The sequence below is a fragment of the Pseudomonas sp. FEMGT703P genome (genome assembly GCF_002786345.1).
Lineage (GTDB): Bacteria > Pseudomonadota > Gammaproteobacteria > Pseudomonadales > Pseudomonadaceae > Aquipseudomonas > Aquipseudomonas peli.
In genome coordinates this window covers 114,627-171,622 of sequence record NZ_PGCM01000013.1, presented here as the reverse complement: position 1 = coordinate 171,622, position 56,996 = coordinate 114,627, and the positions used below count along the sequence as shown (strand labels likewise).

Annotated in this window: 54 protein-coding genes (2 of these 54 cut by a window edge); 32 read left to right on the top strand and 22 right to left on the bottom strand. The window is 60.5% G+C overall.

Features of this window, described 5'->3' with window-relative positions; genetic code table 11:
• From CUR33_RS20080 to CUR33_RS20030, 11 genes are all read left to right on the top strand, one after another.
• Positions 1 to 305 carry the 3' end of a YggS family pyridoxal phosphate-dependent enzyme gene (locus CUR33_RS20080; RefSeq protein WP_289240742.1) on the top strand. 382 nt of this gene lie to the left of the window's left edge, so the window shows 305 of its 687 coding nt (coding positions 383-687); its start codon lies beyond the left edge, outside the window; its stop codon occupies positions 303 to 305.
• Positions 306 to 340: 35 nt separating this feature from the next.
• The gene (proC, locus tag CUR33_RS20075) at positions 341 to 1,159 is read left to right on the top strand and encodes a pyrroline-5-carboxylate reductase (RefSeq protein WP_289240741.1); all 819 of its coding nucleotides are present in this window, start codon (positions 341 to 343) and stop codon (positions 1,157 to 1,159) included.
• Positions 1,160 to 1,168: 9 nt separating this feature from the next.
• On the top strand, positions 1,169 to 1,759 hold the full coding sequence (locus CUR33_RS20070; protein WP_289240740.1) for a YggT family protein: 591 nt from the start codon (positions 1,169 to 1,171) through the stop codon (positions 1,757 to 1,759).
• A 13-nt stretch (positions 1,760 to 1,772) separates the two neighbouring features.
• Positions 1,773 to 2,069: a DUF167 domain-containing protein gene (locus CUR33_RS20065; RefSeq protein ID WP_167143405.1), complete on the top strand. Its 297-nt coding sequence runs from the start codon at positions 1,773 to 1,775 to the stop codon at positions 2,067 to 2,069.
• A 236-nt stretch (positions 2,070 to 2,305) separates the two neighbouring features.
• Positions 2,306 to 4,288 (top strand): dynamin-like GTPase family protein, encoded by a 1,983-nt coding sequence (locus CUR33_RS20060; protein WP_289240739.1) that lies wholly within the window; start codon positions 2,306 to 2,308, stop codon positions 4,286 to 4,288.
• Positions 4,289 to 4,396: 108 nt separating this feature from the next.
• A complete protein-coding gene (gene metX / locus CUR33_RS20055; RefSeq protein ID WP_289240738.1) occupies positions 4,397 to 5,536 on the top strand; it encodes a homoserine O-succinyltransferase MetX in 1,140 nt (379 codons plus the stop codon).
• A 2-nt stretch (positions 5,537 to 5,538) separates the two neighbouring features.
• Complete coding sequence (gene metW / locus CUR33_RS20050; protein ID WP_160085800.1) at positions 5,539 to 6,159, top strand: methionine biosynthesis protein MetW; 621 nt, start codon at positions 5,539 to 5,541, stop codon at positions 6,157 to 6,159.
• A gap of 40 nt (positions 6,160 to 6,199) precedes the next feature.
• Positions 6,200 to 6,619 carry a DUF4426 domain-containing protein gene (locus CUR33_RS20045; protein WP_289240737.1) on the top strand — a complete coding sequence of 140 codons (420 nt, stop codon included), beginning with the start codon at positions 6,200 to 6,202 and terminating at the stop codon, positions 6,617 to 6,619.
• 13 nt (positions 6,620 to 6,632) lie between these two features.
• Positions 6,633 to 7,229: an RdgB/HAM1 family non-canonical purine NTP pyrophosphatase gene (rdgB, locus tag CUR33_RS20040; RefSeq protein ID WP_090250142.1), complete on the top strand. Its 597-nt coding sequence runs from the start codon at positions 6,633 to 6,635 to the stop codon at positions 7,227 to 7,229.
• Positions 7,226 to 8,386 carry a radical SAM family heme chaperone HemW gene (gene hemW / locus CUR33_RS20035; RefSeq protein ID WP_289240736.1) on the top strand — a complete coding sequence of 387 codons (1,161 nt, stop codon included), beginning with the start codon at positions 7,226 to 7,228 and terminating at the stop codon, positions 8,384 to 8,386. Before rdgB ends, hemW begins: the two co-directional genes overlap by 4 nt.
• A gap of 30 nt (positions 8,387 to 8,416) precedes the next feature.
• Positions 8,417 to 8,740 (top strand): DUF3392 domain-containing protein, encoded by a 324-nt coding sequence (locus CUR33_RS20030; protein WP_090380340.1) that lies wholly within the window; start codon positions 8,417 to 8,419, stop codon positions 8,738 to 8,740.
• A gap of 8 nt (positions 8,741 to 8,748) precedes the next feature.
• Here CUR33_RS20030 and CUR33_RS20025 read toward each other — a convergent pair whose 3' ends face one another.
• The 6 genes from CUR33_RS20025 to CUR33_RS20000 form a co-directional block, all read right to left on the bottom strand.
• A complete protein-coding gene (locus tag CUR33_RS20025; protein WP_289240735.1) occupies positions 8,749 to 9,828 on the bottom strand; it encodes an NAD(P)-dependent alcohol dehydrogenase in 1,080 nt (359 codons plus the stop codon).
• 177 nt (positions 9,829 to 10,005) lie between these two features.
• Positions 10,006 to 11,349: a DUF1329 domain-containing protein gene (locus CUR33_RS20020; RefSeq protein ID WP_090250154.1), complete on the bottom strand. Its 1,344-nt coding sequence runs from the start codon at positions 11,347 to 11,349 to the stop codon at positions 10,006 to 10,008.
• A 183-nt stretch (positions 11,350 to 11,532) separates the two neighbouring features.
• Positions 11,533 to 12,252, bottom strand: a complete 720-nt coding sequence (gene trmB, locus CUR33_RS20015; protein ID WP_289240734.1) for a tRNA (guanosine(46)-N7)-methyltransferase TrmB — start codon at positions 12,250 to 12,252, stop codon at positions 11,533 to 11,535.
• A 10-nt stretch (positions 12,253 to 12,262) separates the two neighbouring features.
• Positions 12,263 to 13,057 (bottom strand): thiazole synthase, encoded by a 795-nt coding sequence (locus tag CUR33_RS20010; protein ID WP_160085806.1) that lies wholly within the window; start codon positions 13,055 to 13,057, stop codon positions 12,263 to 12,265.
• Between the two features lie 57 nt (positions 13,058 to 13,114).
• Entirely contained in the window at positions 13,115 to 13,315 is a 201-nt protein-coding gene (gene thiS, locus CUR33_RS20005; protein ID WP_090250161.1) for a sulfur carrier protein ThiS, read from the bottom strand.
• A 102-nt stretch (positions 13,316 to 13,417) separates the two neighbouring features.
• Entirely contained in the window at positions 13,418 to 13,804 is a 387-nt protein-coding gene (locus CUR33_RS20000) for a DUF423 domain-containing protein (protein ID WP_289240733.1), read from the bottom strand.
• Positions 13,805 to 13,871: 67 nt separating this feature from the next.
• On the opposite strand from CUR33_RS20000, the gene mtgA reads away from it, so the two are divergent.
• Positions 13,872 to 14,603 (top strand): monofunctional biosynthetic peptidoglycan transglycosylase, encoded by a 732-nt coding sequence (gene mtgA / locus CUR33_RS19995; protein WP_289240732.1) that lies wholly within the window; start codon positions 13,872 to 13,874, stop codon positions 14,601 to 14,603.
• A gap of 65 nt (positions 14,604 to 14,668) precedes the next feature.
• Here mtgA and rpoH read toward each other — a convergent pair whose 3' ends face one another.
• The 4 genes from rpoH to ftsY all read right to left on the bottom strand — a co-directional run bounded on the left by rpoH (position 14,669) and on the right by ftsY (position 18,752).
• A complete protein-coding gene (gene rpoH, locus CUR33_RS19990; protein ID WP_167143438.1) occupies positions 14,669 to 15,523 on the bottom strand; it encodes an RNA polymerase sigma factor RpoH in 855 nt (284 codons plus the stop codon).
• Positions 15,524 to 15,635: 112 nt separating this feature from the next.
• Positions 15,636 to 16,655, bottom strand: a complete 1,020-nt coding sequence (ftsX, locus tag CUR33_RS19985) for a permease-like cell division protein FtsX (RefSeq protein WP_090250169.1) — start codon at positions 16,653 to 16,655, stop codon at positions 15,636 to 15,638.
• Positions 16,652 to 17,320, bottom strand: a complete 669-nt coding sequence (ftsE, locus tag CUR33_RS19980; protein WP_090250172.1) for a cell division ATP-binding protein FtsE — start codon at positions 17,318 to 17,320, stop codon at positions 16,652 to 16,654. The genes ftsX and ftsE overlap by 4 nt, the downstream gene beginning before the upstream one ends.
• A 1-nt stretch (position 17,321) precedes the next feature.
• The gene (ftsY, locus tag CUR33_RS19975) at positions 17,322 to 18,752 is read right to left on the bottom strand and encodes a signal recognition particle-docking protein FtsY (RefSeq protein ID WP_289240731.1); all 1,431 of its coding nucleotides are present in this window, start codon (positions 18,750 to 18,752) and stop codon (positions 17,322 to 17,324) included.
• A 204-nt stretch (positions 18,753 to 18,956) separates the two neighbouring features.
• Here ftsY and CUR33_RS19970 point away from each other — a divergent pair, with 204 nt between their 5' ends.
• The 4 genes from CUR33_RS19970 (at position 18,957) to CUR33_RS19955 (ending at position 23,565) form a co-directional block, all read left to right on the top strand.
• Positions 18,957 to 20,312, top strand: coding sequence for a M16 family metallopeptidase (locus tag CUR33_RS19970; RefSeq protein ID WP_289240730.1), 1,356 nt, complete (start codon positions 18,957 to 18,959; stop codon positions 20,310 to 20,312).
• Positions 20,305 to 21,786 (top strand): M16 family metallopeptidase, encoded by a 1,482-nt coding sequence (locus CUR33_RS19965; protein ID WP_289240729.1) that lies wholly within the window; start codon positions 20,305 to 20,307, stop codon positions 21,784 to 21,786. Before CUR33_RS19970 ends, CUR33_RS19965 begins: the two co-directional genes overlap by 8 nt.
• Positions 21,786 to 22,391: a 16S rRNA (guanine(966)-N(2))-methyltransferase RsmD gene (gene rsmD / locus CUR33_RS19960; RefSeq protein WP_289240728.1), complete on the top strand. Its 606-nt coding sequence runs from the start codon at positions 21,786 to 21,788 to the stop codon at positions 22,389 to 22,391. Before CUR33_RS19965 ends, rsmD begins: the two co-directional genes overlap by 1 nt.
• Positions 22,392 to 22,578: 187 nt before the next feature.
• Positions 22,579 to 23,565, top strand: a complete 987-nt coding sequence (locus tag CUR33_RS19955) for a hydrolase (protein ID WP_289240727.1) — start codon at positions 22,579 to 22,581, stop codon at positions 23,563 to 23,565.
• On the opposite strand, the gene pelG is transcribed toward CUR33_RS19955, so the two are convergent.
• From pelG to CUR33_RS19915, 8 genes are all read right to left on the bottom strand, one after another.
• Positions 23,562 to 24,932, bottom strand: coding sequence for an exopolysaccharide Pel transporter PelG (pelG, locus tag CUR33_RS19950; protein ID WP_090250186.1), 1,371 nt, complete (start codon positions 24,930 to 24,932; stop codon positions 23,562 to 23,564). The two genes, CUR33_RS19955 and pelG, sit on opposite strands and share 4 nt — an antisense overlap.
• Position 24,933: 1 nt before the next feature.
• The gene (gene pelF, locus CUR33_RS19945; protein WP_090250189.1) at positions 24,934 to 26,454 is read right to left on the bottom strand and encodes a GT4 family glycosyltransferase PelF; all 1,521 of its coding nucleotides are present in this window, start codon (positions 26,452 to 26,454) and stop codon (positions 24,934 to 24,936) included.
• Positions 26,451 to 27,440, bottom strand: coding sequence for a tetratricopeptide repeat protein (locus tag CUR33_RS19940; protein ID WP_289240726.1), 990 nt, complete (start codon positions 27,438 to 27,440; stop codon positions 26,451 to 26,453). The genes pelF and CUR33_RS19940 overlap by 4 nt, the downstream gene beginning before the upstream one ends.
• Positions 27,418 to 28,785, bottom strand: coding sequence for a PelD GGDEF domain-containing protein (locus CUR33_RS19935; RefSeq protein ID WP_289240725.1), 1,368 nt, complete (start codon positions 28,783 to 28,785; stop codon positions 27,418 to 27,420). The genes CUR33_RS19940 and CUR33_RS19935 overlap by 23 nt, the downstream gene beginning before the upstream one ends.
• Before the next feature lie 5 nt (positions 28,786 to 28,790).
• Entirely contained in the window at positions 28,791 to 29,309 is a 519-nt protein-coding gene (locus CUR33_RS19930) for a penicillin-binding protein activator LpoB (RefSeq protein WP_289240724.1), read from the bottom strand.
• 27 nt (positions 29,310 to 29,336) lie between these two features.
• On the bottom strand, positions 29,337 to 32,942 hold the full coding sequence (locus CUR33_RS19925) for a tetratricopeptide repeat protein (protein WP_289240723.1): 3,606 nt from the start codon (positions 32,940 to 32,942) through the stop codon (positions 29,337 to 29,339).
• Positions 32,920 to 35,727 carry a bifunctional glycoside hydrolase 114/ polysaccharide deacetylase family protein gene (locus CUR33_RS19920; RefSeq protein ID WP_289240722.1) on the bottom strand — a complete coding sequence of 936 codons (2,808 nt, stop codon included), beginning with the start codon at positions 35,725 to 35,727 and terminating at the stop codon, positions 32,920 to 32,922. Before CUR33_RS19920 ends, CUR33_RS19925 begins: the two co-directional genes overlap by 23 nt.
• A gap of 331 nt (positions 35,728 to 36,058) precedes the next feature.
• Complete coding sequence (locus tag CUR33_RS19915) at positions 36,059 to 36,721, bottom strand: TetR/AcrR family transcriptional regulator (RefSeq protein ID WP_160085822.1); 663 nt, start codon at positions 36,719 to 36,721, stop codon at positions 36,059 to 36,061.
• Positions 36,722 to 36,956: 235 nt separating this feature from the next.
• Here CUR33_RS19915 and CUR33_RS19910 point away from each other — a divergent pair, with 235 nt between their 5' ends.
• From CUR33_RS19910 to ggt, 6 genes are all read left to right on the top strand, one after another.
• Positions 36,957 to 38,399, top strand: coding sequence for a coniferyl aldehyde dehydrogenase (locus tag CUR33_RS19910; RefSeq protein ID WP_289240721.1), 1,443 nt, complete (start codon positions 36,957 to 36,959; stop codon positions 38,397 to 38,399).
• A gap of 52 nt (positions 38,400 to 38,451) precedes the next feature.
• Positions 38,452 to 38,997: a twin-arginine translocation pathway signal protein gene (locus tag CUR33_RS19905; RefSeq protein WP_289240720.1), complete on the top strand. Its 546-nt coding sequence runs from the start codon at positions 38,452 to 38,454 to the stop codon at positions 38,995 to 38,997.
• Between the two features lie 43 nt (positions 38,998 to 39,040).
• Entirely contained in the window at positions 39,041 to 40,636 is a 1,596-nt protein-coding gene (locus tag CUR33_RS19900; protein WP_289240719.1) for a GMC family oxidoreductase, read from the top strand.
• A gap of 122 nt (positions 40,637 to 40,758) precedes the next feature.
• Positions 40,759 to 41,238 (top strand): pantetheine-phosphate adenylyltransferase, encoded by a 480-nt coding sequence (coaD, locus tag CUR33_RS19895; RefSeq protein ID WP_090250212.1) that lies wholly within the window; start codon positions 40,759 to 40,761, stop codon positions 41,236 to 41,238.
• Between the two features lie 174 nt (positions 41,239 to 41,412).
• On the top strand, positions 41,413 to 41,664 hold the full coding sequence (locus CUR33_RS19890) for a YfhL family 4Fe-4S dicluster ferredoxin (protein WP_090250215.1): 252 nt from the start codon (positions 41,413 to 41,415) through the stop codon (positions 41,662 to 41,664).
• Positions 41,661 to 43,373, top strand: coding sequence for a gamma-glutamyltransferase (ggt, locus tag CUR33_RS19885; protein ID WP_289240718.1), 1,713 nt, complete (start codon positions 41,661 to 41,663; stop codon positions 43,371 to 43,373). Before CUR33_RS19890 ends, ggt begins: the two co-directional genes overlap by 4 nt.
• A gap of 81 nt (positions 43,374 to 43,454) precedes the next feature.
• Here the strand turns inward: ggt and CUR33_RS19880 are convergent, their stop codons facing one another.
• The 4 genes from CUR33_RS19880 to CUR33_RS19865 all read right to left on the bottom strand — a co-directional run bounded on the left by CUR33_RS19880 (position 43,455) and on the right by CUR33_RS19865 (position 46,235).
• Positions 43,455 to 43,793 (bottom strand): multidrug transporter, encoded by a 339-nt coding sequence (locus tag CUR33_RS19880; protein ID WP_289240717.1) that lies wholly within the window; start codon positions 43,791 to 43,793, stop codon positions 43,455 to 43,457.
• 76 nt (positions 43,794 to 43,869) lie between these two features.
• A complete protein-coding gene (locus tag CUR33_RS19875; RefSeq protein WP_289240750.1) occupies positions 43,870 to 44,448 on the bottom strand; it encodes a lysophospholipid acyltransferase family protein in 579 nt (192 codons plus the stop codon).
• Positions 44,449 to 44,530: 82 nt separating this feature from the next.
• A complete protein-coding gene (mutM, locus tag CUR33_RS19870) occupies positions 44,531 to 45,343 on the bottom strand; it encodes a bifunctional DNA-formamidopyrimidine glycosylase/DNA-(apurinic or apyrimidinic site) lyase (RefSeq protein WP_289240716.1) in 813 nt (270 codons plus the stop codon).
• A gap of 79 nt (positions 45,344 to 45,422) precedes the next feature.
• A complete protein-coding gene (locus CUR33_RS19865; protein ID WP_167144312.1) occupies positions 45,423 to 46,235 on the bottom strand; it encodes an HDOD domain-containing protein in 813 nt (270 codons plus the stop codon).
• Between the two features lie 185 nt (positions 46,236 to 46,420).
• Here CUR33_RS19865 and CUR33_RS19860 point away from each other — a divergent pair, with 185 nt between their 5' ends.
• The 10 genes from CUR33_RS19860 to CUR33_RS19815 all read left to right on the top strand — a co-directional run.
• Positions 46,421 to 47,617 (top strand): class I SAM-dependent rRNA methyltransferase, encoded by a 1,197-nt coding sequence (locus CUR33_RS19860; RefSeq protein ID WP_289240715.1) that lies wholly within the window; start codon positions 46,421 to 46,423, stop codon positions 47,615 to 47,617.
• 58 nt (positions 47,618 to 47,675) lie between these two features.
• Positions 47,676 to 49,481: a PAS domain-containing sensor histidine kinase gene (locus CUR33_RS19855; protein WP_289240714.1), complete on the top strand. Its 1,806-nt coding sequence runs from the start codon at positions 47,676 to 47,678 to the stop codon at positions 49,479 to 49,481.
• The gene (locus CUR33_RS19850; protein WP_289240713.1) at positions 49,478 to 50,107 is read left to right on the top strand and encodes a response regulator; all 630 of its coding nucleotides are present in this window, start codon (positions 49,478 to 49,480) and stop codon (positions 50,105 to 50,107) included. Before CUR33_RS19855 ends, CUR33_RS19850 begins: the two co-directional genes overlap by 4 nt.
• A gap of 105 nt (positions 50,108 to 50,212) precedes the next feature.
• Positions 50,213 to 51,394 (top strand): methyl-accepting chemotaxis protein, encoded by a 1,182-nt coding sequence (locus CUR33_RS19845; RefSeq protein WP_448703252.1) that lies wholly within the window; start codon positions 50,213 to 50,215, stop codon positions 51,392 to 51,394.
• A 9-nt stretch (positions 51,395 to 51,403) separates the two neighbouring features.
• The gene (locus tag CUR33_RS19840) at positions 51,404 to 51,772 is read left to right on the top strand and encodes a response regulator (RefSeq protein WP_090250236.1); all 369 of its coding nucleotides are present in this window, start codon (positions 51,404 to 51,406) and stop codon (positions 51,770 to 51,772) included.
• Positions 51,773 to 51,787: 15 nt separating this feature from the next.
• Positions 51,788 to 52,096: an STAS domain-containing protein gene (locus CUR33_RS19835; RefSeq protein ID WP_289240711.1), complete on the top strand. Its 309-nt coding sequence runs from the start codon at positions 51,788 to 51,790 to the stop codon at positions 52,094 to 52,096.
• Positions 52,093 to 54,222, top strand: coding sequence for a chemotaxis protein CheA (locus CUR33_RS19830; RefSeq protein ID WP_289240710.1), 2,130 nt, complete (start codon positions 52,093 to 52,095; stop codon positions 54,220 to 54,222). Before CUR33_RS19835 ends, CUR33_RS19830 begins: the two co-directional genes overlap by 4 nt.
• Before the next feature lie 182 nt (positions 54,223 to 54,404).
• On the top strand, positions 54,405 to 54,956 hold the full coding sequence (locus CUR33_RS19825) for a chemotaxis protein CheW (protein ID WP_289240709.1): 552 nt from the start codon (positions 54,405 to 54,407) through the stop codon (positions 54,954 to 54,956).
• Positions 54,953 to 56,575, top strand: coding sequence for a methyl-accepting chemotaxis protein (locus CUR33_RS19820; protein ID WP_289240708.1), 1,623 nt, complete (start codon positions 54,953 to 54,955; stop codon positions 56,573 to 56,575). The genes CUR33_RS19825 and CUR33_RS19820 overlap by 4 nt, the downstream gene beginning before the upstream one ends.
• Before the next feature lie 45 nt (positions 56,576 to 56,620).
• Positions 56,621 to 56,996 carry the 5' portion of a chemotaxis protein CheW gene (locus CUR33_RS19815; RefSeq protein WP_090250247.1) on the top strand. 134 nt of this gene lie beyond the right edge of the window, so only the first 376 of its 510 coding nucleotides appear in the window; its start codon is at positions 56,621 to 56,623; its stop codon lies beyond the right edge, outside the window.

Sequence of the window (56,996 nt, the reverse complement as noted above, 5' to 3'; positions counted from 1 at the left end):
TCAGCGGTGAGGCCAGCAAATCGGGCTGCAACCCAGATCAGCTGCAGGCCCTGGCACAAGCGGTTACACAACTGCCCAACCTGCGCCTACGCGGATTGATGACAATCCCCGAGCCCACCGATGACCCCGGCGAGCAACGCGCCGCCTTCGCCCGCCTGCGCGAGCTGTTGCAAGGCCTGAACCTGGACCTCGACACCTTGTCCATGGGCATGAGCCATGACCTGGAAGCGGCGATTGCGGAAGGCGCGACCTGGGTGCGCATCGGTACCGCCTTGTTCGGCGCACGTGACTACAGCACAACCTGATTGAGTTTGCCTTCAGCTATAAAAGGAAGCCCGTTATGACCACGCCTCGCATTGCCTTTATCGGCGCCGGCAATATGGCCGCCAGCCTGATCGGTGGACTGCGCGCCCAGGGCACTGATGCCAGCGCCATTCGCGCCAGTGACCGCGGCGCCGAACAGCGCAGCAAGATCAGCGCCGAGCACGGCATCGAAACCTTTGCCAGCAACGCCGAGGCGATTCAGGGTGCGGACGTGATCGTGCTGTCGATCAAGCCGCAAGTAATGAAAGAGGTGTGCCTGGACCTCGCCACGCATATCGGCGAGCAGCAGCTGGTGGTGTCGATTGCCGCCGGCATCAGCTGCGCCAGCCTGGAAAACTGGCTCGGCCCGCGTGCGATTGTGCGCTGCATGCCCAACACCCCGGCGCTGCTGCGTCAGGGTGTCAGCGGCCTATATGGCAATGCTCAGGTATCGCCGGCTCAGCGCGAGCAGGCCGAGCAGCTGCTCAGTGCCGTCGGCCTGGCGCTGTGGCTGGATCAGGAAGCGCAGATCGATGCAGTGACCGCTGTATCCGGTAGCGGACCGGCGTACTTCTTCCTGCTGATCGAAGCCATGACCGCCGCGGGCGAGAAACTCGGCCTGCCGCGCGAAACTGCTGCCCAGCTGACACTGCACACCGCACTCGGCGCTGCCCGTATGGCTGTGGCCAGCGATGTCGATGCCAGCGAACTACGCCGCCGGGTCACTTCACCGGCTGGCACCACCGAGGCTGCGATCAAGACCTTCCAGGCTGACGGCTTCGAGGCCTTGGTCGAGAAAGCCCTGAATGCCGCCGCCCACCGCTCTGCCGAGCTCGCCGAACAACTCGGTCAATAAGGAACGAAAATGATCGGACTCAACACCGCCGCCGTTTACATCCTGCAGACCATTGGCAGCCTCTACCTGCTGATCGTATTGCTGCGTTTTATCCTGCAACTGGTACGTGCAGACTTCTACAACCCGCTCAGCCAGTTCATTGTGCGCGCCACCCATCCGCTGCTGAAACCGCTGCGTAAGGTGATTCCAAGTGTCGCCGGGCTTGATCTGGCCTCGCTGGTGCTGGCCATTTTGGTGCAGCTCGTGCTGATGGCACTCACCCTGATGCTCCTTGGTTATGGCCTGGAGAACCCGCTGCAGCTGCTGGCGTGGTCGATCATTGGCGTCACTGCACTGTTCCTCAAGGTGTTCTTCTTCGCCCTGATCATCAGCGTGATTCTGTCCTGGGTCGCCCAAGGCAGCCATAACCCCACCGCCATCCTGATCAATCAGATCTGCGAGCCACTGCTGTCGCCAATTCGCCGCATTCTGCCGAGCATGGGCGGGCTGGATCTGTCGCCGATCGTCGCGTTCCTGCTGCTCAACCTGATCGACATGCTGGTGATCCGCAACTTGGCGGTCATGACTGGCATGTACAAAGGCCTCAGTTTGGCAATCTGACCGCGAGCGCCGGATGAGCCACTTTCGCTGGGACGGCGCCGACCTGATTCTCGAGTGCCACCTGCAGCCTAAGGCGAGCAAGGATGAGTTCGCGGGGCTGCACGGTGAGCGGGTGAAAATCCGTCTTACCGCACCGCCTGTAGATGGCAAAGCCAATGCCCAGCTGCTGGCGTTCCTCGCCAGCGTATTTGCAGTCAGCAAAAGCCAGGTCAGCCTGGAAAGCGGTCAACAAAGCCGGCAAAAGCGCGTGCGCATCAAACAACCACAGCGTTTACCCACTGAACTCGCACTGACCGCTCGGTCATCCTGACCGACCATAAGGCGGGCGGGCGACGACGTGCGATTGACGCCATAGCTACGACCCGCATAATGCCAGGCAGGTCAATCCACGAACGTCGTGGATCTGGCGCAATTGCGCAGGCTTTAAAGCATTATCTGCCGCGTCAGTTACCCACGCGGTACCGTTCAATGTGTGCCCGACTCAACCTGGGTGCCGTATAGCCCAGTCGCCCCACAATGGATGCGCCAACCGGAGGAAAGCCCAGGATGAGCATGGAACGTCTCAGTCAGCAGGTCGATGCTTACGTCGCCTGGAAGCGCGAGCTGATGCGCGAAATCACCCGCTATCGCAGCTGGCTGCTGACCAATCGGCTCAACTCGGAGGCCGTGGAAGCCAAGCTTGAGCGCGCGCTGAAACTGTTGCGCACTGACCACATCACCCTGGCTTTTGTCGGCGAGTTCTCACGCGGCAAGACCGAGCTGATCAACAGCCTGTTCTTCTCCTCCTACGGCCAGCGCATGCTGCCGTCCCAGGCTGGGCGCACCACCATGTGCCCCACCGAGCTGTTCTTCGACCCACGTTCGGAGCGCTCCTATATCCGCCTGCTGCCCATCGAGACCCGCGTGTCCGAGGCCAGCGTGGCGCAGTTCAAACGGATTCCGCGGCATTGGGTAAATATCCCGCTGGACCTCAGCGACCCGGACAACATGGTTCAGGCCTTTATCCAGGTCGCCCGCACCAAACCCATGCCGGTCGAACAGGCGATTGCCCTGGGCTTTCACCCGGACATGCTGGAAAGCACCAATAAGCCCGGCGAAGTGCTGGTGCCAGCCTGGCGTCACGCCATGGTCAACTTCGACCACCCGTTGTTGCGTCAGGGTTTGCGCATCCTCGACACCCCAGGCCTAAACGCCCTCGGCAGTGAGCCGGAGCTGACCTTGTCGATGCTGCCTAGCGCACAGGCGATCATCTTCCTGCTGTCCGCCGATACCGGCGTGACTGCCAGCGACATGGCCGTATGGCAACAGCATATCCGCCAACTCGACGAAGACACCCAGACCAGTCTGTTCGCCGTGTTGAACAAGATCGACGTGCTCTGGGATGACCTGGCCGGCGAAGCCTTTGTGCAGAACGCCATCCGCCAGATTCAGACCAGCACCGCGCGCCAGCTCGGCATCCGCGTCGAGGACGTGCTGCCGCTGTCGGCCAAGCAGGCCATGCTGGCAAAGGTGCGCAAGGACCCGGAACTGCTGGCCCGCAGCCAGATGAGCAACCTGGAAAACCTGCTCTGCGAACGCATCATCGCGCAGAAGGAACGCCTGCTCGAAGACCGCGTAGTCAATCAGGTGCTGAGGCTGCTGCAGAACAGCGAGCACGTGCTCAACCTGCGGCTGGAAAAGGTCAACGAGCAACAGGGCCTGCTGAGCAATCACCAGCACGACAACGGCCAGATGCTGTTCGAGCTGACTGCCAAGACCAAGGAAGACCACAGCCAGCACCATAAACGCCTGCTTGGCCTGAAAACCAACCAGCGTTTGCTCAAACGTCAGGGCGACCTGCTGCGCCACGCCTCGCGCAGCGAACGCCTGGATGAACACCTGAACAAGGTACGCAAGAACCTCACTGGCAGCTGGACCACCCTGGGTATCAACCAGGCCATCCTGCATTTCTTCCGCAGCGTGGAGCAGGACCTGCACAACCTGGCCCAGGAAGCCGACATGGCCAACAAGATGGTCGCGGCCATCTACCGTCGGCACAACGAAGAGAACCCACTGCACGGCGTCGACGCACCGCAGTTCAACGTCAACCGCTACCTGCGTGAGCTCAAGCAGCAGCAGGCCAAGGCCGACCAGTTCCGCCTGCAGCTGAAAACCCTGCTGACCGAACAGCGCAGCCTGACCAAACGCTTTTTCGCCACCCTGGTGCAGGAAGTGATCGGCCTGCACCAGCGCATGCGCCAGGAAGCCGAACAATGGGCCAGCGATGCGCTGATGCCACTGATGCAGCACACCCTCGAGCACAAGCAGCTGCTGGAAACCCACATGCTGCGGCTCAAGGCCCTGGCTCAGGAAACCCAGCAGGCGCGCCAGCGCGGCCAGCAACTGGCGCGTTACAGCGGCGAGCTGGAGCAGCAACTGGCGCAAGCCAACGACATGCTGCGCATCCTGCGGCGCCCTGCCCCCGTGCAGCGCCAGGGCAAGGTGGTCAACCTGCCAGGAGCTGCGCGCCCGCACAGCATCGGCGAATAACCCCGGCTCAGCTCTGCCATATCCGCCGTACCCCAGCCGCCCCATGCGCTTGCCGCCTGGGGCGGCGCTCTTTAGACTGCGGCTCTTCCTTTATTGCGAGCAGGGTCGATGTCGACTGCCTTCCCCCAAGACTCTGTTGGCCTGGTAACCCCGCAGGTGCTGCACTTCGCAGAACCTCTGGCGCTGGCCTGCGGGCGCAGCCTGGCCGACTACCAACTGATCTTCGAAACCTATGGCGAGCTGAATGCCACGGCGAGCAACGCCGTGCTGATCTGCCACGCCCTCTCCGGCCACCACCATGCCGCCGGTTATCACAGCGCGGAAGACCGTAAACCGGGCTGGTGGGACAGCTGCATCGGCCCTGGCAAGCCCATCGACACCAATAAGTTCTTTGTCGTCAGCCTGAACAACCTCGGCGGCTGCAACGGTTCCACCGGCCCCAGCAGCATCAACCCAGCGACCGGCAAACCCTTCGGCGCCGACTTCCCGGTAATGACCGTGGAAGACTGGGTACACAGCCAGGCGCGGCTGGCCGACAACCTCGGCATCCAGCAGTGGGCAGCGGTGATCGGCGGTAGCCTAGGCGGCATGCAGGCCATGCAATGGACCATCAGCTACCCCGAGCGCGTGCGCCACTGCCTGGCGATTGCCTCGGCGCCCAAGCTATCGGCGCAGAACATCGCCTTCAACGAAGTGGCGCGCCAGGCGATCCTCACTGACCCGCAATTCCATGGCGGACACTTTCAGGAACAGGGCGTGATCCCCAAGCGCGGGCTGATGCTGGCGCGCATGGTCGGCCACATCACCTACTTGTCGGATGACGCCATGGGCGAGAAATTCGGCCGTGGCCTGAAAAGCGAAAAGCTCAACTACGACTTCCACAGCGTCGAGTTCCAGGTGGAAAGTTACCTGCGCTACCAGGGCGAGGAGTTCTCCGGGCGCTTTGACGCCAACACCTACCTGCTGATGACCAAGGCGCTGGACTACTTCGACCCGGCGGCAGCCTTCGATGGCGACCTGGCCAAGACCCTGGCCCACGTCAGCGCCGATTTCTGCGTGATGTCCTTCACCACCGACTGGCGCTTCTCGCCGGCACGCTCGCGGGAAATCGTCGATGCACTGACCGCCGCGCGGAAAAACGTCTGCTACCTGGAAATCGATGCGCCCCAGGGCCACGACGCCTTCCTCATGCCGATCCCGCGCTACCTGCAGGCGTTCGACAGCTATATGAAACGGATTAAGGTGTAGCCATGCGCGCGGATCTCGAAATCATCCAAGAGTGGATTCCCGCCGGTAGCCGGGTGCTTGACCTGGGTTGCGGCAATGGCGAGCTGCTCGCCTGGCTGGCCGAACACAAGCAGGTCAGCGGCTACGGCCTGGAAATCGATGCGGACAACATCGCTCAATGCGTGAGCAAGGGCGTCAACGTGATCGAGCAGAACCTCGACAAGGGGCTGGGCAACTTCGCCAGCAACAGCTTCGATGTGGTGGTTATGACCCAGTCGCTGCAAGCCCTGCATTACCCGGACAAAGTACTGGCGGAGATGCTGCGCGTCGGCAAGACCTGCATAATCACCTTCCCCAACTTCGGCCACTGGCACTGCCGCTGGTACCTCACCACCAAGGGCCGCATGCCGGTGTCGGATTTTCTCCCGTACACCTGGTTCAACACGCCGAACATCCATTTCTGCACCTTCGAAGACTTCGAAAACCTGTGCCACAACCAGGGCGCAAAAGTCATGGATCGTCTGGCCGTGGACCGCGACCACCGGCACGGCTGGGCCAGCCGGATCTGGCCTAATCTGTTAGGTGAAATCGGCATTTACCGGATCAGCGGGCCTACTGCCCAGGATGTTCAAATCGCCAATTGAGCGGCCTTATCCCAGGCCGCTGTCCATCTGGAGAACCCTTATGCGTCGCATCGCACTTTTATTTATCGCCCTGTGCCTGAGCCTGCCTGCGCTGGCTGAACGCAAGCAGACGTTCGGCGACCTCGACGTGCACTACATCACCTTCAACTCCAGCTTTCTGCAGCCGGACATAGCCGCGGCCAACGGCCTGGTCCGCAGCAAAACCCAGGGCGTGGTGAACATTTCCGTACTCAAAGCCGGCAAGGCCAGCAGCGCCAGCGTCAGTGGCGAAGTGAAGGATCTGGTCGGTCGCAGCCAGCCGCTGACCTTCAAGCAGGTCAACGAAGGTGAAGCCATCTATTACCTGGCGCAATTCACCTTCAGCCAGCGTGAAATGCTGCGCTTCACCATCAACGTGCACGCGGCCGATGGCGCGGCGCACAGTTTTAATTTCAACCAGGAAGTCTTCCCAGACGAATGATGGCCCTGAATACATGATGCCTTTCAACGAGCTTGTACTCGCCAGCCATAACGCCGGCAAACTCAAAGAGCTGCAGGCCATGCTCGGCAGCAGCGTACACGTGCGCTCAGTCGGCGAGTTCTCCATGGTCGAGCCGGAAGAAACCGGCTTATCGTTTATTGAAAACGCTATTCTGAAAGCACGCAATGCTGCCCGCCTGTCAGGCATGCCGGCGCTGGCGGATGACTCCGGCCTGGCGGTGGATTTTCTCGGTGGCGCACCGGGCATCTACTCGGCGCGCTACGCCGATGGCCAGGGTGATGCGGCGAATAACGCCAAGCTGCTCGACGCTCTGAAAGATGTGCCGGATGCCGAGCGCGGCGCTCAATTCGTCTGTTGCCTGGCGCTGGTACGGCATGCCGATGACCCGCTGCCGATCATCTGCGAAGGCCTCTGGCACGGGCGCATCCTGCACGCCGCGCAAGGCGTGGAAGGCTTCGGCTATGACCCGCTGTTCTGGGTGCCCGAGCGCGACTGCTCCAGCGCCGAACTGCCGGCGGCCGAGAAAAACCAGATCAGCCACCGCGCACGCGCGATGGCCTTGCTGAAACAGCGGCTGGGCCTGGCATGACCACCGCGTCCGGCGTCAGCTTCGAGCTGCCGCCACTTGCACTCTATGTGCACATTCCCTGGTGCGTGAAGAAGTGCCCGTATTGCGACTTCAACTCCCACACCGCCGGGCCAAACCTGCCGGAAGAAGAATACGTCGACGCCCTGCTGGCCGATCTCGATGCTGATCTGGCGCAGGCGCATAACCGGCCGCTGAGTTCGATTTTCTTTGGCGGCGGCACCCCCAGCTTGTTCTCGGCCAAAGCCCTCGGCCGCCTACTTGAAGGCGTGGAGCGGCGCGTGCCGTTTGCCGCCGATATCGAAATCACCCTGGAAGCCAACCCCGGTACCTTCGAGCAGGCCAAGTTCAAGGACTACCGCAGCCTGGGCATCAATCGCCTGTCGATTGGTGTGCAGAGTTTTCAGGCGCCCAAACTGATCGCACTGGGACGAATTCACGACGGCGACGAAGCGGTGCATGCAGCCGATATGGCACGCGCCGCCGGCTTCGATAACTTCAACCTGGACCTGATGCACGGCCTGCCGGATCAGTCCATCGAGGATGCCCTCAGCGATCTGCGCACCGCCATTGCCCAAGGGCCGACGCACCTGTCCTGGTATCAACTGACGGTGGAGCCGAACACGGTGTTCTGGAACCAGCCGCCAGTGATGCCCGAGGACGATATTCTCTGGGACATTCAGGAAGCCGGACAGGCCCTGCTGGCCGCTGAAGGTTATGCGCAGTACGAAGTGTCGGCCTACGCTCAGGCCGGCAAGGCCGCGCGGCACAACCTGAACTACTGGACCTTCGGCGATTTTCTCGGCATCGGCGCCGGCGCTCACGCCAAACTCAGCCAGCCGGACGGGCGCATCAGCCGTAGCTGGAAAACCCGCCTGCCCAAAGACTACCTAGACCGCAGCAAACGCTTCAGCGCCGGCGAACGCGTCCTGGGTGCTGATGAGCTGCCCTTCGAATTTCTGATGAATGTGCTGCGCCTCACGGACGGCGTCGCCAGCGAACTGTTCACTCAGCGCACCGGCCTGCCGCTTAGCCAACTCGCCGCAGCGCGCATCGAAGCGCAAAAGCGCGGCCTGCTGCACAGCGACCCGACACGCCTGAGCGCCACCCGCGAAGGCCAGCTGTTTCTCAACGACCTGCTGCAGTATTTTCTACCCTGACGCACACGCCGCCACGGCTAAGGACACCGGATGGACCTGCTACTCGACCTGATCGTCACCCTGTCGCGCTGGAGCCGCAGCCACCTCTACGATATATCCCTGGCGATCATGGCCACCCTGCTGGTGCTCTTCGGCCCTGGGATCAATGCCTGGGTGCAACGCAATACCAGCAGCATGAACTTCATCTTCCGCACGCTGATCTTCGTGCTGCTCTGCGCAGTGGGCTACGGCCTGCTGATCGTCTTCGCCACACCGTATCTGGCCAAAGGCCTGGGCTTCTTCAACAACTTCACCCTGGCCCCGGTGCTGATTCTGGTGTTCTTTATCATCGGCATCCTCGCCGACCGCAGCTGACTCAGCACTTACGCAAACGGCTTGATCGCCACCTTGAGCACGCCATCGCGTTGATGTGCGAAGAGATCATAGGCGGCGACGATGTCATCCAGCGCATACTGGTGTGTCACCAGCGCGCCGAAATCGACGCGCCCGGAGGCCACCACATTGATCAGCCGACGCATGCGTTCCTTACCGCCCGGGCACAGTGAGGTAACGATCTTGTGGTCACCCAAACCGGCATGAAACGACGCCAGGGGAATCACCAGATCCGTTGAATACACCCCCAGGCTGGACAACGTGCCACCCGGCTTGAGCACGCGAAGCGCACTTTCGAAAGTAGATTGCAGGCCCAATGCCTCGATGGCCGCATCCACACCACGGCCACCGGTCAGACGCAGGATCTCTTCGACCACATCGACCTGATTGAAGTTAAGGGTGATGTCCGCGCCCATCTGCCGGGCAATCTGCAAGCGCTGCTCGACACCATCGACCACGATGATGGTGCTCGCCCCGCGCAGCTTGGCCCCGGCCGTGGCGCACAAGCCAATCGGCCCCTGGGCGAAGACGGCGACCACATCACCGATCTTGATATTCGCGGCTTCTGCACCGGCAAACCCGGTGGACATGATGTCCGGACACATCAGCACCTGCTCGTCAGTCAGGCCATCCGGCACCGGGGCCAGGTTGCCCTGAGCGTCGGGTACCAGCACGTATTCGGCCTGGGTGCCGTCGATGCTGTTGCCGAAGCGCCAGCCGCCCATGGGCTTGTAACCATGGCAGCTACAGCCGCCATCCTGAGAGGAATAACCGTCCTGGCTGGCGTAAGAGCTGAAGCTTGGGCAGATAGCCCCGGCAATCACCCGCTGCCCCTCCTGATAGCCCTGCACGTTGCTGCCTAGCTTCTCAATGATGCCGACCGGTTCGTGGCCGATGGTCAGCCCCTTGGCCACCGGGTACTCACCCTTGAGGATGTGCACATCGGTGCCGCAGATGGTCGTGGTGGTAATCCGTACCAGCGCATCATTGGGCCCAACGGGCGGGATGGGCTTGTCCACCAGCTCGATGCGTCCAGGCTCGATAAACACCGCTGCTTTCATCATGCTCATGGTCAGGCTCCTTGTATGCACTAGCACAGAGCCCTGACTGTAGCCGGATGACAGCTCGGCTACTTGTCCTGTATCAACGGCCGGCGCAGTTCGCGTAATGCTCCAAGGCCACACAGCCTCGATCGCCGGACATAAAAAAACCGCCTGCAAGAGGCGGTTTTTTCAGTGCGACGAGGCTCAGTTACCTTCGCGGCGCAGCGCCTGCGGGGTGAAATCGCGCGGCGTCAGCTTGGCGTTGAAGTTGTACATCGGCTCGTTGTTATCCAGGCCGTCGACAAAGTAACGCTTGCCCTTGAAGTCGTAGATGGTCTCCAGGGTACTGCCGAACATCGGCACGTCGTAGTAGCTGATCGGATGACTTTCCTGCACACCGCTCAGCTCGCCGCTCTTGTCATAGAGGTCGGCGGCGAGGATCTGCCAGCTGTCTTCATCGATATAGAAGCGACGCTTGGCATACGGGTGGCTGAAGCCCTTGCGCAGCTCAGCATCGACAACCCAGACGCGGTGCAGCTCATACCGCAGCAGTTCCGGATTCACGGTATTGCTACGCAGAATGTTGTCGTATGGGATGCCTTTCTGGTGCACGGCGTAGCTGTTGTAAGGCACCAGCATTTCCTGCTTGCCGACCAGATTCCACTCATAGCGGTCAGGTGCACCGTTGTAGGAGTCGACCACGTCGGCGGTTGCCATGCCGTTGGTGTCCGGCTGCAGGGTGTCGTAGGCCAGCATCGGCAGACGGCGCACGCGGCGCTCGCCACGGTTGAAGCGCCAGGCCTTGCGGATCGCCAACACTTGATCGAGGGTCTCCTGTACCACCAGCGCCGAACCGGCCAGCTTGGCCGGCGCGACCACCTTGTACTTGTAGTAGAACAGGGTGTTGTCCAGGTCCTGCGGGCTGACACCTTCACGGCCGTAGAGGAAATAGATGTCACGTTCCAGTTTGAGCAGGTTATAGGCACCATTGCTCAGTACCGCCGCCTGGTTGGTGACAAAGCTGATCTGATCGCCACGGTAACGCATGATGTGGTTCCAGATAACTTCCTGGCCGGTTTTCGGCAGCGGGAAGGGGATACCAGCAGCAGCACCGTCGACACCGTTACCGCCGGAAATCAGCTCAGCGGTCTGCGCGTTGAAGCGCGTCGCGTCATAGATGCGCTGCGGCGCTGCGGCGCTGCGACGGGTCGGGAATACCCGCAGAAAGTAATCCGGATTTTTCTCCAGCAACGCCTTCAGGCCCGCCGGCAGCTGCGCCTGGTACTGCGCCAGGTTTTGGCTGTTGACCTGATACAAGGGCGCATCGGCGCTGTAAGGGTCAGGGTGATGCATGCCGGGCTGGTAGTTGGCTGGCGGTTGCGCCAGGCCACCGTCCCAGGCTGGAATGGTGCCGGCGGCATTGCCCGCGCGCTCACCGCCCAGTGGCGTCAGGTCCTGGCCCAGGCGCGCAGCCTGGGCACTGTCGACTTTGGCCTGTGCCTGTAGCGCGCACGTAGCCAGCAGCAGAATTGAAAGCGTTCTCAACACAGCGATCTCCTCGCAGCCTGGCCTGAGGCAGGGCTGCTGTTTTTATGACCGGGGCAGTGCTGCCCGGGTTTATGTGCCGTCTTGGTGAGGAGCCGTCCTGGCGGGCGTCGGATTATTCCGATCTTGTGCAATCGTCCTTGTGCTTATGGTTTTGCTGCGCCGATACCTCAGCGCGTGAATCAATCAATCGATGCGTTGGAACTTCAGATCCCATACGCCATGTCCCAGACGCTCGCCGCGACGCTCGAACTTAGTGGTCGGGCGCTCCGCTGGCCGCGGCACATACTGGCCGTCTTCGGCCTGATTCTGGTAACCGGGCGCGACATTCATCACTTCCAGCATGTACTCGGCGTAAGGTTGCCAATCGGTGGCCATGTGCAACACACCGCCGACCTTAAGTTTCTGTCGCACCAGCTCGGCAAACGCCGGCTGCACGATACGCCGCTTGTTGTGCTTGGCCTTATGCCAGGGGTCCGGGAAGAATAGCAGCACCCGATCCAGGCTGGCGTCGGCCACACAGTTGCGCAGTACGTCCATCGCATCGCAGCTGTAGACGCGCATATTGCTGAGGTTCTGCGTCATCAGACCGTTGAGCAGTGCGCCAACACCCGGACGGTGTACTTCCACCCCGATAAAGTCCTGCTCGGGCGAGGCCGCGGCCATTTCCAGGGTGGAGTGGCCCATACCGAAACCGATCTCGAAGGTGCGCGACGCCGTGCGGCCGAATACCTGATCGAAGTCACGCAGGCCGTCCTCCAGTTGCAGGCCGAACTTCGGCCAGCCCTGATCGAGGCCGCGCTGCTGGCCTTCAGTCATGCGCCCGGCACGCATCACGAAACTTTTGATTGCGCGGTGCTTGGAGGTGTCTTCAGCCGGCTCAGGCTGTTGCTGCAATTCAGTCATGCTGTGCTCGTTACTTAATCAGGCCATCCAGCGGCGACGAGGCGCTGGCATAGAGTTTTTTCGGCATGCGCCCGGCCAGGTAGGCCATGCGCCCGGCGATGATCGCGTGCTTCATCGCTTCGCCCATCAGAATCGGGTTCTGCGCGTGGGCAATCGCGCTGTTCATCAGCACCGCCTCGCAGCCCAGTTCCATGGCGATGGTGGCATCGGACGCGGTGCCCACGCCGGCATCGACCAATACCGGAACGGTAGCCTCTTCCAGGATGATGCGCAGGTTGTACGGGTTGCAGATACCCAGTCCGGTGCCAATCAGGCCGGCCAGCGGCATCACCGCGATACAGCCCATGGCCGCCAGCTCGCGGGCGATGATCGGGTCATCGCTGGTGTACACCATCACGTCGAAACCGTCTTTAACCAGCACTTCGGCGGCTTTGAGGGTTTCGATCACATTGGGGAACAGGGTCTTCTGGTCCGCCAGCACTTCCAACTTGACCAGCTTGTGGCCGTCGAGCAGCTCACGGGCTAGGCGGCAGGTACGCACCGCCTCGACGGCGTCATAACAGCCGGCGGTGTTCGGCAGGATGGTGTACGTGTCCGGCGAGATCACATCCAACAGGTTCGGCTCGCCCGGGTTCTGCCCGATATTGGTCCGGCGCACCGCCACGGTAACGATCTCGGCACCCGAAGCTTCGATGGCCAGGCGGGTTTCTTCGAGGTCCTTGTACTTGCCGGTACCGACCAGCAGACGCGACTGGTAGGTACGACCGGCCAGGGTAAAGGGCTTGTCGCTGGGCGCATGGCTCATGGGTAATCCTCGTGAAAGTGGGCGGCTGTCTGAACGCGATAAACCGATGAGCGGGGATCAACCACCGCCAATGGCGTGGACCACCTCAACCTGGTCACCCTCGCGCAAAGCGGTGGTGGCATGCTGGCTGCGCGGCACGATATCCAGATTGAGTTCGACCGCCACGCGCCGTCCGGCCAGGTCCAGACGCTCGATCAACCCGGAGACGGTTTCCCCGTCGGGCAATTCGAATGCTTCACCGTTTAACTGAATACGCATGACGGCTCGGTCACAACTGAGAAAAGGGCCGGCATTCTAGCCTGATCATGGGCGCTGACCAAGGCTAAAGGCTGCCACTCGTCCTGCTTTCTGACTTACGGGTCAGGCGCTACTGCGCGCACCCAGCTTCCAGGCCGCCAGACCCAGGCATAACCAGCCGGCGAGAAACGCCAGGCCACCGAAAGGCGTGACCATGCCCAACGCACTGATATCGCTCAAGGTCAGTGCATACAGGCTACCGGAGAACAGCACGATGCCCAGGGCAAACAGCGCGCCCGCACAATTGACCAACGGCGCCGGTCGCAGGATGGCCAGCAGGCCAACGCCGAACAGCGCCAGCGCGTGAATCAGTTGGTAGTGAGCACCGGTCTGGAATACCGCGAGATAGGCCGGCGTAAGCTGATGCTTCAGGCCATGCGCAGCAAAGGCGCCCAAAGCGACACCGCTAAAACCGGCACAGGCGGACAGCAATAACCACAGACGAGCCATGCATCACTCCAGCTATAGAAACAGGGCTGGCTATAATGGCCGGCAAATTCATCCCGGCCAAGCACGCATGTTTCGATCCCTCTCCCGTCGACTGCTCAAACTCCTGCTTTGGCTGATGCTCGCCTCGGTTCTACTGGTGTTGTTATTCCGCTGGGTGCCGCCACCCGGCACCGCGCTGATGGTCGAGCGCAAGATCGAGTCCTGGATCGATGATCAACCCATCGACCTGCAGCGCAGCTGGCGCCCCTGGAGCGAACTGCCGGATGACCTGAAGATGGCAGTGATTGCCGGCGAGGATCAGAAGTTCGCCGAACACTGGGGCTTCGATGTCGCGGCTATCCAGTCCGCTCTGGAACACAACCAGCAAGGCGGTTCTCTGCGCGGCGCCAGTACCCTCAGCCAGCAGGTGGCGAAGAACCTGTTTCTCTGGTCTGGGCGCAGTTGGCTGCGCAAAGGTATGGAAGTGTGGTTTACCGGCCTGATCGAACTGCTCTGGCCCAAGCAACGGATTCTTGAGGTGTACCTCAACAGCGTCGAGTGGGGCGATGGCGTATTCGGTGCCGAAGCAGCCGCGAGGCATCATTTCAAGGTCGGCGCGCCCTACCTGTCACGCCAGCAGAGCAGCCTGCTGGCCGCCGTGCTGCCCAACCCGCGCGAGTGGAGCGCCAGCCGCCCGAGTGCACACATCAGCCGCCGGGCCAACTGGATTCGCCAGCAGATGTGGCAACTGGGCGGCAGCCACTACCTCAACCGCCTGCAACCCAGCCGCCCCGAGTGGTGGCCAGGCTGGATGCTGTAACCGCCGGCACTTTGCTGCAGACAACAAAAAGCCGCACCTGAGTGCGGCTTTTTTACGCCTGGCGCTTACGCCGCGATCGAGCCCTTGAGCTTATTCATCGCGTTCTTCTCCAGCTGACGAATGCGCTCGGCCGATACGTTGTACTTGGCGGCCAGATCATGCAGCGTGGCTTTCTCTTCAGCCAACCAGCGCTGATAGAGGATGTCACGGCTGCGCTCATCCAGACCTTCCAGCGCCTCGTGCAGATTAGCGGTGGAGCTGTCGCTCCAGTCGGAATCTTCCAACTGACGCGCAGGGTCGTAGCGATGGTCTTCCAGATAATGCGCCGGCGACTGGAAGGCGCTTTCGTCGTCCGCCTCAGCAGCCGGATCGAAGGCCATGTCATGGCCGGTCAGGCGGCTTTCCATCTCACGCACTTCACGCGGTTCAACACCGAGGCTTGCGGCTACGGCATGCACTTCGTCGTTATTCAGCCAGGCCAGACGCTTCTTCTGGCTGCGCAGATTGAAGAACAGCTTACGCTGCGCCTTGGTGGTGGCGACTTTGACGATGCGCCAGTTTTTAAGGATGAACTCGTGGATCTCGGCGCGAATCCAGTGCACGGCGAACGACACCAGGCGCACACCCATTTCCGGATTGAAACGCTTAACCGCCTTCATCAGGCCGACGTTGCCTTCCTGAATCAGGTCTGCCTGGGCCAGGCCATAACCGGAGTAGCTACGGGCGATATGCACAACAAAACGCAGGTGAGCCAGCACCATTTGCCGGGCGGCTTCGAGGTCTTGTTTGTAGAAGAGACTTTCCGCCAGTTCACGCTCCTGCTCAGGGGTCAACAGCGGGATGCCGTTTACCGCATGCACGTATGCTTCTAGGTTGGCACCCGGAACCAGAGCATGAACAGGTTGCAAAGAAGTGGACATTTGAATCCTCCGACTTACGAATCGTGGAGCAGTCTAGCACTGCTCCTTGGGACTTTATACCGAGGTACAAGTTCCCTTACACATAGTCAATATCAAGCAAAACAATAACTTACTATCTAGGGGCCAGCTCGCTCAAGTGCCTTGCGACCGCCAGCCAGGCGCCAATATAGCCCAACAGGACCGCGCCGAGCAGCAGGGATAGACCATCGGCTATAGGCACGCCCGCCAGGGCGAAGTCGCTGCCGTACAAACCGGCCAAGCGCACCACAGCGTCGTTCAGCCAGCCAAGGCCATAAGCCAGCAGCAGCCAGGCCAGTAGCCCAGCGCCCAAACCATACAGCGTGCCCATGTAGAGGAAGGGGCGACGCACATAGCTGTCGGTGCCTCCGACCAGCTTGATCACCTCGATCTCGGTGCGGCGGTTCTCGATATGCAGGCGAATGGTGTTACCGATCACCAGCAGCAGCGCCATCACCAACAGCAAGGTCAGGCCAAAGACGAAGCGCTCACCCAGCTTGAGCATGGCGCTCAGGCGTTCGACCCAGAGCAGGTCCAGCTGCGCCTGCTGCACCCGTGGTAGTTCGGCCAGACGCAGCCTTAGGGCCTCCAGAGCGACCTTATCGACCTGCTGCGGTGTCACCACAATCACCCCAGGCAACGGGTTATCCGGCAGTTCCTTCAGCGCTTCACCCAGCCCGGATTGCTGCTGGAACTCGCTCAAAGCCTGTTCGCGGCTGATCCACTCGGCCTCTTCCACATCGTCCATCGCGGCGATCTGCTCACGCAGTGCCTGACCTTGGGCGTCCGTGGCATCGATCTGCATAAACAGGGAAATCTGCGCCGCACGCTGCCAGGACACCCCCAGGCGCTCAACGTTATCCAGCAGCAAGGCCAGGCCCATCGGCAGACTGAGGGCCACGGCCATCACCAGGCAGGTAAAGAAGCTGCCAATCGGCTGTTTAGCCAGGCGGCGCAGGCTGTCGACCAGGCTGGCGCGGTGGTTTTCCAACCAGGCGTGCAACTGGTGGGTAAAGCTTGGACCATCGTCGCCCGGCGTTGGCGATTCGGATTTCTTCGGTGCAGCACCGACGCGCTGCGCGGGCTGCGGAGGCGGCATGCGGGTGGCGCTCATGCGGCCTCCCCGTCGCCGATCAGGCGGCCGCGCTGCAGGGTTAACATGCGGTGGCGCATGCGCGCGATCAGGGCCAGGTCGTGACTGGCGATCAGTACGGTAGTGCCCAACCGGTTAATGTCCTCGAACACGCCCATGATCTCGGCGGCAAGGCGCGGATCGAGGTTTCCGGTGGGCTCATCCGCCAGCAGCAGGGCCGGCCGATGCACGATGGCGCGGGCAATGCCGACGCGCTGCTGTTGACCGGTGGACAGGTCGCCAGGCGATTGCTCGGCCTTGTCGGCCAGGGAAACCCGCTCCAGCGCAGTACGCACGCGGGTGCCGATTTCATCCTTGGACAGACCAAGAATCTGCAGCGGCAGCGCCACGTTGTCGAACACACTGCGATCGAACAGCAGCTGATGGTTCTGGAACACCACACCGATCTGCCGACGCAGGAAAGGAATTTGTGCATTGGTGATATGCGACAAATCTTGCCCAGCCAGCAGCAATTTGCCGCTGCTCGGCCGCTCCATCGCCAGCAGCAAGCGCAGCAAAGTGCTCTTGCCGGCACCGGAGTGACCGGTGACGAACAGGAACTCGCCACGGCGTACATGAAAGCTCAGCTCATGCAGCCCGATGTGGCCGTTGGCATAGCGTTTACCGACCTGTTCGAACTTGATCATCCTATTTCTCCGCGAACAGCGCCTGAACAAAGGCTTCGGCCTCGAAGGTGCGCAGGTCATCAATCCCCTCACCCACCCCGATATAGCGAATCGGCAATACAAACTGCTTGGCCAGGGCAAAGATCACCCCGCCTTTCGCCGTACCGTCCAGCTTTGTCAGCGCCAGGCCGGTCAGGTTGACCGTCTGGTTGAACTGCTTGGCCTGATTGATTGCGTTCTGCCCGGTGCCGGCGTCCAGCACCAGCAGCACTTCATGCGGCGCGGTGTCATCGAGCTTACCAATCACCCGGCGGACTTTCTTCAGCTCTTCCATCAGGTTGTCTTTGGTGTGCAGACGCCCGGCGGTGTCAGCGATCAGCACATCCATGCCACGCGACTTGGCGGCCTGCACCGCATCGAAAATCACCGAAGCAGAGTCGGCACCGGTGTGCTGGGCAATCACTGCAATCTGGTTGCGCTCGCCCCACACCTGCAGCTGCTCAACGGCAGCGGCGCGGAAGGTGTCACCGGCGGCGAGCATGACTTTTTTGCCATCCTGCTGGAGTTTTTTCGCCAGTTTGCCGATGGTGGTGGTCTTGCCAGCGCCATTTACACCGACCACCAGAATCACATAGGGCTGCTTACTGCTGTCGATTTTCAGCGGTTGCTCAACCGGCCTGAGCAACGCCACCAATTCATCCTGCAGCGCCTTGTATAGGGCTCCGCTGTCAGCCAGTTCCTTGCGCGCGACGCGTTTGGTCAGGTTACCGATGATCGCCGTGGTGGCTTCAACGCCCACATCCGCCGTCAGCAGGCGGGTTTCCAGGTCGTCGAGCAGGTCATCGTCGATGACTTTCTTGCCCAGAAACAGGCTGGCCATGCCCTCGCCAAGACTGGCGCTGGTTTTCGACAGGCCCTGCTTGAGGCGCTCAAGGAAACCGGTACGGCTCTCCTCAGCGCTTTTAGCCGGCGCTGCGACAGGTTCTACGACAGCAGGTGCGGCCACCGGTTGCTCGATGACCGGCTCAACCACCACCGGCACCTCAACGTGCGCATGTAGGACTTCACTGCCCGCGTTGATCCGAAAACGCGAGGGACGTGGCGCCGGGTTTAAGCCACTGGTGTCAGCCGACGTAGGCAGGACGACAGCAGCTTGCTCAACGGCAGCCACCGGGGCCGGCTGAGGCTCGGGCGTATTAACCGGCGATTCAACTGGCGCAGCCACTTCGCTGATCGGCGCAGCAGGCACAGGAGCAGTTTCAGTGACCTCAGCCGCAACGACTGCCGGAGTAGCAGGCTGCTCGTTCACCGAAGCTGATGGCGGCTCGGGCGTCACCGGCGCTTGCGGCTTTTTGCGCAGCCAGCCGAACAGGTCTTTCTTCTCTGCCGGTTTTTCGGCAGAGGGCGGCGTAGAGGGCGCGGGCGTGTTCTTGTCGTCGTTGGAACCAAACATGGAGGACGGCTATCTCAAAGGTGCGACGCGCAGACCATGGCCTCTGAAAGCACTGCTCACGCGGCATTAAAAGCTGAAGAGTGCACGCGGAAACAATCAGAAGCCTTAGCAGGCGTGGTCGCCAGTAAAACGGATGCGTATCCTAGCACCTCCGCGCCCGCCGACGCTAAGACCAAGCGGGCCCGTCCGACAGGTCGATAACCCATGCATATGATTGCCCAACGCACTGCAGCCCTGCTGCTCAGCGTGCTCTGCACACCCCTGCTGGCCTTCGCCACAGAAACCCAGCCGACCCATGAATTCAGCCTGGACAATGGCCTCAAGGTCATCGTGCGCGAAGACCATCGCGCACCGGTGGTGGTCAGCCAGCTCTGGTACAAGGTTGGCTCAAGCTACGAGACGCCCGGTCAGACCGGCCTGTCCCACGCCCTCGAACACATGATGTTCAAGGGCAGCCGCAAGCTCGGCCCCGGCGAAGCCTCACGCATCCTGCGTGAACTGGGCGCCGAGGAAAACGCCTTCACCAGCGACGATTACACCGCCTACTACCAGGTGCTGGCCCGCGACCGCCTGGCCATCGCCCTGGAACTTGAAGCCGACCGCCTGGCCAGCCTCAAGCTGCCAGCTGATGAGTTCGCCAAGGAAATCGAGGTAATCAAGGAAGAACGCCGCCTGCGCACCGATGACAAACCGTCGAGCCTGGCCTACGAACGCTTCAAGGCCATGGCCTACCCCGCCAGCGGTTACCACACACCCACCATCGGCTGGATGGCCGACCTTGAGCGCATGACCGTCGAGGAGCTGCGCGCCTGGTACGAAGCCTGGTACGCGCCGAACAACGCCACCCTGGTGGTGGTCGGTGACGTCAGCGTCGCCGAGGTGAAGATCCTCGCCGAGCGCTACTTCGGCGCCATTCCCAAGCGCACTGTGCCCACCGCCAAAGCCCCGCGTGAGCTGGCCGCACCGGGCGAGCGCCGTATCACCCTGCACCTGAAAACCCAGCTGCCGAGCCTGATGATGGGCTTTAACGTGCCAGGCCTGGCCACCGCTGAACAACCGCGCCAGGTGCATGCCCTGCGTCTGGCTGCCGCCCTGCTAGACGGCGGCTACAGCGCCCGCCTGCCGACCCGTCTGGAACGTGGCGAGGAACTGGTATCCGGCGCATCGGCCTGGTACGACGGTTTCTCCCGTGGCGACAGCCTGTTCATCCTTTCCGCCACGCCCAACGTGCAGACCGGAAAAAACCTGGAGCAGGTCGAAGCCGGCCTGTGGCGTGAGCTGGAAGATTTGAAAAACACCCCGCCAAGCGCCGAAGAGCTGGCCCGCGTGCGCGCACAAGTGATCGCCGGCCTGGTCTACGAGCGTGATTCGATCACCAGCCAGGCCACCGCCATCGGCCAACTGGAAACCGTCGGCCTGTCGTGGAAGCTGATCGATCAGGAACTGGCCGAGCTGGAGGCCGTTACCCCGGCCGATATCCAGCAAGCCGCCAGCACCTTCTTTACCCGCGACCGCCTGAGCGTCGCCCATGTTCTGCCTGAGGAGAAGCGCAATGAGTGAGCGCAATGGCCTGCGCTACGGCCTGCTCGGCCTGGCGCTACTGATATTGCTGGCGCTGCTGGCCCTGGTAATCAACCGCCCGGATAGCACCCCAAACGCGACACCGGCCGCCGAATCGACCCACATCGAATCCCTGGCCGCCCTTGGCGATCAGCCGCCCAGCCGCCGCGATCTGGACATCCAGACCTGGCAGACCGCTGAAGGCGCCAAGGTGCTGTTCGTCGAAGCCCGCGAACTGCCGATGTTCGACCTGCAACTGACCTTTGCCGCCGGCAGCAGCCATGATGATGGCGTACCGGGCCTGGCCATGCTGACCAACGCCATGCTCAACGAAGGCGTCCCGGGCAAGGATGTCGGCGCCATCGCCGCTGGATTCGAAAACCTCGGTGCCAACTTCGGCAATGGCGCGTTCCGCGACATGGCCATCGCCAGCCTGCGCAGCCTCAGTGCCGCGGACAAGCGCGAGCCGGCCATGCAGCTGTTCAATCAGGTGCTCGGCCAGCCGACCTTTCCGGAAGACGCACTGGCGCGGATCAAAAACCAGCTGCTGGCCGGCTTCGAATACCAGAAGCAGAACCCCGGCAAGCTGGCCAGCCTGGCGTTGTTCGAGCGCCTGTACGGCATGCATCCCTACGCGCACTCCAGCGACGGCAATGCCGAGTCGATCCCGACCATCAGCCGTGAGCAGCTGCAGGCCTTCCACGCCAAGGCCTACACCGCCAATAACGCGATTATCGCGCTGGTCGGCGACCTTTCGCGCAGCGACGCCGAAGCCCTGGCCAGCCAGGTGTCCGCCGCCCTGCCGAAAGGCCCGGCGCTGCCGCGTATCGCCCAGCCGGAAGAGCCCAAGCCGGGCCTGCAACATATCGAGTTCCCTTCGAACCAGACCCACCTGATGATTGCCCAGCTCGGCATCGACCGCCGTGACCCGGACTACGCCGCGCTCTATCTGGGCAATCAGGTATTCGGCGGCGGTGGCTTCGGCACCCGTTTGATGACTGAAGTACGCGAGAAGCGCGGCCTGACCTATGGCGTCTACTCCGGTTTCAGCGCCATGCAGGCGCGCGGCCCCTTTATGATCAACCTGCAGACCCGCGCCGAACTCAGCGATGGCACCCTGCAACTGGTCAAAAGCATGCTGGCCGACTTCATCAACAACGGCCCGACTGCAGAAGAGCTGAACAACGCCAAACGCGAACTGGCCGGCAGCTTCCCGCTGTCCACCGCGAGCAATGCGGCGATCGTCGGCCAGCTCGGCTCCATGGGTTTCTATGACCTGCCGCTGACCTACCTGGAAGACTTTATGCGCGACGTCGACGCGCTGAGTGTCGAGCAGGTTAAAGCTGCCATGGCCAAGCACCTCAACCCGGACGCCCTGGTGATCGTCACCGCCGGCCCAAGCGTGGCGCAGAAAGAACTGCCACCGCCCACCGACAACCCTGCCGAGCAACCCACTGGCGTCCCGGAGCACTGATGAGCAAGCGACCCAAACCGCCAAAAGCCAACCCCGCCCACAGCGGCGATGGCCAGCTGCGGATCATCGGCGGGCAATGGCGCTCGCGCCAGTTCAACTTCCCCATGGCCGCCGGCCTGCGGCCGACGCCGAACCGCGTGCGTGAGACGCTGTTCAACTGGCTGGCGCCCTATGTCGAGGGTGCCAAGGTGCTCGACCTGTTCGCCGGCAGCGGCGCGCTGTTTCTCGAAGCCCTGTCGCGCGGCGCCGGCAACGCCCTGGCCCTGGACCTCAATCCGGCGGCCATCGCCAGCCTGCGCGGCCACCTGCAAACGCTAAACTGCGACAACGGCCAGCTGCAGCAGACTGACGCCCTGCTCTACCTGCAGAGCCCGGCCGCAACACCGTTCGATCTGGTGTTTCTCGACCCTCCGTTCAACCAGAACCTGCTGCTACCGGCCTGCACCCTGCTGGAGCAGCATGGCTGGCTGGCGGCCGACGCCTGGGTCTACACCGAAAGCGAGAACCCGCCTTCCAGCCTGGGCATGCCCGGCAACTGGCGACTGCACCGCGAGCAGAAGGCGGGGCAGGTGTATTACGCGTTGTGGCAGCGCACAGCCGCGTAGGGCTTTTGCAGGGTGGGTGAGCCGGTGCAGATCAGCAGGGTTTAATCCCCAGCGGGATGTGGCACAACCCACCAGGAAGCAGAACAAGCCCACCCTAAGTCAGGTTCTGTTATTCGCCCCAGTCATAGCGCTTCCGTTTCACCGCCCAAGGCCCTAGCCTGAGCGCTTTCCCAATCGATATCTGGTCATGCACACACCCTTCAAACCCGCCTGGTGGCTGCCCGGCCCGCATCTGCAAACCCTGTGGAACCCGATGTGTCGCCAACCGGCGAAACTTGAGCGCACACGCGAACGGCTGTGGCTGGAGGATGGAGACTTTCTTGATCTGGACTGGCACGGTCCGCATCAGGCCGATGCACCGCTGGTGTTGGTGTTGCACGGCCTGACGGGTTCATCCGACTCTCTGTATGTGCTGGGATTGCAGCAAAAGCTGGCGGCCCAGGGCTGGGCCAGCGTGGCGCTGAACTGGCGCGGCTGCTCCGGCGAGCCGAACCTGCTGGCCAGGGGTTATCACTCAGGCGCCAGTGAGGACCTGGCGGAAACCGTACGCCACCTGCGCGCCCAGCGGCCGATGGCGCCTATCTATGCCGTGGGTTATTCCCTGGGCGGTAATGTGCTGCTCAAGTACCTGGGTGAAACCGGGGCCGACAGCCAACTGCAGGGCGCAGCGGCAGTGTCGGTGCCGTTTCGTCTGGATCAGTGCGCCGACCGCATCGGCATGGGCTTTTCCAGGGTTTACCAGAGCCACTTTATGCGCGAGATGGTGGCCTACGTGAAAGACAAGCAGCGCCTGTTTGCTCACCAGGGCATGGCCGACCGACTGTCCACCCTGGAGAAACTCGGCCCGCTGGACAATATGCGCACCTTCTGGGATTTCGACGGGCGCATCACCGCGCCGCTGCACGGTTACGCCGATGCCGAGGACTACTACCGCCGCGCTTCCAGCCGCTACTTCCTCGGCCAGATCGAGACACCGACGCTGATTATCCAGGCCGCCGACGATCCCTTCGTCTTCCCCCACAGCCTGCCCGAAGCCAGCGAGCTATCACCCAGCATCGAATTCGAACTGCACGCTAATGGCGGCCATGTCGGTTTTGTCGAAGGTAGCCTCACCAAACCAGGTTACTACCTGGAACGGCGCATTCCGCAGTGGCTTAGCGGCTTAGCGGCTTAGCGGCTTAGCATAAACGTCTCGTATTCCAGGTCTTCAAGCGAACTGGAGAGACGCATCAGACCGAGCAATACGCACACCAGCAACGACAGGGTGAAGCCGTATCCATAGAACGTCGGGCCCATATACTGGCTCAGCAGTGTGAGAGCAGCGTTTAGCACCACAAACAGCACGCAAAGCTCCAGCACAATGGCGCGCTTATCGAGGTAGAAAAACACGTTCAGCAACGCCATAAACACCACCTGAATACTCACCCCAATCAGGTCAACGTAGAACAGCTGCAGGTAATACGCTGAAATACCCAGCCACTCCAACATTGCCGGCGCCAGGAGGAACAGCAGGACCACGGTCAAGCCTTGCACCTTGCAGATTTCTAGCAAGCCTTGGCGGATGGCCAGAATCATCTGTTCTTTGAGTACGCCAATATGCTGCAGCGTCTGCCCGCCGCGAATCGCCGAGTAGACCCGCTCATACCACTCGGCAAAATCGGTTTCGATGCGCACCAGAAACACCGCCATCCCCGGAATAATGGCCAGGTACGCCAGGAAGATAGGCAAGTCGTAGAGCATCGAGGCGCGCAGCGGGCCGATAACCTCACTGGAAGTCTGCGGGTTGAACCAGAAGATGAACTTATCGATCCAGATGCCCAGGTTGTAACAAAAGCCCGTGACCAGCAGGCTGATAAAAACCTGACGACGCTTGAGAAAGTCGAACGCAACGAGTTGCTTGGCTGGGTACTCACGCAAGATATCGAACAGAAACATAAACAGCAGGCTGCCATGACCGATCAGCAAGGCCAGCAGCAGACCATTCATGTGCAAAAAGCGCAGAAAAAAAGCGCACAACACCATCAATGAATAGCCCACAAGCATAACCAGCAGAATGCGGTTATAGGCTTTCATGCCCGATAGAAAAATGATCACCAACCACAGGTTGCAGAGCGTTACGAAGTTGGCCAGTACCAAGAGGCGATACGCAAAGGGCTCGTCGAACATAAAGCCCATGACCAGGCTGGCCAGCACACCCGAGGACAGCGTGACGATCAACATGATACCCAGCAGATTGGGCAGGATACGGTCGTTCTTCTTCTCAAACAGCCTGTCAGAAATGAAGCGGGTAAAAAACAGCTGCGCGCCGCCGGTATAAATCAGCGAACTGGCCATCAAGTAGGTAACCGTGACCAAGAACTGCCGCACGGTATTGTCCGGCACAACCACCCCAAGGCTGATCACCCCGATCAACATCACACTGATGATCGACAGCACCCAGGGTCCGGAACTGATCAAGCCCGCATAGAGGTATGCCCGCAACGTTGCCGAATAAGAATCACGCGACAGTATCTTGCGCAGCTCAAAACCAATACCCGCCATATCAAACAGCCTCCATGGCTTCGCGGTACAGGGTGCGATAGCGCTCTAGCATAAGGGTTTCGGTGTAGAACCGATTGACGCGTTCCAGCCCGACCGCCTGGGCGGCATGCCAGCGCTGCGGGTTATTGAGCAGTTCGACAATCGCACGCGCGGTTGCCTGCGGATCTGCGATGGCCACCACCTCACCGGCGATACCAAGCTCGCGATCCTCACCCGGCGCACCTTCGATCAGTTCACGGCACGAGCCCACGTCGCTGCTCACAACCGGTGTACCTGCGGCCCATGCTTCGAGGATAACCAATGGCTGCGCTTCGCTGATGGACGTCAACACCATCATGCCCAGAGAAGGCAGCAATTCGTGTATTCGGCGGAAGCCGAGGAACTTGACCTTACCCTCCAACCCCAGGCTCAGGACCAAGTTGTGGCATTCCTGCGCGTATTCCGGGTCCTCCTCTTCAGGCCCGACGACCCACGCCTCGGCCTCTGGAATGGCACTGATCACGCCCCGCATGGCACGGATAAAGGTTTTAACGTCCTTGATCGGCACGACCCGACCAATCAGCCCAACCACTTTGGGAATGCCTTCAGGCCGCTGTTGCATGGCGTCTTTCCAGGCTTCCATCGAGATGCCATTCGGAATGACCCGCGTGCGCGCGGGGTCAGCGCCATCATTAATCTGCTGAGTGCGATTACCGCCATACAACGCGATGATGGGGTCGGCTGACCGATAGGCCAGCAAACCAATTCGCTCGAAAAAACGGATCCACAACCGACGGATATAGTTGACCTCAGCATCCAGGCCGGTGCGCAGCATTTCATCCGGGCTTTCGGAAATCCAATTCGCCTGAGCCAGGTCGATTTTACGTTCCTTGGTGTAAATGCCGTGCTCACTGATCACGTAGGAACACTTCCAGCGGTGCTGCAGGATGCTGCCCAGCAGACCCGCATAGCCCGTTGAGATCGAGTGCAACATGCGCGCACGCGGCAGCTTGCGCGCAGCCTCAGCCAGCATCACCAGCGGCGCCTGCATGGTTCGCAGTGTCCAGAAGTAATTCACAAACGAAGGGTCGCTGCAGTGGCGCACATAGCCTTCGGTGATGGCCTCCCAATTAGCGCGGCTGTGCAGCACATCGTCCAGGCTCATCGCGCCATTGGCGAGGTTTTCCAACATGGCCTGACCTTGCTCCAGGCTGGGCTCATCTGGATGATGGAGAAAGACGTGCATGTCACGCATCAGCTGACGCGGTCCCTCACGCTTGGCGGCAACGACCGCATCACCGGGCTTCCAGGCATTTTCGAGGAAATGTTCCTCGATATGCACGACATTCGCCGGAATAGCGTATTGGCGTTTGCCATACGCACCGCTTTGACCGCCAATAAAAAATACCGAAAAGGTCAGCTCAGGCAGGCCGAGAATCAGTTGGTTGACCCAGCTAGATACCCCGCCACGGACATACGGCCAAGTCCCTTCCAGCAATAGACAGATATCTGCAATAGGTGCCTCAACTGCAGGAGTTTTCATAACCAGTATCTCGCCAGGGCCGCAAAGGGCGGCCGCGTCAGCATGTCCTCGGGGAGCTGTCGTAGCAGCTGCGCAATCGCGGTGTAATCGCCGCGGGAGAACGCAATTTCAGCCATAAACGGCAGCAGCTTTTCTAAATCAATGCCTGCTGCTTGAGCGTCCAGCAAATGCTGCTCCGCCCTTTCAAGATCGCCCATTTCCATGGAGATCCGTGCAGCCAAAAGATGACTGTCGTCGCCCGCACCCTGCGCCAAGGCACTGTTGACATGCTCACGCGCCTGCTTGAGTACATGCTCCAACACGCTGCCCTGAGCCAGCCCCAGGTAGGCCAACTCCCAATACCAGCGCGCCAGCGTGGCATGCACAGCGGCTTTGTGAGTACCGGTCGCATCGGCCAGTTGCTGCAGTGACACTTGGATACGGTGATTGATCTCGCTTTCTTGCCGATCAAGCATCGAGTAGGCCAGTAATCGCACATCATCCGCAGGGTCGCGCAGCGCCAGCTTGAGAATGGGGATCGAGTCCTTGCTGGGCATCCGTCGGGTGGCAAACAAGGCACTCACGCGCTTTTGCGCACTGGGTGCATGGCGCAATACGTCCTGTAAACCACCGTCCTGGAACATCAAGTCACGGCTGCGTTCTTGCGGACGAAACGGCAGATCAGGGACGCCAATCGCATCCCAGGCCTGTTCTTTTTGCGTGCGCGGCATGTACAGCGCCGGAAAGACCGCGATGGCCACCCCAATAGCGCCAAGTACCGGGACAAAGAAAGACAGGCTGAAGATAAACAGCGGGCTCCACGGCAATGGAAATTTGTAGCGATTTGGCAGTAACAACCAGACACCGGCCGCCAGCAGCGCGCTGCTGATGCCATGGGCAGAAACGAACAGCAGCGCGGCTGCGCCGATAGACATCTCTTGGAACAACGCCCCCCAACTGCCTAACTCAAATACAAAGGCGCCGCTAAACAGCCACTTGCTTATCATCGAACCCACACTCATTGAATAGGAAGTGACGCAATGCTTCGCGCTCACGCCCGACGCCGATGTCATAGTGGTGGGTGCGTACACCGAGACTTTCCAGCGTCTGCCCCAGTCCAAAACGCTCAGTGAGCATGCTGTGCAGACGCTGCAGGTAACCCTTGGAGCCTTCAGCCGATGTCAGTGGCAGCAACACCAACACGCAGGGATTCGACTGATCAACAGACTTGAGCTGCAGGTCCAGTCCGCGCTGACTGCTTTCGAGCAGGTTCAACAATTCCTCACGGTGCGCTGACGGGCCCACGGTGAAACCCAACAAATAGGCATCAAGGCCATGCTGCTGGGCATCATGTAAACAACGTTTGAGGTTCTGACTGAACACCTGGGCATCACTGTCCTCGAGCTGAAGCGCCTGCGGATCACTCAACAACAAGTCGGCAATGTGTCCGGCTAGAATCGCCAAAAGGCTCAAGGTTCTGTCGTTAAAGGAGAAAAACGGCATCTGCTCAACAGCCAGCAGCGCCAGGATCCGACCTTCGGTGTCGACCAAGGGAATGCACGCTTGGTACTGGGAATGCTCGCGACTCTCACCACGCTCTAACAGGTCTTCCCGCACACTTAGCAACTCACCGCGTTCCAGGCAAAGCTTGACGAGCAAATCATCTGCCCGCATGGGTTTGCCCGCACCCAAGCTGTTCAGTGGTTGCAATTCAAGCTGACCACTGGGAGCTACACGGTACAACCCCGCGACATGGAACGAGCCATATTGTGCCAACAAGTTCATGATCGACTCAGCGAGCGCGGCCAACGCATCGTCACCACGGGGTAACGCACGCAATTGGCTGCGCAAGCCTAACAACGAGCTGCGCAAGCTGCGGTCATTACCAGCCACACGCTGCTCAAGGCGGTCGTGAGAGATCCGTAGCATGTAGTGCGTGCGCGTAAACGCATCCAAGCGCAGCTGCCGATAGTCGTTGGCCATGTCCAGGCGTTCCAGGCGACGCTCCCAGATGTCGCGAAACTCCCCCACCAGCATGCCGGTAATCAGCACGCCAACGATGAACGACTCCGGTATGTCCTGATACACCACATAACCGCTCGCGCGGTAGGCAAACAAAACCAACACCAGCAGCACCGCACTGATCAGGCCATGCATAAAGCCATAGCGCATACCCAGCAACAGGGGCGCCAACACCAACCACGGGAAAGTGTTGTGTACCAACATTGGATCATGAGGTGACAGCCAACACCCCAGGCCCAGTCCCAGCCCAGTCAGTATCAGTGTTTCCAGCCACGAAACGTGCGAACTGGCACGTGGGGCTAGCGTGAAATCCTTGTGCGCCGAGTCCATAACAATTACTCGAGCGACAAATCGCCAATAATCTCACGCAACACTTTTTGCGCAGTCCCTGCCAAGCTTTCGCGTGACCAGCCGGCGCGAGCGCCACTGCTGCTCCACACTACACGGCCACTGTTCGGCTCGATGATCTGCAGGCTGATACCCACGGCTGGCTCACCGTCGAGGCCGCTTTTGTATTGCCATTCATCAACACTGCCGCTGACAACGTAATCAAGGTTTTCCTGACGCGCCCACGCCAATGCCTGATTAAAGCGCTCACGATCATCCAGCAGGGGCATTTCGTCTTGCGTAACGACGGGGTACAGCCGTGGGCGCAATCCCTCCTCGGCCATCACACTGAGCAAAATGTGCTCGCTGCGCTCACCCGCTTGCGGTGCTTGGGAATAATTGATCAGCGGCAGCAGCCCCCACTGTGCGTCACGCGGTAGCGATTCACTCGCTTCGCGGGTGAAGCTTGAACAGCCCGTGACCAAAAGTGCAACGGCCATCAGGGCCAGGCAGCGAATGGATAACATCGTGTATTTCTCCTGTTAAATCTCTGATCAACGCCCAAAACGGGCGCTATAGGTCAAACCAAAAGTCCCACCCGCCTCGCCACCACCACTGCGCGGTGCCGATTGGTAACCGAAGGTCACGGCCAGCTCGTCATCACCCAACACTTCCACACCCAAGCCGGTATTGATTGCGTAATTGAACTCTTGCTCGGTCCACTGCCAACCTGCGAGTACGTCGACCAGCCAGGTGTACTGAGCGCGCCCACGGTTCAGTGCACCGGGAAAACCACGCCGCCAAGTGCTGCCGACATACAACTGGCCGAAACGCTCCTGCAGCAGGTCACTCGCCACGGCATCTTCAATATTCAATGGCCCGCCATTGGGCACACTGATGGTGTCACCTTCCTCGTCAATCTCCTGCCGTGTGCTCAGAAGATCGGGATCAATACCACTTTCTAAACGGTTGTTCTGGTAGTTCACACCGCTGCGCAGTAACCAGGCGGGCCCCTCAAAAAACACTGCATGCGTGAGTTCGAGGTTGAACTCTTCACCGTTGCCAATCGCATCGCCCTGACGCGTCGCAAACCGCTGATGCCCCAGCGACCAGTTGAGTTGATCACGCGCTGAGAAGCTGTGCCGTCCACTGACATTCAGGCCATCACGCATGCCCAATGCCCGCATCAGTCCACCCTGATCAGTTTCCCGATGCCAGTCCAGTCCTAGCTGCAGTTCATCACGCGAGGACACCTGCCACGAACGCAAAACGCCTAACCCCAGGCGATCCTCATCAGTGCGTAAACTGCCGTCAAAAGTCAGGGCAAAAGCGCCATCGCTCAGTTCACGCTGCAACATCAACTTGGCATTTCTCTCGCGACCCAGCACATCACTGTCGAGCGTCTCACCGTCATATTGCGCCTGGCTGAGCCTCACGTCGGCATACCAGTCGTTACCTAGGTGCCGGGCTAGTTGCAGCGACGGGCCGTACAGGTCAATACCGCCAAAGTCACGCTGCATCCAGCCAAGCTGCATGCCCTGCGGCATGCGTTCGTGCAGTTCCACAGTCTGACGCAGCAACTGCTGGCGCACACCGGAGACCTGTTCGTCCGACAGACTGGCCAAGCCTTCACCTAGTGCCGCACCACTGCGACCCAAGCGAGTTAGCGCCTCGACACGCTGAGAGGGGTCAAGACCACCTTCCGCAAGCAGATGCTCAAGCTGTTGGCGGTTCTGCGCACGTAGCGCTTCTTGTAGCTGCTCATAGCGACTGATGCTCAGCCCTTGACTGCGCGCCCAGGCCAGCCATTGATCTTTCAACGCTGCCTGATTGCTGGCATCAAGTTGAGTGAGAAACTGAGTGAACCAGACTTGCAACATTGGCAACGAGCCGTCCTGCCACATCAGCGCCTGGCGCTCGGCACTGCGCATAGACTGCGTACCGCCTAACAGGCGCAAGTACATGCTGTAACGTTCAGGATTGCCTGCCAATTGCCCAGGCTTGATGCGCGACAGTAGAAACGTGCGTAGGCGCAAGGCCTTGTCCGCATAGCCCGCACCCTCTAGGGCATCGGCATAGGCGGACTGAACCAACCAGTCACTAGGGCGCAACTTTAGGTACATTCTGAACCAGCCCAGTGCCGGCCCAGTGCGGTTTAACAGCATATTGGCACTGGCGAATGGCAGCCACAGTTCACCGTCATTGGCAGCTAAAGCCCGCCATTGTTGCAGCAAAACCGGCAGTTCATCTCGGCGACCCTGATCAATAAACAGCCAAAGCAAGCGCTGACGAAATACGTTCTGATCCGGGTATAGGCTCAACCCCAGGCGATAAATACGTTCGGCCTCATCCATTCGCCCGCTCCGGCTGGCGAGCACGCCACGCGCGCTCAACACCGAGGCTTGCCGAGCACCACTAGGCGAGCGGCTGGCTTGGTCGACCAGCGCCTGCAGTTGCTGCCACTCCCCCAATTGTTCCGCCAGGCTTAGCGCACTGCTCAACCGTCTTGGATCCGCATTACGCTGCCAACTCTGAATCAGCAGAGCCAAGGCCTTTTCGGGGGCTTGCTGGGTATAAATATGGATCAGACGCTCTTCGGCATTACTGCCTAGCGTTCCATCCAGCGCCAAGAGCCGCTCGTATGCAGCACGCACATCATCGTCGCGCTCCAGCTCCCAGGCGAGGTTACCGCGCAGAAACCAGTAATCGCTGCTTTCCACCTGAGTATTATCGATAGCATCCAGCACAGCCCAGGCCGCAGGCGCATCAAACCGCGCCCAATCCACTTCCGCCCACCGTACCCGCTGTTCGATGGTCAAACCGAAGCGTTTATCTATCTCGGCCCACAAGTGGGACTCCTGCTCATATTGCAAGGTATGTTCAAGAATCTGCTGCAGACGCACCCAGGCGATCTTCTGCTCCGGGTACTGCCGCACATAGCTGCGCAACCAGGCTTCCCCCTGCTCAGGTGTACCCCGCGATTGATGGCTGTAAACCAATGCATCCAGCTCTTCATCGGTTAGCCGGCGCTGTTGCGCCAACTGTGCCAACAAGGGAATTGCTTGATCAAAGTCAAACAGCTGGGCAGCCAGGCGCCAGGCATGCTCGCGCATGGCGGCATCCTCTGCGAGCTGCAAGGCCATCACCCAATAACGCAGTGCGTCCTGGGGCCGTGCGGTCCACTCCGCCAGCTTGGCCATTTGCGACAACAGTTCAAGGTCATCAGGTCTATCGTGGAGCAACACCTGCCCGGTCGCCCACGCACGCTCAAGGTCACCGGCGGCTAGGTGCAGCCGCATTTCCACGGCTAACGCCTCAGGATCTTCAGGACGCTGGGAACGCCAGCGCTCCACGAACAATTCGGCCAAATCATAACGATGACTGCCGACGGAGGCCCTCACCGCTGCCTCCAACAGAACAGTGTCTGTTCCGTCCAACTCAAGCATGTGCTGACTGAGCAACTCCACCGCACGCTCGCCGCGCTCTGCGGACAACAAGCTATAGAAAGCCTGCTCAAGAAAGGCCATACGCGCATCTGGGGTGGCTGCGGACGCCATCAACTCCAAGTACAAATCAGCGGCTAGCTGAGCGTTACCACTGGCGAGATACCATTTCGCGGCCTCGCCGAGCCATTCCACATGACGCGCGGGGTCACGTGCTGCCAATTCAGCATAAACTGGCGCCGCCAGCGCCGGCGCACCCAACGCTAAGGCATATTTCGCCATACGCAATCGTTGAGCATCGGACAACACCGAACGATCGAGCGCAGCAAAGCTTTCAATCAGCTGTTTCTTGAGGGAAGGTTCAATACCTTGCGGATCGGCCAATGCCTGCAAAGCATCAAGCTCAGCACGGTAAAAAGGGAGACTGTCTACTCCCGCGGGGGTGAGTTTGAGCAAATGGCTGCGTGCCCGTGGGTAATCACCCAAGGCAATCAATTGCTCAATCAGGCTGAGGCGCAGCGCCTGGTCTTGAGGGTGCGCCTCAAGCAGCAGCTCCGAATAGTTGATCGATACGGCATCTGGCTGCTTGCCGTCTGGCAGAAATGCATCCTCGCCTTTATAGACCAACACCAGCAGGCCACCGACGAGTAGAGCAACCAGCAACAGGGTCCATGGGCTCAGCAAACGCCTGGTTTTAACGGCAGGTGAGTTGGGCATCAAGCACCTGCTTCAGTGGCACATCAAAATGCCATAACCCCTGCCGCTGAAGTCCAGCGTATGTTTTCCCCGCCACGACCAGGCTGCAACTGCCAGTTGCACGAACACTGAAGTTCAACGGCAGGTTGCCCGCGAACGACAGGCGCACGCGTTGATCATCCAAATAATCCCACGCCAACAATGGCAGGCTGGCTTGTTCAAGCGATGGACGCGGATCGCGCTGATCACGCAAGACCAGCACAGCGTGGTCACGGCTTAAATGAACATAGCGGCCTTGGGGCAGATCACGCACACCAGCAATACCCTCAGAACGACGCAGATCAGGCCAACCCATTGCTGGGTCAAGTCGCACAGTACGCAACCCGTCCATCGCGCGGATTTGCCAACTCCCATCACTGCGCTTGGCCAAGCTGGCTTGATAGAGACCATGCATGCGTGGAATGTAATCGCTCATCCACAGCGAGATGGGCTGCTGATCCTGCATATCACGGTAAATATCGTGCATCACCTTGATGGAGGCTTGTTTAGTGCCTGAGTAGAAGTGGTAGTACAGGTGAAGCCCGCGCAGTCTGCGTGGTTTATCGGTCAGCGCGAAGGTTTCCATCACCCCGCGGAAACCGTAATACGGACCGGTCCACAAGTTGGTGTAGACGTTCTCGTTAATCACCGGTGCGTAGTAGTGAAGCCCCCCCGCAGTCGGTCGAATCAGCGGGTAGAGGCCTGTGAGCGATGGGTAGGCATTGGTCAATGCCGTATTGCCGCCATTGACGTTGGCCAGGCCGCTGTCGTAAGCCAGCTTGATGGTGGCAGCATCCGGCATGGCATCACCCGACCAGAACACCATTTTCACTGGTTTTTTAGCCGTGGTGAGGCGCTGATTGATGTAGTCCCGTGACCCGACAATTTCACGCGTGAAATCCAGCTTGTCATACCCCGGAATCGCCATCATGTAGCCATATTCCGGGTTGAAGCCCTCACGCTTTGCAGCCAACTCAGGTTGCCAGAAAAAAGGATGGCTGAAGGTGTGTGTGGCCACTTCTACTTTATCGTCAGCCAGGATTTCCCGGGCAACTGGCTCAAGTTCACGAGCAAGGTGAGGGTACTTGCCCCGCGGCCCGACCTCGCCCTCAATCACCGAGACAGAAGTCAAAAAGGGATTGGGCCGGATGAACTCCTTGAGGACGGCAACGCCGGAATAAGGCGTACCGGGTATCTCGGCGCGAGAGACGAATCCATCGCCATCGATGTGCACAGTGGCGATGCGGCGACCATTCTCAGTGGTGGCATCGGGCCTGGGCATGACCTGCAATTGCAATGCACGCTGCAAGAAGGCAAAGGGGTCGAGAATCCAACGGCGCTGCCCCTGCGCCTCTTCGAACACATAAGGTGACAGTGCAATTCCGCCCCACGCCCCGATCGCCACTGGCGTGTAAACACCTGGCTCACGGCCCTTCAGCGCCAGCACTGGCTGAGTATCCCCATCAAGCACAGTCAACGCAGGCAAATCGCGGCTGCGCGCAACCAGCGGCGCCTCGAAGCTACCCAACAATTTAGCATCGTGCTCGACCACTTCCGCCGTTCCGCTCAAGGGCGCAGACATGAAGCGCAGCCCCAGGCGTTTGAGTACGCCATCGTTCTCAGTCGGCAACCCCGCAAAAATCGCCAGGGGGATATGCTCGTCCATGCGTGCAATGAGCCACTGATTAAAGGCCTGGGCATTGGCGGGCGAACCACTGGTCATCCAGGTAATAACGCCTGCATACAACCCACTCATCGGCCCGACAGGCAATGCATCTGAGGGCAGGTAATCCACCCTATAACCCAGGTACTCGAGTAATCCACCCAACGAGATATGGCCTGGGTTGTCCTCCATAGGCCCTTCACGGGGATCATAGATCAACGCAATTCGACGCGGCTGCACCTCGATCGAGCTGACCCCCAGGTAATTCAGGTCAGGCAGGGTGACATAAGGAATAAAGCCCTCAGACTGCAGCTTCCGCGCCAGCTCGCGAGCCTCATCGCGCCGCTCTGGCGGCAAATAATCAATCGCAACGAGCGGAATACCCTGAGCGCGCAATGGCTGCAGGTGTAACTCAAGCCAATCACGATCGTCCTGAGGCACGACGCGGTATGAGCGTCTTGAAGCATCCCAGCCGGCATGAATTGACTCAACCGCCACGGCAGCAGCAACACCCGGCAACTCGGGCAACACCTCAAAGCCGCGATTGAAGAACAGCTTCAAGCTGGGTTCGCGACGGTGCAACTCAGCAAGAAAATCTCGCAGGGCAAGGCGCTGAGCCTCTCGTTCATCTTCAGGCAGCAACTGAAAGCTATCGAGGGTGTCGAGGAACAGACCTGAATACCCTGCGGCACGAAGCTCAGCTGCGCGCTTTAGCAAATGCGCCCGCCACACCGGGGATGTCAACCGCATCACCTGGCTATTCCAGGCTTGGTTGCGCACATTCTTTTCAGTCGACGCCTGTGCACCCTCACCGACCACGGCCAAGTCGCCGTGAAACTCACCAACGGATAAGTAGGCAAACGGCTGACTGCCCTGAGCCCTCAGCAACTCCACATCTTTTTTCTGGACGTGCTCGGGCTCGAGCACGCTCCAGTCGAACTGAGCAAGCTCGCTAAATGGCGGATTGGCGGCGTACCAGAACGCGACACTTTGCGGCACATCAGAGGACGCATAAGCTGAAGAAAGACAGCCTGAACAGGCCACCCAAGCGCCCAAAACATTAAGCAGCTGGCGACTCCAAAAACGGTTAAATCTAATAGCCATACGAATTAACTAAAACCGACCTTGGTTAACCTTAAAAAAACACTCGAATATAATAGAGCGCAATAAAATGCAAAGCCATTATTCACAACAGATACAAGCAGCGCAAGTTAATACACCAGCGCCATACAAATGACGCCAAACTTATAGCAAAGACAAGCCACCCATAAGATATAAAGTTAATATTATTTTTAATTCACTAAAGCTTAAAACACTCAACTAACTTTAAATTTACACTCAAGCTAGCTGGGCAGCAGCGACCCCGACGACGCATCGCCAGTAAAGACCCTCATTTCTAATAAAACGCGCAAACCACCAGCCCCGCATCAATAAATCAACTCACTACTCGCTGCAACGGCACATACAACTTGGAGTAAAGAGCCTCTACGGCATCACGCGCCTGCGGCGCTATATAGCCACCCTCCAGCGCCAATACCTGATAGATACCTCGACGCAGCATCTCTTGACTCAGATCGCCAGGATTGCCGCGGGTGGTGCAGAGAAAACGCACCCAGGAGGTCATGATGATCCAGCTGTTGAGGGTCAGCGCCTCGATTTGAGCCGCATCCATCAGCAGGATGCCGGCCTCGACAAAGCCCTGATAAATACCCTGCGCGCGCTGTAGGCAGCGCTGCGAGAACAGCTTGTAACGTTCAGCCAGCTCAGGGTCGCAGTCGAGCAGGTGCTCTAGGTCGCGGTGCAGAAAGCGGTAATGCCACATCGCCGCCAACAGCGCTTCGAGGTAAAAGGTCTTGTCCTGCACCGTCAGCGCACGGCCTTCAGGACGGCGCAGAAAGGTATCTACCTGACTTTCATAGAGGGCAAACAACTCGGCGATGATCGCCTGCTTGTTACGGAAGTGGTAGTACAGGTTACCCGGCGAAATCCCCAGGTGCGCCGCGATATGGTTGGTGGTGACACTGCGCTCACCCTGCGCATTAAACAGCGCCAGGCTTTCCTGAATGATGCGTTCGCGGGTTTTCAGTGGGACGGACATAGCGGCTCGATCTCGACTCAAAAGCCCGGCAAAGGTACACGCAGAAACAGCCAAAGTGTTACCCGCACACCAACGGGCATACGGCACCAACTGTTCGATGGGCTGCGTCCGTCGACTGACCCCGGCATCCTATTTGACAGATTAGAGCAATTGCTCTAAAAATCCAGCATACCTTTTCTGCAGCGGCTCAGACCCTCTGACGCACTGCACTGCTGGAATGCCGAGGAGCAATACCATGGTCGCCGACGTCGCTTACCTTGAACAAAGCCTGCACAACAGCCAACAACAGCTCAGTCAGCTGGAGAACAGCTTTGCCCGGCAGCGTGAGGCGTTCAAGGCCAACCCGATGCCTTCGGCCGAGCAGCGCATCCAGTGGCTCAACGTGTTGCGCGACCTGCTCAGCAACGAACGTGATGCGCTGATCCGTGCTATCTCCCAGGATTTCAGCAACCGCAGCGCTGACGAAACCCTGCTCGCCGAGCTGATGCCTAGCCTGCATGGCATTCACTACGCGACTAAACGCATCAAGAAATGGATGAAGCCTTCCCGCCGCAGCGTCGGCATGCAGTTTATGCCGGCTGCCGCCAAGGTCATCTACCAGCCACTGGGCGTGGTTGGTGTGATCGTGCCGTGGAACTACCCGCTGTTCCTCGCCATCGGGCCGCTGGTTGGTGCGCTGTCGGCCGGTAACCGGGTGATGATCAAGATGAGCGAGTCGACACCTGCCACCTCGCAACTGGTGAAAGACCTTTTGGCCAAGGTGTTCCCCGAAGACCTGGTCACCGTGGTGCTGGGCGAAGCGGAAGTCGGCATGGCCTTCTCCAAGCTGCCCTTTGATCACCTGCTGTTCACCGGCGCTACCAGCATCGGCAAGCATGTGATGCGCGCCGCCGCTGACAACCTGACCCCTGTTACGCTGGAACTGGGCGGTAAATCGCCTGCCATCGTCAGTGCTGATGTGCCGCTGAGTGACGCAGCCGAGCGCATCGCCTTCGGCAAAACCATGAACGCTGGCCAGACCTGCGTAGCCCCGGATTATGTGTTGGTACCGAAAGACCGCGTGGAGGGCTTTGTCGAGGCTTACCGCAATGCCGTGCTGGGCTTCTACCCAACACTTGCCGACAACCCCGACTACACCGCGATTATCAACGAGCGCCAGCAGCAACGCCTGAACAGCTACCTGCAGGACGCCGAAGGCAAGGGCGCAACCATTGTTCCGCTTTATCCCGCAGCTCAGGGCCGACGCATGCCCTATGCCGTATTGCTGAATGTAACGGATGACATGAAGGTCATGCAGGACGAGATCTTCGGCCCGCTGCTGCCGATCATCCCCTACGACAAGCTGGACGACGCGTTCAGCTTTATCAACGAGCGCGACCGACCGCTGGCGCTCTACTACTTCGGCTATGACAAGGGCGAGCAACAGCGCGTGCTGCTTGAAACCCACTCGGGCGGCGTATGCATCAACGACACCTTGTTGCACGTGGCGCAGGATGACATGCCCTTCGGCGGCGTCGGCCCATCAGGCATGGGTCACTACCACGGCCATGAAGGCTTTCTCACCTTCAGCAAGGCCAAGGGCGTGTTTATCAAACAGCGCTTCAACGCCGCCAAGATGATCTACCCGCCTTACGGCAAGTCGATCCAGAAGCTGGTGTACAAATTCTTCGTTCGCTAACTCCATCGCGCCCTGGTTACCCAGGGCCATGGCCTGCTCGGTGAAAACAATAATGCCTGACACCACCCTTGAAACGCCCAACCTGAGCCGACGCAGCCTGCTTAAGGTTGGCTTGATGGGCTCAGCCCTGCTTGCGACAGCGGGGCTGACTGCCAGCCTGAGCGGCTGTTCAGCCAGCACGCCAAAAGCCGGTTTTGCGGTGATCCGCGAGTCTGACCTGGCCTTTCTGAACGCCTTGATCCCGGTGATGCTGGCCGGCGCCGTAACCACGGAACAGCTGCCGCAAGCGGTATCAAACACCCTCGCGAACCTTGATTACAGCCTTAACCACCTATCACCGGAACTGCTCAAACTGACCGTGCAGCTGTTCGATGTACTGGCACTGCCGATCACCCGCGGCCCGCTGACCGGGATTTGGGGTAGCTGGGAGAACGCCTCAAGCGCCGATGTACAGGCCTTCCTCGACCGCTGGCAGAACAGCTCAATCAGCCTGCTGAAAATGGGCCACGCGTCGCTGCTGCAACTGGTGATGATGAGCTGGTACAGCCGCCCAGAGTCATGGGCGCATTGCGGCTACCCCGGCCCGCCGACAGTTTGAACTTGCGGCATCTCTAATAAGAATTCGCCTGAGAGCACCCTAAATGCCTGTACCCGACAGTTTCAAAGAAGGCTTGGCCCGTGGTTGGAAAACCTACAACGGCTCACGGCTGGACAACGACCTGACCCTGGAAGCCGACGTGGCCATCGTTGGTAGCGGAGCCGGTGGCGGCACCACAGCGGAGATTCTCAGCGCTGCCGGATTCAAAGTGCTGTTGATTGAAGAAGGCCCGCTGAAGACCAGCGACGACTTCAAGATGCTCGAAGACAAGGCCTACGCCAGCCTCTATCAGGAAGGCATCGGCCGCATGAGCAAGGACGGCGCCATCACCATCATGCAAGGCCGCGCGGTGGGAGGCACCACGCTAATCAACTGGACCTCGAGCTTCCGCACCCCTGCTCCAACGCTGGAGCACTGGGCCACGGAACATGGCGTCAAAGGCCATAGCCCTGAAGAAATGGCGCCATGGTTCGAGCAAATGGAACAGCGTCTCGGTGTAGCGCCCTGGGCTGTACCGCCAAATGCCAATAACGCGGTGATCAGCAGCGGCTGTGAAAAGTTGGGCTATGAGTGGAAAGTCATACCGCGCAACGTACGCGGCTGCTGGAACCTCGGCTACTGCGGTATGGGCTGCCCGACTAATGCCAAGCAATCGATGCTGGTCACCACCATCCCCGCCACCCTGGAAAAGGGCGGCGAGCTGCTTTATCTCGCCCGAGCCGATAAATTGCTGATCGACGGCGATCACGTTACCGGGATCGAATGCCTCGGCATGGACGAGCGCAGCGTCGCGCCCAATGGCCGCAAAATCACGGTCAAAGCCAAGCACTATGTATTGTCGGGCGGCGGCATCAACACCCCCGGCTTGCTTCTGCGCTCGAATGCGCCAGACCCGCATCAGCGCACCGGTAAACGCACTTACCTGCACCTGGTGAACTTCTCTGCAGCCTTGTTCGAGCAGGTGATCAACCCGTTCTACGGCGCACCACAGTCGATCTACTCCGACCATTTCCAGTGGGACGACGGCACCGCTGGGCGCCTTTCCTACAAGCTCGAAGTGCCGCCGCTGCAACCGGCGCTGACAGCGACCCTGCTCGGGCGCTTCGGCATCGACAATGCCATGCGCATGGAACAGCTGCCCAACACCAACGTGATGCTCGCCCTGCTGCGCGACGGCTTCCACCCGGAGAGCGCCGAAGGCCGCGTGGAACTGCGCGGTGACGGCAGCCCGGTGCTCGACTACCAAATGACCGACTACACCTGGGATGGTGTACGCCGCGCCTTCCATACCATGGCCGAAATCCAGTTCGCCGCTGGAGCCAAGGCAGTGCTGCCGCTGCATGCCGATGCCGGTTACGTGAAAACTCAGGCCGAAGCCAAGAGCCTGATCGATAACCTCAGCCTGGAGCTGTACCGTACTCGCCTCGGCAGCGCCCACGTGATGGGCGGTTGCGCCATGGGTGAAGACCCGCAGCTGGCCGTCACCGACAGCCTGGGCCGCCACCACCAGCTGAGCAACCTGTCGATCCATGACGGCTCGCTGTTCCCCACCAGTATCGGCGCCAACCCGCAACTGTCGGTCTATGGGCTGACCGCCAAGCTTGCGAGCAAACTCGCCGAACGCCTCAAGTCCGCCTGATAGCGAGGTATTCACGGGCCCTTGTCGGCCCTTGAATCGCCTGGATCGGTGGCACCTGACTTGGCCACGGGGAAACGCTGCGCTACCATCCGACTCCCCAACGGACCCGCCAGGACGTCACGATGAATCGAGTGTTATACCCAGGCACCTTCGACCCCATCACCAAGGGGCACGGCGACCTGGTCGAGCGTGCCGCACGGCTGTTCGACAGCGTGATCATTGCGGTCGCGGCCAGCCCGAAGAAGAACCCACTGTTCAGCTTGGAGCAACGCGTTGAGCTGGCACGCGAAGTCACCAAGCACCTGCCGAACGTTGAGGTCGTGGGGTTTTCTACTCTTCTGGCACACTTCGCCAAGGAACAGGGCGCGAATGTATTCCTGCGTGGCCTGCGCGCGGTCTCCGACTTCGAATACGAGTTCCAGCTGGCCAACATGAACCGCCAACTGGCCCCCAATGTGGAAAGCCTGTTCCTCACGCCGTCGGAGAAGTACTCATTTATCTCCTCGACCCTGGTGCGCGAAATAGCCGCGCTGGGCGGCGATATCACCAACTTCGTGCACCCAGCCGTGGCTGCCGCGCTGACTGAACGCTTCAAGCGCTGACCACTGAAGCCTCTGTTCACGACTGAAACGCTGTTGTTATCCAACTAGGGTGGCGCACTCCAGATCGTGGGCAAGGCGCGTGCATGCGCGGCCCTGATGCGGCACAATTCCTCTCATAGTCTTCCTGCACACATCTAGGCTGCGCCTGCGGGCTGCAGCAGGAGTTGTTCTGTCATGTCCTTGATCATCACCGACGACTGCATCAACTGCGACGTCTGCGAACCCGAATGCCCGAATGCGGCGATCTCCCAGGGTGAGGAAATCTACGAGATCGACCCCAACCTGTGCACCGAATGCGTCGGCCACTACGACGAACCCCAATGCCAGCAGGTCTGCCCAGTCGATTGCATCCCGCTCGATGAGAACAACGTCGAGAGCAAGGATGAGTTGATGCAGAAGTACCTGATCATTACCGGTAAAGCATGAAGGCCGGCCGCCTGATCCGCGGCCTGCTCCCCTGGCGCCCTCTGCTCGGAACGCTTGCCTTACTGTGTGCCTTTGAGCTGCAGGCCGCTGCTCAGCCTCAACATATCGCCATTGCCAGCGCACACCCCGCCGCCACCGTGGCCGGGCAAGAAACCTTAGCGCTGGGTGGTAATGCTTTTGACGCAGCGGTGGCCATCAGCGCCGCCCTGGCGGTAGTTGAACCTTACGGCTCGGGCCTGGGTGGAGGCGGTTTCTTTCTGCTGCGCGAAGCCGGGGAATCGCCTACCTACCGCTTTCTCGATGCTCGCGAACGCGCCCCGCAAGCCGCCCACGCCGATCTGTACCGGGTCGACGGGGCAATCCGCAAAGACCTTTCGCTGAATGGCGCACTGGCTGCTGCTATCCCCGGTCTGCCGGCCGCACTGGTCGAGCTGGCCAAGCGCTTCGGCCGCCTGCCATTGCGCGACTCACTGGCCCCGGCAATCCGACTGGCCAGCAGCGGCGTCAGCATCGACCGGGTCTACCGTGAGCGCGCGAGCTGGCGCATCGAGGCCATGCGCCAGGACGTGGAAACGGCGCGGATCTTCCTCGACAAAGGCGAAATACCTGACGAATTCGGCCTGCTGCGCCAACCGGAGCTGGCGCGCACCCTCGAACAGCTCGGCAGCCAGGGCCGTCCAGGCTTCTATGCCGGTGAGGTCGCGGAGCAGCTGGTCAAGGCCGTAAGGGATGCGGGTGGCATCTGGACGCTCAAGGACCTGGCCGACTATCGCATCGTTGAACGCCAACCCCTGCGTGTCTCATTAAGTCAGGGCCGCGAACTGATCAGCGCACCTCCGCCTTCTGCCGGAGGAATCGCCCTAGGACAAAGCCTGCTCATGCTGCAGCAGTTGCCCTGGCAAACAACCGACCGCGTGCAACGCACACACCTGATTGTCGAAGTTATGCGCCGCGCCTATCGGGATCGCGGCCTGCTGGGTGACCCGGAATTTGTTCATAACCCGACGCAGCACCTGCTGGCACCTGCTTATCTAAAGCAACTGGTCAACAGCATCAACCCGCAACGCGCTACCCTAAGTGACAACCTACCACCTAGCAACACCTGGCATGAAGGCGACCACACCACCCACTTCTCGGTGCTCGACACCGAAGGCAATGCCGTGGCTGCCACCCTGTCGGTCAACCTGCCTTTTGGCGCAGCCTTCACTGCACCCGAAACCGGCGTATTGTTGAACAACGAGATGGATGACTTTGCCGCCGACGTCCAAGGCAGCAATGCCTACGGCCTGCGCGGTAGCCAGGCCAACAGCATCGCCGCCGGCAAACGGCCGCTGTCGAGCATGAGCCCAAGCTTTATCGAAAGCACCGAGGATTTCGCCAGCTTCGGAACGCCAGGCGGCAGCCGAATTCCCAGCATGGTTTTGTTAGCCATGCTGGAGTACCTGGATCATCAGCCCATTGAACAGTGGCCGTCAGCTGTACGCTTCCACCACCAGTTCCGCCCAGACCTGATCGAACATGAGCCGAACGCCTTCAACACAACAGAAACCACGGCACTAGAAGCGCTAGGGCATCAATTCAAATCCACAGGCAGGCAATACGGCAATCAACAGGTACTGCTGTGGAACAAACAGGGCGGGAAGGTTGAAGTGGCGAGCGATCCACGAGGGATAGGTACTGCGGTGGCCACACCAGTCGTGCCGCAGTAATGCGAACTAACGATGCGCCAACTAGAACTTCTCAGGGCTGTCAAAGTAAACACTGCGACAGCCCGGAAGAATATAAAAAAATCAGTTCTGCTTATAGCCGCTGGTCGTGCAGCCTAGGCAGCGCACAAAAGCTTCTTTGCCTGGTTCCACGACCAATGCATGACCAGCCTCACCAATATTGCCTCCAGCGGCCGTGAACGGCAGGCTCACTACAAATGCCAAAGCACCGATGGCAGTTGCACCAATCAGCAATGGCCGGGCAATCAGCAGATCGCCAATCATCGAATAGGCTTTGGGAGCGTTTGCCGTATAAAGAGGGTCGCCGCTAGAGTTCTGCTGCGCTTCGTCAGCATAAGCTGGCAGCGCCAGCAGGCCAGTGGTCAGCGCCAGAGCAGCAGCGGTTGAGCGGAACAGTTTCATGGGGCGATCCTTCAGCTATTAGGAGGCGGTGAGACTAACTATAACAGTGCATTGGTAATTGTCAGCGTGACGGCCGTCAATCGCCATAAAAGGCATATTCAGGTTTTTTCGGAATAAAGGGCCGATAAAACGCCAGTATCTTCTCTAGATCGGCTGCTTCATCCCCGCTCGGCACAAAAGTCGGACCAATAAACACGCGGCGATTTTGATAGTCCAACGCCCCGAGCACAATCGCTACGCCAGCGCCGAGGGCAATGTGGTAGAAGCCCATCTTCCAGCGCTCAACCTTTTTGCGCGTCCCTTCGGGTGAAAGGATCAGCATAAATTGCTGATGCTCGCTAAAGGCTCGCACCGCCTGCTCGACTGTATTGCCCTGACGCTCACGGCGAATGGCAATGCCGCCCCACAACCGCATCAATGCGCCAAAGGGCCAACGGAAAATCGTGTGCTTGCCAAACCAACGAGCATTCAGACGCAGCACGAACTTCACCGCGATAAAGATCACAAAGTCCCAATTGGACGTATGGTGCGCGCCGATCACCACAAATTTATCGAGCTTCGGCAGTTCACCTTCGATGCGCCACCCCATCAGTTTCAGCGCCAGACGCCCGACCCACTCGGCCAGAGGGTTACGGGGTAAATAGTTACCAGACATCATTACCTCGGTCATTCTTATTGTTGTGTTGTTCAGCTCAAACACAGGTGCCAGCGGCCAAAGTTAACCTGGCAAAAAAGTCTTAGCGTTGGCAGCGCGGACAATACACGCTGGCGCGCTGGCCCAGCTTGACTTCACGTAACGTGCTACCACAGGTCTTGCAAAACTCACCGCCACGCCCGTACACAAACAGCTCCTGCTGAAAATAACCGGGCTGTCCATCACCACCGACAAAATCGCGTAGCGTGGTACCACCGCGCTCGATGGCATACGCGAGGATGCGTTTGATCTCATCCGCCAGTTTCAGATAACGCGCCCGCGACACTGAGCCTGCCTCACGGCGCGGGTCGATACCGGCAGCAAACAGTGCTTCGCTGGCGTAGATATTGCCCACCCCGACCACCACGGCGTTGTCCATGATAAAGGGCTTGATCGCCATGGCCCGGCCACGAGACAGTTGAAACAGCCGCTCGCCGTCAAACAGGTCGGTCAACGGTTCCGGCCCCAGCTTGCTGAGCAGCACATGGCTCAGCGGATCACTGCTCCACAGCAGCGCACCAAAGCGCCGCGGATCTGTGTAACGCAGGGCCAGACCGGACTCCAGTTCGATATCCACATGCTCATGCTTGGCCGCCGGCAGGCCCACCTCGACCAGACGCAGGCTGCCGGACATGCCCAGGTGGCTGATCAAACTCCCGGTTTCAGCCTTGATCAGCAGGTACTTGGCACGCCGCTCGACACACTCGATGCGTTGCCCGGACAGCTGGATATCCAAATCTTCGGGAATCGGCCAGCGCAAGCGCCGCTCGCGCACGATGACACGACTGACGCGCTGGCCCTCAAGGTAGGGGGCGATGCCACGGCGGGTGGTTTCTACTTCTGGAAGTTCGGGCATGGCAGGTCGTCAGGTGAGCCGAAAAACGGGCGCTCACCTTAGCAGGAATGGGTAAAAGCGACGAGTCAGGCAGCCCGGGCTAGCTTGCGCCCATGTCACGGATGCTCTCGCGCAGGTTCTCGAAGTCATACTCCGACAACCCGACATATTCCAGCACCAGCTGTTCGATGCTCTGCCATTCAAAGTCATCGGGCTGGTTACCCAAGACGCGATAGCTCGAGCAAATGTGCTCGGCCATTTTAAGAATCGCCAGCAGCGTTTTCAGCTGCGCATCCCGACTGGAGTCTTCTGTGAAAATCGCCAACGCGTTATGGTGACTGGCAATCGCTTCACACAGGTGCAGAGGCAAGTTCCATGATTTCGCCGTGAAGTACCCCACTACCGCGTGGTTGGTATTCAGCAGACGGTTCTCGGTATCCACCACACGACGCTCATCGGTCGCACTGGCATAGGCTTCTTCAAGTACGGTCATGTAATTGGGGAAGCGCTTGATCATCAGCGGGATGCCACAGTTGTGGAACAAGCCGAGGGTGTAGGCCTCATCGGGGGAGTGATAACCGATGCGCTTGGCCAGCGTCAGGCAGGTCATGGCCACATCCTGAGCGGTGTCCCAGAAACGGTTGAGGGTGACGATGGCCTCATCCGTCAACTCTCCACGGATCGACTGAGCGTTGATCAGGTTGATCACCGTGTTGCAACCCAGCAGGTTGACCGCCTGCTGGATCGAGGCAATGCGGTTGGTCAGGCCGAAGAACGGTGAGTTCACCAGTTTCAGCAACGCACCGGACAGACCCGGGTCGTGGCTGATCAATTTGGCGATCGTCCGCAGATCCGGGTTCGGCATCACCTGCTCCATCTGCAAGTCCACCATGATCTGCGGCTGCGGTGGCACGCTGATGCCCTGCAGCACCTGTTGGATATATTCGGCGGAGAGCTCTTGAGACATGACGGGCACAACCGGTATGAGAGGTGGTAGACAGTCTAGCTAAACCCACAACACTTCCACAGACGACTTTTGTAACCGACCTAAGGCGGCGCAACCCGCTATAATTCCGCTCTTTTTTCGGAGTTCCCAGCATGTCCATGCCCAGCCTGCGCCTGAAAGCCAACGCCGATCGACGCCTGCGCGCCGGCCATTTGTGGGTGTACAGCAACGAAATTGACGTTGCCGCCACGCCGTTGAGCGGTTTTGCCGCTGGCGATCAAGCCGTGCTCGAAGCCGCAGGGGGTAAGCCGCTGGGTATTGTCGCAATGAGCCCGAACAACCTCATCTGCGCGCGCCTGCTCTCGCGTGAAGTCAAGCACGTGTTGGACAAATCCCTGCTGGTGCATCGCCTGAACGTCGCCCTGTCGCTGCGTGAGCGGCTGTTCGATAAACCCTGCTACCGCCTGGTGTACGGCGATTCCGATCTGCTGCCCGGCCTGGTAGTCGACCGTTTCTTCGACATTCTGGTCGTACAGATCGCCTCCGCGACCATGGAGCAGCATAAGGACGACGTGCTCGCTGCCCTGGTTCAGGTGCTCAAGCCGCGCGGCATTCTGCTCAAGAACGACTCGGCCGCGCGCGACGCCGAAGGCCTGAACCGTTATGTGGAAACCGCGTTTGGCGTGGTGCCCGAGTGGGTCGCCCTGGAAGAGAACGGCGTGAAGTTTGAAGCACCGGTGATCGACGGGCAGAAGACCGGCTGGTTCTACGACCACCGCATGAACCGCGCGCGTCTGGCGCCTTACGTCAAAGGCAAGCGCGTACTCGACCTGTTCAGCTATATCGGCGGCTGGGGCGTGCAGGCTGCGGCCTTCGGTGCTAGCGACGTGATGTGCGTGGACGCCTCCGGTTTCGCCCTCGACGGGGTGGAGCGCAACGCTGCACTGAATGGCTTGACCGACCAGGTCGCCTGCGTCGAAGGCGATGTGTTCGAGGCGCTGAAACAGCTCAAGGCCTCGGAAGAGCGCTTCGACGTGATCGTCGCCGACCCACCCGCCTTTATCAAACGCAAGAAAGACCAGAAGAACGGCGAAGGCGCCTACCGTCGCCTCAACGAGCAAGCCATGCGCCTGCTCAACAAGGACGGCATTCTGATCAGCGCCAGCTGCTCCATGCACCTGGAAGAAGACAACCTGCAGAACATCCTGCTGACCAGCGCACGCCATCTGGACCGCAATATCCAGCTACTCGAACGCGGCGCCCAGGGCCCGGATCACCCGGTGCACCCGGCCATCGCCGAGACCCGTTACATCAAGAGTCTGACGGTGCGTCTGCTGCCCAACAGCTGATCCAGCAGCCTCACACAACTTGACCCATACTGGACATGCTTGGGCCAAGGGGGTGAGCGTGAGCGTTTGCACACATGACGAGGCACTGTTCAGCAAGGTCTTCGAATCAGCGCCACTGGGCATGGCGCTGATCGACTCGAACGGACGACTGCAGCACATCAATACGGCACTGGCGCAGCTGCTTCAGTGTTCGTCGCAGGCGCTGCTGGGGATGACCCTGGAAGACCTGCTGCACCCGCAGGACCGCGGCGTCTGCCGCTATGCCCGCGAGCAGGCGAGGCGTAAGCAAGCGGATACGCCCTGCGGAGAAGTCCGCCTCCAGCGCGGCGAGGACGATTATCTGTGGTCCCGGCTCAGCCTCTGCCCCGTGTCGACCGGCGACAGCCCTATCAGCCATTACCTGATTCGCGTGGAGCTGCCCCGCACCACCCAGGAACGCGCCGAACAGATCTACCTGCTCAGCTTTGCCCTGGACTACATCACGGACGGCGTGCTGTTACTGGATGATCAGCTCTGCATCCGTTACATCAACGAGGCCGCCAGCCGCCTGCTCGGTCAAGCTAGGCAGTACTTGCTGGGCCAGGCCATTGGCCAGGCATTGGCCCCGCTCGCCCGGCACAGTGACGAGGAGCTGCACGATGTCATCGACAGGCGGCACGCGCTCTCTCTGGACCTGGTACATCCGGCGGACAACAGCCATCACCACGTCTCTGTCCAGTTCAACCGGTTTCTCTATGACCGACGAGACTACAGCCTGGCGCTTATTCACGATGTCACTGACCAGCAACGCATGGCGGCAACCTTGCGTCAGAGCGAGCGCCAGTTCCGTGTGCTGATTGAAAATACCCACGATGCGATTGGCCGGCTCACCCCAGACTTTCGTTTGATCTATGCCAACCCGGCGCTGGAGGCGCTCTGCCAGCTGCCGCTGGTCGAGGCCCGGGGCCGTCCGGCGCGGGAGGCCTTCGGCGACAATTCGCAGGTCGACATCCTCGCTGACATGGTGCGCGAGGTGGCCAACAGCGCCACCTCGATCGAGCAGGAACTGATCCACGGCATCGACGGCCCGCCCGACCAGCAACATCATTACCTCGTGCAACTGGTCCCGGAACTCAACCCCGACGGCGAGGTGAATAGCGTGCTGTCGATGGCCCGCGACATCACCGGCATCCGCAAGACCGAGCGGCGCCTCTCGGAAAGTAACCAGCAATTGCGTGAGCTGACCAGCCGACGCGAATCGGCCCGCGAGGAAGAGCGCAAGCTGATCGCCCAGGAAATCCACGACGAGCTGGGCCAGCACCTCACCGCCCTGCGCATGGGCATCTCAATGCTGCGCTTGCAGTTCGGCGAGCAGGCTCCAGGCCTGAATGACAAGGTGTTGCACCTGATGGGTCTGTGCGATCGCACCATCCAGGTGGTCCGCTCCATCGCCACCAGCCTGCGCCCCGCCGCGCTCAACATGGGGTTGTACCCGGCGCTGGAGTGGCTGATTGGCGAGTTCCGCCAGCACAGCCAAATCCACTGCGATTTCACCACCCATACCGGCGAGCCACGGCTTAGCGATGAACAGGCGACGAAAGCCTTCCGCGTGGTCCAGGAAGCCCTCAACAACATTGCCCGGCATTCCGGCGCCAGCCGCGCCCAGGTCAGCCTTGAGCAACTCGATGATGTCTATCGGCTGGACATCACCGATAACGGACGCGGGTTCGACACCGACCTGGTCAATAAACGCTCGTTAGGCCTGGCGGGCATGCGCGAACGGGGGATCAGCCTGGGCGGCGAAGTCGTTATTTTCAGCCATCCAGGACAAGGCACCACCGTGCAAGCCACCTTTCCCGCTACGCCGCCCGAGGAGGCACCGTGATCCGTATTCTCATCGCTGACGACCACGCCATCATGCGGGGCGGGCTCAAACAACTGATCGAATTCGATCGACACCTGCAAGTCGTGGCGGAGGCGGAGAACGGCAGCCAGGTGCTCGAGCGGCTGCGCGACACAGCGGTCGACCTGCTGCTGCTGGACATGAGCATGCCTGGCCTGAGCGGCGAAGACCTGATCGCCCGCATACGCACCCATCACGCCAAGCTGCCTATTCTGGTGCTGAGCATGCACAACGAACCGCAGATCGCCCAGCGTGCACTCAAGGCCGGCGCGGCTGGCTACCTGACCAAGGATCACAACCCGGAAACCCTGCTCGCGGTGATCCACCGCACGGCGGCCGGCGGACGCTACCTGGACCCACGCATCGCCGAACAACTCGCCTTTGCCAGCACCTCAACCGGCGAGAGCACCCTCAAGGACCTCTCGGACCGCGAATACCAGATCCTGCGTATGCTCGCCCAAGGCCTGAGCGTCAACCAGATCGCCGAGCACCTGGTGATCAGCAATAAGACCGTCAGCACCCACAAGGCCCGACTTATGGAAAAAATGGGCTTCAGCTGCAACGCCGAAATCATCAAGTACGCCATGGCCCAGGGCCTGACCGAGTAGGGAAAACCTTACAAAAAAGCAGGATGTCCCGACGCCATCATCGGAATCCTCCGATAGTTCAGCCCCCCGCCTGACTCCATTCTGACACCAGCCCCGCAGCCCGGCATGCGCGGCCCTGGTGTCCAATGGAGCGCACACGTGACCAATCCGACCTCTTCAGCCCTTTGGCTTCCAACAGCCATCTCGAGCCTCAGCTGCTTCGTGTTGCTCGGGCTCGCCGCACAGGTCCCCTCCACGTATTGGCTCGCCAGCGCACTGTTGCCGGGTGCATTGGTTTACCTGTGTCAGCGCCACGCCGCCGGCATCCAGGCCACCGCGCTGCTGCAGGCGCAGCAGCAGGGCGTCGAGCACGGGCAGGCCGAAGAGGCCGCACGCCACGTCGCAGGCCTCCCCGAACTCTGCCGCACCATTACCCCGATCTGGTCGCAGCAGATTGACGCCGCCCGTCAGCACACCCAGACCGCCATCGACGCCCTCAGCGAGCGTTTCACCCACCTGGCGCAGCGCATCAGCGCGGCAGTGGGCACCGGCGCGCAACACGACAATGACACCCTGCTCAACTTGCTGGCCAGCAGTGAGCGCGAGCTGGAGGACATCGTCAGCCAGCTACGCCAGGCGCTCACCAGCAAAGAAACCCTGCTCGCCGAGGTAATCAGCCTCAACAGCCACACCGCTCAGCTCAGGGCCATGGCCAAGGACGTCGGCGACGTCGCCAAGCAAACCAACCTGCTCGCACTGAACGCCGCCATCGAGGCCGCGCGGGCCGGCGAAGCTGGGCGCGGTTTTGCCGTGGTCGCCGACGAAGTGCGCAAGCTTTCCACGCTGTCGGAAGAAACCGGCAAGCGCATCGGCGAGACCATCGAAACCGTCAGCTCCGCCATTGAACGCACCCTGCACGTCTCCAACGAGCATGCCAGCCGCGATGCCAACACCCTGGGCAACGCCAGTGAAGTGATCCGCCAGGTCATTGAAGACTTCCGTAACGGGGTCACTCGCCTGGTCGCGCATGGCAACGCGCTGCACACCCAGAACCAGGCAGTGGGTGACGAGATTTCCGAAGTTCTGGTGGCGCTGCAGTTCCAGGACCGGGTCAGCCAGATGCTTGGCCACATGCGTGATGACATCGAGAAGCTGGGCCTGCGCTTGGGCGAAACCACCCAGCACATCGACGCACGCGACTGGCTGGATGACCTGTCCCACACCTACACCACCCCCGAACAGCACGCCATCCACCATGGCCGTAGCACCCCCGCCGCCAGCAGCGCTGCCGACATCACTTTTTTCTGAGGACAAACCATGGCCAAGACCATTCTCATCGTCGACGACTCCGCCTCCATCCGCCAGGTCGTCGGCATGACCCTAAAAGGTGCCGGGTACGACGTCATTGAAGGTGTCGACGGCAAAGACGCGCTGACCAAGCTCGACGGGCGCAAGGTTCACCTGATCATCAGCGACGTGAACATGCCGAACATGGACGGCATCACCTTCCTGAAAAACGTCAAGCAACTGCCCAACTACAAATTCACCCCCGTGATCATGCTGACCACTGAAGCGGGCGACGGCAAAAAAGGCGAAGGCCAAGCCGCTGGCGCCAAGGCCTGGGTCGTCAAACCCTTCCAGCCGGCACAAATGCTGACGGCCGTCTCCAAACTGATTCTGCCTTAGGCCAGGAGCGACGCCATGCCTGCTACTTCGCTCGCCGACGACACCCGTCACCTGGCACTCGACGGCGCCCTGAGCATCTACACCGCCGCCGACACCAAGCCGCAACTGACCACTGCCCTGCAGGGTGCAATTGCCCTGCAGATCGACCTGAGCCAGGTTGAAGAATTTGACTGCGCCGGCCTGCAGCTGCTGCTGGCGGCCCAGGCGCACGCGCAGCGGATGGACATCTGCCTGCGCTTTATCGGTGCCAGCGCACCCATCGTCGAGCTGCTGCACCTGAGCGGCCTGGCCGGGCAACTGCCCATAGAGGAGGCCGGCGCATGAACCTCGACAGCGTGATCGGCACCTTCATCGCCGAAAGCCAAGAGTTGCTGCAGCAGATGGAAGACGCCTTGCTGCAGATTGAGCACGCGCCCGATGACGCTGAGCGGATCAATGCGATCTTCCGCACCGCGCACACCATCAAAGGCTCGGCGGGTCTGTTCGGCTTCGACTCCATCGTGGCCTTCACCCACGTCGCCGAAAGCGTGCTTGACCGGGTACGCGCCGGCGATGTGCGCTTCAATGGCGATCTCATCGCTCTGATGCTCAACGTGGGCGACCACCTCGCCGGGCTGATCAGCCAGCTCGCCAGCGGCCATGACCTGAGCGACCTGCCAGAGACCACACGGGCAACCGAAGCGACATTGACCCGTGAACTGAGCCACTACCTCGAACCGCAGCCGGCCAACACGACACCTGCCGCCGCGCCCGATATCCCCACACCGGTTGCCGGAGCCGGGCACTGGCACCTGTCGCTGCGCTTCGGTGTCGACACCCTGCGCAACGGCATGGACCCCCTGGCGTTCTTGCGCTACCTCGGCACCCTGGGCAGCATCCTGCATGTGGAACCGGTGCTCGACCACCTGCCGTCCCTGGAGGCGCTCGACCCGGAGAGCTGCTACCTCGGCCTGGAAGTGGCGTTCGAGTCCCTGGCCGACCAGAGCGCCATAGAAGGTGCCTTTGAATTCGTCCGCGAGGAAGGCAGCATTCGCATACTGCCGCCTCAGGCGCCCTTGTCCGCCTTCCGCGAGCTGATCGCAGAACGCGCCGCCGAAGGCAGCGCCCAGGTCGAGCGCCTGGTGCGTTGTGGAAGCCTGGCCGCTGACGCCTTCGAGCAGGCGGCGCAGCACACCGACAGCGCACACGAAACCGCCACCACCCGCGCCGCCGACACCCCGGAACGTACCGCCAAGGACAACAGCCGCACCAGCAAGGACGCCAACCTGATCCGCGTCGACGCCGACAAGCTCGACCAACTGATCAACCTGGTCGGCGAGCTGATCATCGCGGGCGCCAACACCCGCATGCTGGCCCAGCGCAGCAATCTGGCTGATATGTGCGAGTCCGCCGAGACCCTCTCGCGCCTGGTCGAAGAAGTGCGCGACAGCGCCCTGACCCTGCGCATGGTGCAGATCGGCGCCACCTTCAACCGCTTCCAGCGCGTGGTGCGTGATGTCTCCCGCGAGATAGGCAAAGACATCGTCCTGCAGATCAGCGGCGGCGATACCGAGCTGGACAAAACCGTGGTGGAAAAAATTGGCGATCCGCTCACCCACCTGGTGCGCAACGCCATGGATCACGGCATCGAACCGGCCGAAGTACGGCACAGCGCCGGCAAGCCATTGCAGGGCGTCGTGCGCCTGAACGCTTACCACGAGGCGGGCGGCATCGTCATCGAAGTGTCCGATGACGGCGGCGGTCTCAACCCGCAAAAGATTCTCGCCAAAGCGACCCAGCGCGGCCTGGTCAGCGAGGGCCAGCAGCTCAGTGACAAGGACCTGCTCAACCTGATCTTCGAGCCCGGCTTCTCCACCGCCGAACAGATCAGCAACCTCTCTGGCCGTGGCGTCGGCATGGACGTGGTCAAGCGCAACATCACCGCCCTGCGCGGCACCGTCGAACTCGACAGCGTGCTGGGCCAGGGCACCTGCGTGCGCATCCGCCTGCCCCTGACCCTGGCCATCATTGACGGCTTCTTGATCGGCGTCGGCCAGTCCAGCTATGTGGTGCCGCTGGACATGGTCGAGGAATGCATCGAACTGCCCAGTGCCGAGATCGCCGGGCAGCAGCACCTCGACCTGCGTGGTGAGGTATTGCCCTTCATTCGCCTGCGCCAGTTGTTCGATGACCAGAGCCAGCCGCCGCGCCGCGAAAACGTGGTGGTGGTGCGCTATGCCGGCATCCGTGCCGGGCTGGTGGTTGACCAGTTGCTCGGCGAGTTCCAGACGGTGATCAAACCCCTGGGCAAAGTGTTCTGCCAGGTGCCCGCACTGAGCGGCTTCACCATTCTCGGCAGCGGCGCCGTGGCCTTGATCCTCGATATCCCAGGCCTGCTGACGCAGGTCACGCAGCACGCCAATACGCGCATCGCAGGCCAATCCAATGCACTGAGGAGTACCGCGCAATGAACCGCGCCCTTCGCAGCATCGCGCTGCTTGGCTTGGCGTCCCGCCTGGCAGCCATTGCCGGTGGCATTTACGGATGCCTGGGTCGGCCATGCGCTGAGGCACTTCAACCCCGTGAACTGTGTGTCAATTGGGCAAACGTTGCTGGCCGTGGGCGCGGACTCATCCGCGTCGGGAGCTGAACCATGCAGAGCCATCTTGAACTGCACGGCCAGACAGAGCCGCAGCGCCAGTACCTGACATTCCGGGTCGACCAGGCTCTGTATGGCGTCGCGACCGGCCAAGTGCGTGAAATTCTCGAACTCGACCAGATCACGCTGGTACCGATGATGCCCAGCGTGGTGCGTGGCGTGATCAACCTGCGCGGTGTGATCGTACCGATCATCGATCTGGCAGAGCGTTTTGGCCACGGCCACACGCGCCTTGGCGTACGCACCTGCATCGTCATCATGGAAATTCACGAAGACGAGGAAACCCACTTGATGGGCGCCCTGGTCGACGCCGTCAACGCCGTCGTGGAAATCGAACCCAGCGCCATTCGCAAGGCGCCGGCGTTCGGCAGCCGCATTCGCGGCGAGTTTATCGAGGACATGGCCCGTATCGGCGAGCACTTCCTCACCCTGCTGTGCATGGAGCAGGTGCTGTCTGTCACCCAGATCGCCGCCATGGCAGGCCAACTCAGCGAAGTCCCCCATTTTTCATCCGATGCGCGCGTGCGCGCAGGAGCAAGCAAATGACCATCAGCAAAAAGATGATTCTTCTGGTTCTCTCCGCCGTGCTCGGCATCCTTGTGCTGTCCGGCGTGGGCTATCAGCAGATCAACCAGGTGTTCAACGCTGCCAACCACGGCAACATCAATTCAATCCCCAGCCTCGTTGCCCTGGAGAAAATGGGCGGCGCGGTGAACGTCCAGATCCAACTGGTCTACCAGCACATCCTGACGACCGATGCCGCCGACATGGCGGAACTCGAGCCAAGGATCACCAGCAATCGCAACGAAATCCAGCAATCGATTGAGGACTACACCAAGGTGTTGTCCGACGAACAGGACAAGCAGTTGCTTGAGGCCGACCGCACAGCCATCGTCACCTTCCTGCAGGGTGCTGACGCAGTCTTGGAGTTTTCACGCAAGAACGAGAACGAGGCCGCTCGCAATGCCCTCATCGCCTTGCAGCAGGGGGCCATCGATCCGCTGCTTGAAGCCATTCAGAGACACCTGGACTACAACATCGATGCCGCCAACAAGGGCAGCCAGTCGGCGCAGAGCACCCTTGAGCAAGCCACGCTGATCTCCATTGCCGTGTCGCTGGTCACCCTACTGGTCATCAGCCTGATCGGCACGCTGATCACCCGCAACCTGCTGAGCCAGCTCGGCGGTGAACCGCTCTATGCCGCCGACATGGTGAGCCGCATTGCCGCAGGTGACTTGACCGTCAATGTGGAGACCAAGGCCGGTGACACCACCAGCATGCTGGCGGCGATCAGAGGCATGGTGGACAAGCTCGCACAGATCATCGGCGAGGTGCGCAGCAACGCCGATTCACTGTCCAGCGCCTCCGAGCAGATTTCCTCTACGGCCCAAAGCATGAGCCAGGGCGCATCGGAACAAGCCGCTTCGGTCGAGGAAACCAGTGCGTCGATGGAGCAGATGTCCGCTTCCATCGCGCAGAACACCGAAAACGCCAAGGTCACTGATGGCATGGCCAGCAAGGCAGCGCGCGAGGCTGACGAGGGCGGTCAGGCGGTGAAGGACACCGTGGCGGCGATGAAGACCATCGCCGACAAGATCGGCATCGTCGACGACATCGCCTACCAGACCAACCTGCTGGCACTCAATGCGGCCATCGAAGCGGCCCGCGCCGGCGAGCACGGCAAAGGCTTCGCCGTGGTGGCGGCAGAAGTGCGCAAGCTGGCCGAGCGCAGCCAGGTTGCGGCTCAGGAAATCAGCGAAGTGGCCAAGAACAGCGTCTCGCTGGCCGAGCGCGCCGGCAGCCTGCTCGATCAGATGGTGCCGTCGATCGCCAAAACCTCCGATCTGGTGCAGGAAATCTCCGCCGCCTCCGAGGAGCAGAGCGCCGGTGTCGGGCAGATCAACACGGCCATGAACCAACTCAGCGAGATCACCCAGCAATCGGCCTCCGCGTCCGAGGAACTGGCCGCCACTGCCGAAGAGATGAGTGGCCAGGCCGAACAGCTGCAGCAGTTGATGGACTTTTTCAAAATCCACAGCAGCGGTGGCAGCAAACGTGCTGAGCGCAGTGAGGCGGTCAGGCGCACGCGTGACGACAGCGAGGTCAGCAATACCTCGTTCGCTCTGGAGTCGGCGCCTGGCGGTTTCATCCGCTTCCAACACTGACACCCCATTGGCAGCGGGCACCCTAAGGTGCCCCAGGAGCGATGCATGTCCAGCTTCAACCCAGCGACCGCCACGGACACCCGCCAGCAATACCTGACCTTCACCCTTGGCGAGGCGCTCTTTGCTGTCGGTACGCTGAATGTCCGCGAGATCATCGAATATGGGCACCTTACGCCGGTACCGCTGATGCCACCGAGCATCCTCGGCGTGATCAACCTGCGCGGCGGTGTAGTGCCGATCCTGGACCTGCGTCAGCGCTTCGGCCAGGGGGCCACCCAGGTCAGTCGGCGCTCCTGCATCGTCATTCTGGAAGTCCAGCGCAGCGGTATCGACCAGGTCATCGGCATCGTCGTCGAGGCGGTGAATGCCGTGCTGGAGATTCCCGAACAGGACATCGAACCGCCGCCCAGCTTCGGCAGCC

Excerpts from the sequence above, each read along its gene's own strand:
- proC (WP_289240741.1), top strand. The coding sequence starts at position 341 with ATGACCACGCCTCGCATTGCCTTTATCGGCGCCGGCAATATGGCCGCC.
- CUR33_RS20070 (WP_289240740.1), top strand. The coding sequence starts at position 1,169 with ATGATCGGACTCAACACCGCCGCCGTTTACATCCTGCAGACCATTGGC.
- CUR33_RS20065 (WP_167143405.1), top strand. The coding sequence starts at position 1,773 with ATGAGCCACTTTCGCTGGGACGGCGCCGACCTGATTCTCGAGTGCCAC.
- CUR33_RS20060 (WP_289240739.1), top strand. The coding sequence starts at position 2,306 with ATGAGCATGGAACGTCTCAGTCAGCAGGTCGATGCTTACGTCGCCTGG.
- metX (WP_289240738.1), top strand. The coding sequence starts at position 4,397 with ATGTCGACTGCCTTCCCCCAAGACTCTGTTGGCCTGGTAACCCCGCAG.
- metW (WP_160085800.1), top strand. The coding sequence starts at position 5,539 with ATGCGCGCGGATCTCGAAATCATCCAAGAGTGGATTCCCGCCGGTAGC.
- CUR33_RS20045 (WP_289240737.1), top strand. The coding sequence starts at position 6,200 with ATGCGTCGCATCGCACTTTTATTTATCGCCCTGTGCCTGAGCCTGCCT.
- rdgB (WP_090250142.1), top strand. The coding sequence starts at position 6,633 with ATGATGCCTTTCAACGAGCTTGTACTCGCCAGCCATAACGCCGGCAAA.
- hemW (WP_289240736.1), top strand. The coding sequence starts at position 7,226 with ATGACCACCGCGTCCGGCGTCAGCTTCGAGCTGCCGCCACTTGCACTC.
- CUR33_RS20030 (WP_090380340.1), top strand. The coding sequence starts at position 8,417 with ATGGACCTGCTACTCGACCTGATCGTCACCCTGTCGCGCTGGAGCCGC.
- CUR33_RS20025 (WP_289240735.1), bottom strand. The coding sequence starts at position 9,828 with ATGAGCATGATGAAAGCAGCGGTGTTTATCGAGCCTGGACGCATCGAG.
- trmB (WP_289240734.1), bottom strand. The coding sequence starts at position 12,252 with ATGACTGAATTGCAGCAACAGCCTGAGCCGGCTGAAGACACCTCCAAG.
- CUR33_RS20010 (WP_160085806.1), bottom strand. The coding sequence starts at position 13,057 with ATGAGCCATGCGCCCAGCGACAAGCCCTTTACCCTGGCCGGTCGTACC.
- thiS (WP_090250161.1), bottom strand. The coding sequence starts at position 13,315 with ATGCGTATTCAGTTAAACGGTGAAGCATTCGAATTGCCCGACGGGGAA.
- CUR33_RS20000 (WP_289240733.1), bottom strand. The coding sequence starts at position 13,804 with ATGGCTCGTCTGTGGTTATTGCTGTCCGCCTGTGCCGGTTTTAGCGGT.
- mtgA (WP_289240732.1), top strand. The coding sequence starts at position 13,872 with ATGTTTCGATCCCTCTCCCGTCGACTGCTCAAACTCCTGCTTTGGCTG.
- rpoH (WP_167143438.1), bottom strand. The coding sequence starts at position 15,523 with ATGTCCACTTCTTTGCAACCTGTTCATGCTCTGGTTCCGGGTGCCAAC.
- ftsX (WP_090250169.1), bottom strand. The coding sequence starts at position 16,655 with ATGAGCGCCACCCGCATGCCGCCTCCGCAGCCCGCGCAGCGCGTCGGT.
- ftsE (WP_090250172.1), bottom strand. The coding sequence starts at position 17,320 with ATGATCAAGTTCGAACAGGTCGGTAAACGCTATGCCAACGGCCACATC.
- ftsY (WP_289240731.1), bottom strand. The coding sequence starts at position 18,752 with ATGTTTGGTTCCAACGACGACAAGAACACGCCCGCGCCCTCTACGCCG.
- CUR33_RS19970 (WP_289240730.1), top strand. The coding sequence starts at position 18,957 with ATGCATATGATTGCCCAACGCACTGCAGCCCTGCTGCTCAGCGTGCTC.
- CUR33_RS19965 (WP_289240729.1), top strand. The coding sequence starts at position 20,305 with ATGAGTGAGCGCAATGGCCTGCGCTACGGCCTGCTCGGCCTGGCGCTA.
- rsmD (WP_289240728.1), top strand. The coding sequence starts at position 21,786 with ATGAGCAAGCGACCCAAACCGCCAAAAGCCAACCCCGCCCACAGCGGC.
- CUR33_RS19955 (WP_289240727.1), top strand. The coding sequence starts at position 22,579 with ATGCACACACCCTTCAAACCCGCCTGGTGGCTGCCCGGCCCGCATCTG.
- pelG (WP_090250186.1), bottom strand. The coding sequence starts at position 24,932 with ATGGCGGGTATTGGTTTTGAGCTGCGCAAGATACTGTCGCGTGATTCT.
- pelF (WP_090250189.1), bottom strand. The coding sequence starts at position 26,454 with ATGAAAACTCCTGCAGTTGAGGCACCTATTGCAGATATCTGTCTATTG.
- CUR33_RS19940 (WP_289240726.1), bottom strand. The coding sequence starts at position 27,440 with ATGATAAGCAAGTGGCTGTTTAGCGGCGCCTTTGTATTTGAGTTAGGC.
- CUR33_RS19935 (WP_289240725.1), bottom strand. The coding sequence starts at position 28,785 with ATGGACTCGGCGCACAAGGATTTCACGCTAGCCCCACGTGCCAGTTCG.
- CUR33_RS19930 (WP_289240724.1), bottom strand. The coding sequence starts at position 29,309 with ATGTTATCCATTCGCTGCCTGGCCCTGATGGCCGTTGCACTTTTGGTC.
- CUR33_RS19925 (WP_289240723.1), bottom strand. The coding sequence starts at position 32,942 with ATGCCCAACTCACCTGCCGTTAAAACCAGGCGTTTGCTGAGCCCATGG.
- CUR33_RS19920 (WP_289240722.1), bottom strand. The coding sequence starts at position 35,727 with ATGGCTATTAGATTTAACCGTTTTTGGAGTCGCCAGCTGCTTAATGTT.
- CUR33_RS19915 (WP_160085822.1), bottom strand. The coding sequence starts at position 36,721 with ATGTCCGTCCCACTGAAAACCCGCGAACGCATCATTCAGGAAAGCCTG.
- CUR33_RS19910 (WP_289240721.1), top strand. The coding sequence starts at position 36,957 with ATGGTCGCCGACGTCGCTTACCTTGAACAAAGCCTGCACAACAGCCAA.
- CUR33_RS19905 (WP_289240720.1), top strand. The coding sequence starts at position 38,452 with ATGCCTGACACCACCCTTGAAACGCCCAACCTGAGCCGACGCAGCCTG.
- CUR33_RS19900 (WP_289240719.1), top strand. The coding sequence starts at position 39,041 with ATGCCTGTACCCGACAGTTTCAAAGAAGGCTTGGCCCGTGGTTGGAAA.
- coaD (WP_090250212.1), top strand. The coding sequence starts at position 40,759 with ATGAATCGAGTGTTATACCCAGGCACCTTCGACCCCATCACCAAGGGG.
- CUR33_RS19890 (WP_090250215.1), top strand. The coding sequence starts at position 41,413 with ATGTCCTTGATCATCACCGACGACTGCATCAACTGCGACGTCTGCGAA.
- ggt (WP_289240718.1), top strand. The coding sequence starts at position 41,661 with ATGAAGGCCGGCCGCCTGATCCGCGGCCTGCTCCCCTGGCGCCCTCTG.
- CUR33_RS19880 (WP_289240717.1), bottom strand. The coding sequence starts at position 43,793 with ATGAAACTGTTCCGCTCAACCGCTGCTGCTCTGGCGCTGACCACTGGC.
- CUR33_RS19875 (WP_289240750.1), bottom strand. The coding sequence starts at position 44,448 with ATGTCTGGTAACTATTTACCCCGTAACCCTCTGGCCGAGTGGGTCGGG.
- mutM (WP_289240716.1), bottom strand. The coding sequence starts at position 45,343 with ATGCCCGAACTTCCAGAAGTAGAAACCACCCGCCGTGGCATCGCCCCC.
- CUR33_RS19860 (WP_289240715.1), top strand. The coding sequence starts at position 46,421 with ATGTCCATGCCCAGCCTGCGCCTGAAAGCCAACGCCGATCGACGCCTG.
- CUR33_RS19845 (WP_448703252.1), top strand. The coding sequence starts at position 50,213 with ATGCGCGGCCCTGGTGTCCAATGGAGCGCACACGTGACCAATCCGACC.
- CUR33_RS19840 (WP_090250236.1), top strand. The coding sequence starts at position 51,404 with ATGGCCAAGACCATTCTCATCGTCGACGACTCCGCCTCCATCCGCCAG.
- CUR33_RS19835 (WP_289240711.1), top strand. The coding sequence starts at position 51,788 with ATGCCTGCTACTTCGCTCGCCGACGACACCCGTCACCTGGCACTCGAC.
- CUR33_RS19830 (WP_289240710.1), top strand. The coding sequence starts at position 52,093 with ATGAACCTCGACAGCGTGATCGGCACCTTCATCGCCGAAAGCCAAGAG.
- CUR33_RS19825 (WP_289240709.1), top strand. The coding sequence starts at position 54,405 with ATGCAGAGCCATCTTGAACTGCACGGCCAGACAGAGCCGCAGCGCCAG.
- CUR33_RS19820 (WP_289240708.1), top strand. The coding sequence starts at position 54,953 with ATGACCATCAGCAAAAAGATGATTCTTCTGGTTCTCTCCGCCGTGCTC.